The sequence below is a fragment of the Murdochiella massiliensis genome (assembly GCF_900059565.1).
In the GTDB taxonomy this organism is placed as follows: Bacteria; Bacillota; Clostridia; order Tissierellales; family Peptoniphilaceae; genus Murdochiella; species Murdochiella massiliensis.
This window is the reverse complement of record NZ_FIZW01000002.1, coordinates 1-57,671: the sequence shown is the minus strand read 5'-3', so window position 1 is coordinate 57,671 and position 57,671 is coordinate 1. Positions and strand designations below refer to the sequence as shown.

Sequence of the window (57,671 nt, the reverse complement as noted above, 5' to 3'; positions counted from 1 at the left end):
ATTAATACGTCGTTAATGGATCCAGCGTAACCGTGATCCATAGATCTTCCGCTGTCGGAAACGCGCTGATTACGCTTCTTCCCGCCTCTTCTAGCAATCTCCGATCGGGCGAACGAAGCATGAGGGAAAAGCGATAGCGACGATTCATGCGCTCGATCACACTCGGACTCGGTCCGTCACAGTGAAGATCGAAATAACGGTGCGCAAGAAAATCGTGCACCTGATGCGCTTTATGCAACGACTCATCACGCCGAAAACCGCTGAATTGGATGTGCAGCACATGCCAAACAGGCGGGTAGTGTTTTTCTCGACGATACGCGATTTCCTGACGATAGAAGGAATCGCCGTCATATCTCGCCGCAGAGACCAGCGCATAATGCGTCGGAACATAGGACTGAATGAACACCTTTCCGGGACGATCCGCCCTTCCCGCTCGACCGGCCACCTGCGTTAACAGCTGAAAGGTTCGTTCTGCCGCACGTAAATCCGGCAAATTCAGATTGACATCGGCGGAAAGAATGCCGACGACCGTCACCTTGGGAAAATCAAACCCTTTAGCGATCATTTGAGTGCCAAGAAGAATGTCGATTTTTCCTTCACGCATACCGCGATAAACGTCGTCATAGGCTCCTTTTTGCTGCATGGTATCCGCATCCGCCCGGCGTATCCGCGCTCCGGGAAAAAGCCGCCTTACTTCTTCTTCCAACTGTTCCGTACCGGCGCCGAATTCGCGTATGGCGTGACTTCCGCATTGCGGGCACTGTCTACGATAGGCCTTCTCTCTTCCGCAATAGTGGCAAATGAGCTTGTCGCGGTGTTTGTGATACGTCATGGCCACATCGCACGCATCACAACGATAGACATAGCCACAGGCACGACAGAATACAAACGATGTATGACCGCGTTTGTTGAGAAATAGGATGACCTGCTCTCCCTTGTCCAGTGCACTCTTTGTTGCTTTGTACAGATCTCGTGAGAACATGGAGCGATTGTTGTTTTTCAGTTCTTCACGCATATCCACCAGATGAGCCGTTGGCATGGGCTGATTAAGCACACGTGTCGGCAAATCCAGGCGTGTGAGTTCCCCTGTTTCGACGCGGTAAAGCGACTCCATGGAAGGCGTTGCAGAGCCCAGAACCAAAGAGCAATGATGCCAGTTGGCCCGAAATGCCGCAATGCGATCGGTATGATACTTCGGGTTTTGCTCACTCACATAACTTGTTTCATGTTCCTCATCGATGATGAGGATGCCGAGATCGGAAAAAGGGGCAAACACGGCGCTTCGTGCACCGATGGCAATGGTGACCTCACCGCGCTGAATCTTTTCCCATTCTTCATAGCGTTCTGCAGAAGAAAGTCGGGAATGCAATATGGCCACTTGGCGACCGAAACGCCCCTCAAAACGTGCAATGGTCTGCGGGGTCAATGCGATTTCCGGAACCAAAATAATGGCCTGTTTTCCTCTTTCCAGTGCCTTCTGCACCAATTGGAGATAAATCTCGGTCTTTCCCGAACCGGTTACCCCGCAAAGCAGATACTGACCTGTGTTGGCCGTAATCTGATCAAACACCTCCTGTTGATTAGGCGTTAACGGCATGGCCGCATAGGCTTCTGCTTCCGGCTTGTGGAGACGTTTAATACGCTCCTCTTCCCGGGTAATCCATCCCCGTTTTTCCAGGCGTAAAAGCGTCGCAGAATCGGCTTGGGTTTCGGCAAGCAGGGCTTCACGAGAAAGCGAACCTTGAGAAAGAGCTGCCAGAACCTTCGTCTGACGATGTGCTCCGGCGCGCGGCGTCGCTTTTTCCCCCTCTTTCGTTAATGCATAATACAAACGTATTTTCGGACGATATTCTCCCGGTTTTCCCGGTGGGAGAACCGTCTGAATGGCTGAGGCATAATCGGAAAGATCGTGGTTGACCATGTCCTCGACTAAGGCCATTGCTTCTTCCGATAGCGGAGAAAGCGTAGGAATCCAGGAGAGCACAGCCTTGGTAGGAAAATCCGGAGGATTCTTTTCCACGACTTGCCAAACAAGGGCATCGCAACGACGATTACCGCGTCCGAACGGTACGCGACAGAGCGCACCGCGCACCGCACCTTCACGAAGGGCGTCGGGAACGGCATACGTAAAAAGTCGCTCCGTCTTTCGCGTATTGGTCAACAGATAGACGTCGACGAACGTGCTCATCGCAAAAGATCCAATAGATGATCGGCCACTTCTTCTTTGGTTAGAAGCGGCAGCGCTTCTTCCTTGTCTTCCCCGAGTATCGTCACAATATTCGTATCGTAATCAAAAGCGGCGCCTTCTTTTGTAACATCGTTCGCTACAATATAGTCCAACTTTTTCTTCTTGCGCTTTTCGCGTGCATGATCCAACACCTTCTCGGACTCGGTCGCAAAACCGATCACCGTCTGATGGGTCTTCATCGTGGCAAGATGCCGGAGAATATCCGGCGTATCGACCATCTCCAGGATATGCACCTTCCCGTCATCTGTGCCTTTGATTTTCTGCGTTTTTTCTTCTACGGGTCGAAAATCCGCCGGAGCAGCCGCCATCAAAAGCGCATCCGCTTTCGAAAATTCCTTCTCAAGGGCGACAAGCATATCCTCCGTCGATTCCACAGCAATCGCGTGCACCCCCTCCGGAACAGGCACTTTCATCTCTCCATGCACAAGCGTCACCTCCGCACCACGCATCCTCGCGCGCTTTGCGATGGCCACACCCTGTTTCCCGGAGGAATCATTGGTTAAAAAGCGCACAGGGTCCAGGCGTTCTCTGGTCGGACCGGCCGAAACCAAAATCCGTTTTCCGGCCAGATCCTTTTCGGTTAAAGCGCTTTCTATGGAAAGGAAAAGAGAAGCCGCTTCCGGCATCCGTCCTTCCCCCTCTTCTTGACAGGCAAGCCAACCCGCATCCGGTTCTAAAACCTGAATGCCGCGTTTACGAAGGGTCTGCAGATTTTCCTGCGTCGCGGCATTATGATACATCACCACATTCATGGCCGGGGCGACCATCACCGGGCAATGCGCCGCAAGGGCCGTTGCAGAAAGCAGATCATCGGCTATGCCATTCGCCATTTTTGCCAGAATATTTGCCGTCGCGGGAGCCAGCAAAAAGAGGTCGGCTTCGCGCGTTAAGTCGATATGAGGAATCATCCCTTCACTTTCCGCAAAGAGATCCGTATATACCGCATGACCGGACATGGTTTGAAAGGTCAAGGGTGTCACAAAACGCGCCGCACCTTCCGTCATGACCACCCGCGTTTCGGCTCCTGCTTTGCGTAAGCGTGACAACAGCTCCGGGATTTTATAGACTGCAATACCTCCCGATACGCCGAGGAGGATGCGCTTGCCTGAAAGACTCATTTATTCCTCCATTTGGGCTACGTGATCAACCTTGGTTACCTTGTGTTGCATAATTTCGTCCAATGCAACGGTAACCGGTTTTTCGCCTTTGCTGTCCACTAACGGTTGCGATCCGTCCGTTAACAGACGCGCGCGTTTCATCACCATCACGCATACGTCGTAACGGCTCGGGCTGATTTCGCCCAGTTCTCGAAATGATGGATTAATCATGAAATTCCTCCCAATACGTTTCAATCAGTTCCGCATCAATGCGCTGATTCTCCGCATCGATAATATGTGACACCATCTCCGCACAGCGATCCACTTCATCATTCACGACGGCATAGTCGTAATCGTGCAGCATGGAAATTTCCTTTTTCGCGTTGGTTAAACGCAGATGAATACTTTCTTCATCCTCACTTCCGCGATTACGAATGCGCGATTCCAAATCATCGCGATGCGGCGGAAGTAGAAAGATGTAGACGCCGCCGGGCATATTCTGTTTCACCTGCATCGCGCCCTGCACGTCAATTTCCAAAAGTACATTTTCACCGGCAGCAAGCTGGTCTAAAACGTACGCTTTCGGTGTGCCATAATAATTCCCGTGGACCTTAGCAAATTCAATCAGTTCCCCACGGTCGATGAGTGTATTGAATTCCGCAAGCGTATGAAAAAAATAATTTTCGCCGTCTTTTTCCTGCGGGCGTTTTGCACGGGTGGTGGCGGAGATACTCACTTTAAGGTCTTTGCGCTTCGCTTTTAGTGCTTCGCACACCGTTCCCTTGCCGACTCCGGACGGACCGGACAATATGATCAACTTTCCCTGACGTCGCATGGTTCCTCCTATTCTTTATGAAAACAGTGTAACAGGCAAATACCGAAAAAGCGATGAAATATGACAATATTGTCATATTTCATCTCGACGTTATGCGTGTCTCTCGCACTGTCTACCGCGTTTCTCGTTTTTCTCTCCTTCGTTCCGGTTCAAGCGAATGCTATAATAAACGCAGAAAGGATTTTCTCATGACTTTTGATGGCATTACCATGCATGCGGTGGTTGCGGAGCTTAAGGAAAAGCTGCTCGGCGGACACCTAAAAAAAATGAATCAAATCGGCCCGACGCAACTCACCATGGCATTTTATGCCAACGGCGAAAATCTGTTGCTCTATCTTTCCTGTGATTCCTCAAACGGTCGGCTGCATCTGACAACGAAAAAATACGCCAATCCGAAAACGCCGCCCAATTTCGTTATGCTTCTGCGCAAACATCTTGGTCAGGGCAAGTTGATCGGCATTGATCAGGTCGCCCTGGATCGTACTGTTCGTCTCCGTTTTCAAACGCGTAATGAACTGGGCGATACGGTGGAAAAACAGTTGGTTTTGGAGGTAATGGGTCGTCACTCCAATCTCATCCTTCTCGATGAAAACGATCGCGTTCTGGAGGCAGTGCGCCGCGTTTCCCATGATATGAGCCGTGTTCGTCAAATCTATCCCGGAAAAACATACACCGTTTTTCCTGCAAATAAGCGCGATGTACTCACGGAAGAGGTGTCCCTCACCGCACTCATCGAAGCCGCACAAGACGAGCAAAGTGGAGGGCTAACGGTAAAGCAGCTTTTCTATGGCCAATTGACGGGCTTTTCTCCTCTTGTTTCCGTTGAACTGTGTGTACGTGCGGATGTTGCGCCCAATACGCCCATCGGTGCACTCACATCGGCGGAGCGCGATGCCCTTGACCGCCAACTTTCCCTTCTTATTTCTGCTCTACGTGCCGATACCTACCATCCGGCGCTGTATTGCACCCCGAAGAATCAGGCCTATCCTTTTGCTTTGACGCATTATGGAAATCCTGAAGCGGAAGACTCCTCCATCAGTGCACTCATTGATCGCCAAACGGCGGAAACAGCACGCGATGACGGGTTTGGGCAACGTAAGGAGCATATGCGTCATCAGTTGGCGGCAGTACTCGATAAGAAAATGCGTAAGCGTGATCACTTGCGCGAAGATCTGATCCAGACACAGAACCGCGAAGAATACAAAGAAGAAGCCGATTTATTGGCCGCCTATGCCCATACGGTGGAGAAAGGCCGTGACAGCATCGTGGTGAACGACTTTTTTCACGACAATCAGTCCCGTACGATTCCGCTGGATCCCAAAAAATCCGGTCACGAAAATATGGAGGCCAAATATCGCCAGTTTTCCAAGCTCAATACCGCGCATAAACTGTTGACCGAAAGCATCCCGCGTCTGGAAGAAGAAATTCGCTATCTGGAACAATTGGGCGAGATGCTGGAACAAACGCAGGAAATGGAGGAATTGGAAGCCGTTCAGCAGGAATTTGAGCGTGAAGGCATCCTTCCTAAACATAAGCGAAAGAAGAAAGCGGCATCATCCGCCGCGCTTCCGCCACGTCAATTCCGCACCAAAAACGGTTTTATCGTCCTGATCGGGCGAAACAATGCACAAAATGACCACTTAACGCTAAAAGTGGCGGATAAAGAGGATTTCTTTTTTCATTCGAAGACCGTTCCGGGTGCGCATGTGATTTTGCGCACGGCAGGACGCCAGGTTGAACAGAAAGATATGGAAGCAGCGGCCTATCTGGCAGCAAAATACTCCTCACGTTCCAAAGAAAGTGCCGTGGAAATCGACTATACACAAAAAAAACATGTGTATAAAGCAAAGGGAGCAAAACCCGGCATGGTCTACTATAAAGAATTTCGAACGCTCGTCATCAATCCCCTGGCCGATGCAGAAGATCTTCTGGAGGACAACAAATCGGAAACATCCTCATAAAATTTTACAAGGACAAATTTTACAGGGACGTTTCCTTCGCGCGTCGCAACATATCGCCAACGGAACAAATTCCCGGCTTCGGCATCGTGACAATGGATTTTGGCGTTTTTGCCCTTTTAAGCGAAACGCCGTCTTCGGTGAAGAGGACGGAAACATCCCATTCCAATGTTTTCCCTGTGGTCATCATTTCCAGATGATCCCCTACGGAAAACGCATTGCGCACTTCAACCGAAATGGTATTTCTTTCCTCATCGACGGCCGTCACCATGCCGATAAAATCATACTCTTGAATGTACGAGGTGGATGCGTAGTTTTGTCCTTCCGATCCCGGGTTTCCGAACAAAAATCCGGTCGTGAATGCGCGATGACTGGTTTTTTGAATTTCTTTCAGGCAATACGAGACCAGTTCCTCGCTCCACGTTCCATCTTCGATCGCATCCAGCGCGAGACGATAAGCATGCACCACCGTCCCGACATAATAGGCGCTCTTCACGCGCCCTTCAATTTTTAAGCTGCCTATTCCGTTTGCCATGAGTTTCGGAAGATGCGGCAAGAGGCATAGATCCTTCGAATTCATGATGAACGTGCCGCGTTCATTTTCTTCAATCGGAAAGTACTCCCCCGGACGTGTTTCTTCCATTAACGCATATTTCCAGCGACATGCCTGCGCACAGTCGCCACGATTGGCATCCCGTCCGGTCATATAGTTGGAAAGTAAACACCGACCGGAATGGGAAATGCACATGGCGCCGTGTACAAAACATTCCAATTCCAACTCCGGATCAATGGTTTTACGAATCGTAGCGATTTCGGAAAGCGTAAGTTCGCGCGCTAACACGATGCGCTTTGCGCCCTGATCACCCCAGAACTGCACTGTTTTGGCATTCATGAGACTCGCCTGCGTAGAGATGTGAATCGGAAGAGACGTCTCTTCTCGGATCACCTGAAAAATTCCCGGGTCTGAGACGATGACGGCATCCACGCCCATCTTTTCCAATGCTTTCGCTGTATCGGCAAGGCCGACAAAGTCCGATTCATGGGCAAGAATATTCATCGTAACGTATACGTTGGCATCACGATGATGCGCATAATCCACAGCCTGTTGAAGCGTGGTCAACGAAAAATTCCGAGATGCTGTGCGCAGGCCGTAGCGATCCAGCGCCAGATAGACGGCATCCGCGCCGAAGTGCAAAGCGGTGCGCAGTTTTTCTTCGTCTCCCGCAGGCGCCAGCAACTCCACCTTTTTTTTACTGCTCGACATGCCCATCCGTCTCCATGATGATCGTAAGAATCATCGGGTTGCGTTGAATTTCTTTATAGACATAACTCTTTACTTCTTCACGCATACGTGACTTCAGGAAGGCCCAATCCGTGATTTTACGTCGCTTGGCATCGTCAAAAATCTGAATCACAATCTTTTTCAGTTCCTCAATAACGTCCACGTTGTCTTTCATATAAATGAATCCGCGCGAGATGATTTCGGGTCCGGCGACCACTTCATGCGTGTTGCGATCCACCGTGACGACCAGCGAAATCATACCGTCATCGGCCAGACGTTTGCGGTCATTTAACACGACAGAGCCGACATCACCGATACCTAAGCCGTCGATAAGAATCTGTCCGGCCTGTACTTTTTCATCCATGTTGGCAACCACAGTTTTTCCGACACGATTAAATTCAATGACACTGCCGTTTTCAGCCATGAGAATATGATCTTCCGGCAAGCCGAGATCCATCGCCAGCTTTTTATGTGTAATGAGCATACGCGGTTCACCATGCGCAGGAATAAAGTATTCCTCGTTTACCAACGAGTGCATGAGCTTAATTTCTTCCTGACAGGCATGTCCGGAAACATGCACATTCTGAAGCGAAGAATAAACCACGCGGCATCCGCGCAGCATCAGCGCGTTGATCATGTCTCCGATGCTTTTTTCATTGCCCGGAATCATGGACGCGGAGAGGATGATCGTATCGTCTTCGCCGACCGTGATTTGCCGATGAGAACCGTTGGACATACGCGAAAGCGCACTCATCGGTTCGCCTTGCGAGCCGGTGATCAGCAGGCAAACTTCATCCGGTTTGTATTTTTCCACATCTTTAATGTCAATTAATGTCTTGCTTTGTACACGCAGATAGCCCAATTCGCTTGCTACCGCGACATTGTTGAGCATGGAACGACCGGACAGAGCTACTTTACGATGATTCGCCTCTGCCGCCTCAATAATCTGCTGTACACGATGAAGGTTGGATGCAAACGTAGCGACGATCAGACGCCCCTTGGTATTGCTGAAGATTTGCTTAAACGTCTCCCCCACGCTGCGCTCGCTGAGCGTATAACCCGGGCGCTCCACGTTGGTGGAATCGCTGTAAAGAGCCAACACTCCTTCCTCACCCAGTTCCGCCAGGCGATGAATATCCGTCGGTTCATGATCAATGGGGGTGAAATCGAACTTAAAATCCCCGGTAAAAAGGATGGTTCCCACCGGATTGTGCACGGCAATGGCACAGGCATCCGGAATGCTGTGTGCAACGCGAATAAACTCACAGTCCAGTGCACCCAGGCGCAACACATCACCGGCTTTTACATATTTAATTACGGACGGATTAATGCCGTGTTCTTTGAATTTGTTCTCCAGCATGCCCCCGGTAAGTCGTGTGCAATAGACATTGGTCTGCAGTTTTTTGAGGACATACGGCACCGCGCCGTAATGATCCTCATGGCCATGCGTCAACAAAATCCCCCGCAGTTTTTCCTTGTTCTTCTCCAAATAGGAAATATCCGGGATCACGGTGTCTACGCCGGGCATATCTTCATCCGGAAACGTCAGGCCGGCGTCGATCACAATCATATCATTGCCGTATTCGACCACCGCCATGTTCTTTCCGATTTCGCGCAATCCGCCCAGCGGAATCACCCGTAATCGTTTTATATTTGCTTTTGTTTTCAACGATTTTCCTCCTCTTCTTCTTTTTCTCTTTTTGTTCTATTTAATTCCTCGAAGGCTTCGCTCACCTCATCGAGTTCTTGTTCGGATTCCAATGCTGCAAAGACCATATCGTCTCCATCGGCAAAATAACGCAAAAAGAAGGAAGTACCATCCTCATGGTCTTCCACAAAACAATAGTTTCTATCCTCCAAGGAAAATGACGCAAGAAGATCAAACACTACGTCACGTTCCCCGTCATTAACTACAATCTGTTCTCTGTTCATTATTTTTCCCGTCTGTCCAGCCATTGCTGAAGAATAAACGTTGCCGCAATCGCGTCAACAACCTGTTTCCGTTTCTCCCGACGCACGCCGGTCTTCATCAGCACCGTGCTCGCCTGAATGGTACTCAATCTCTCGTCCTGATACGTCACGGCATACCCCTTTTTCGTTAATTCGGCACCGAAGCTTTTCGCTCGGCGAGCCGAATCGCTCATCTGATTATTCATATGCTTGGGCAAGCCGATAACAATTTCTTGAATAGCAAACGCACAAATGATCTCATCCAATGCGACAAGATCCGCCGCCAGTGTCGACCGATGAATGGTCGTATGGGCTTGCGCAATGAGATAGGTGGGGTCGCTTAACGCCACCCCTATGGTTTTTGTACCGATATCCAATCCCATTGCGCGTGTCAACCCATATCCCCTTCCTACGAAGGAATATTATGTCCTTCAAGATAATACGACAGCAACGTCGAAAGCAGTTCGTCTCGATCAATTTGACGAATGAGCTTGCGCGCACCGTTATAGCTCGTAATGTATGTCGGATCGCCGGAAAGAATGTAACCGATAATCTGATTCTCCGGCGCATAACCCTTTTCTTTAAGGGAGGCATACACACTGGCCAAAATTTCTTCCATATTGTGTCGTTCTTCAATCGGCGTAAAAAGCATCGTTTCGCTGAAATCTTTTGACATCTTCGCCTCCTAACCATATTGTGCGTAACGCATCGTGAGGATTCGGCTGAATTACGCCAGTTTTTCTTCCACCCATGCGTTCACGCTTTGCAATGCCTCATCGATTTTCGCGGCATCTTTTCCTCCCGCCGTAGCAAACTGCGGACGGCCGCCGCCGTTTCCGCCGGTTTTTTGAGCCAATGTTTTGACCAGATCCCCGGCTTTGATTCCCTTCTTCACCAACGCATCCGCTACCGAAACAACCCAATAGACCTTGCCCTCGGTCGCTGAAGCAAGAGCAATCACCAGTTCCGGATGATTGGCCTTTAACGCGTCAGCAAGATCTTTCAGCTCATCCATCGTCTTACCGTCCACACGCGAGGCCAGCACGGAAACGCCCGCCACCGTTACTATGGAGGAATCCAATTGACGTGAAAGTTCACCGGCCATTTTCGTTTCATAGGACTGCAACTCGCGCTTGACTTCTCTGTTTTCTTCCAATAGCGCTTCGCTTTTCTGAAGAAGATGTTCCGGTGCTGTTTTGAGCAGATCCGCTAAGGCGAGCAAGGTCTCTTCCTTTTCCTTCATCCCCTGTAAAGCGTTGCGGCCGGTTACCGCTTCAATGCGTCGTACACCGGAAGAAACGCCCTGTTCACTGAGCAGTGTAAATACCTGTAGTTGAGCGGTATTTTCCACGTGTGTTCCGCCACATAGTTCTTTAGAGAAGTCTCCCATAGAAACGACGCGCACCGCGTCGTGATACTTATCTTCAAAGAGCCCAATTGCTCCTTCGGCCATTGCTTCCTGTAGAGGTAATACCCTTGTTTGCACCGGATACGAATCAAAAATTGCACGATTGACAATTTTTTCTACATTCTGCTTTTCCTCTTCGGTCATCGCCTGATAATGCGTAAAGTCAAAGCGCAGGCGATCGGGTTCCACCAAGGAACCGGCCTGATGAACATGATCACCAAGCACTTCACGCAAAGCGCGATGCAGTAAATGCGTGGCGGAGTGATTGCGACGAATATCTTCCCGACGATCTTTCTCTACACAAGCGTGAAGAATATCACCTTCCTTAAGCGAACCTTTTTCGACAATAATCGTGTGCAGGAAAATTTCATTCTTATCCTTTTTTACCGCCTGAACGCGTACAACCTGATCAGCCGACGTCAAGGTTCCTACATCGCTCACTTGACCGCCACTTTCCGCATAGAAGGGCGTACGATCCAAGACGACAACACCTTCTTTTCCATTTTCCAGCGACTGAACGCGCTCACCGCCTTCATAAAGGGCAAGTACGTTAACGTCGCCCTCCAACGTATCGTAGCCGGTAAAGACCGTTTTCTCAACGTCTTCGACCGTAATGGCCGTCTCGGTATCCCATCCGCTCGTTTCCTTGCGACGTGCACGTGACTGACGACGCTGCGCTTCCATACGCTCTTGAAAATCGGCTTCATCGACTTGAAGGTTCTGTTCCGCAGCAATCTCACGGGTTAAATCAATAGGAAAACCGAACGTATCATAGAGACGGAACACACGCGCACCGTCGAGTGTACTCGAACCCTTTGCTTTCGCTTCTTCCATAAGCTCTTCAAGAAGTGCCAGCCCCTGGTCAATGGTCTGTTGGAAATTTTCTTCCTCTCGCTCAACCACAGTGAAAATGCGCTCTTTTCCTTGCAGAATTTCCGGATATTCTTCGCCATAAACCTTCATAATTTCCGTAATGGTCTTGGCCAAGAATTTGCCTTTTATTCCCAATAGCTTCCCATAACGTGCCGCACGGCGCAGAAGGCGTCGTAAAACATAACCGCGCCCCTCGTTGGAAGGCACTACGCCATCCGAAACCAGAAAGGTGATGGCTTTGGAGTGATCGATGATGACGCGGAAAGATTCGTCCGCTTTAGGATCTTCGCCATACTCTTTTCCGGAAAGCGCCTTAATAGTCTTTCTTAACGGCGCAAATTCATCGAGTTCAAAGATATTGTCCTTGTTCTCACACACCAGCGCAAGGCGTTCAAGTCCCATGCCGGTATCAATGTTGGGATGTGCTAGAGGCACATAAGATCCGTCCTTTTGGCGATCGAATTGCGTAAAGACAAGATTCCAAATTTCCATAAAGCGGTCCGAATTATCCAACGGACTGGTTCCTTCGCCATATTCCGGGCCGCGATCATAGTGAATTTCCGAACACGGTCCGCAAGGTCCCTGCTCCAACTCCCAGAAATTGTCTTCTTTGCCCAGGCGCAGCATATGATCGGGCGCTACACCGATCGTTTTGGTCCAAAGATCATACGCCTGATCGTCGTCTTCATAAACGGTAATCCAGAGACGATCGGGATCCATGCCGATCTCCTGCGTAAGGAATGTCCAAGCCCATTGAATTGCTTCCGGTTTAAAATAATTTCCAAAGGAAAAGTTTCCCAGCATTTCAAAGAATGTCGCATGGCGTGCCGTTTTGCCGACGTTATCAATGTCAGCCGTACGTACACAACGTTGTGAGCTCGTTGCGCGATTATGGGGCATCTTCTTCTCGCCCATAAAATAAGGCTTTAATGGAGCCATGCCCGCATTGATAAGTAGAAGACTGTCGTCATCTTCCGGAACCAGCGAAAAGCTGGTCAGGCGCGTATGATTCTGCGCTTCAAAAAAATCCAGATATTTTGACCGACATTCATTCATTCCAAGATATTGCATCTTCATCCTCTTTTTTCTTCGTTAACCATTCATCGTTCACTGCGCAGGGAAGGCATCTAATCACGCCAGAACGACGTCATACCGCCAGGGAAAGCTCAACCATATCCGCCAAAGTCAGGTGTTCTATGGACTGATATATCGCATTGTTCATCCGTGTAATCAGAATCCGTGTTGGACAGTTCGTGAAACCGCCGGGACAATCTCCCGCAATGGCACAATCCGAGAGCCAAAATTCGCCTTCCAAAACATTCAACATTTCCAGTACGGTAATGTCTTTCGGGTCGCGGGCAGGCACATAACCGCCCTTGACGCCGCGCACCGTATTGACCAACGGCACTTTTTTTAGCAGGCGCAACAATTGTTCAAGATATGCTTCGCTCAAGAGCAACGCCTCCGCAATCTCGGATAGCGGAACCGGTTGTCCATCCTCTGCGTGCGCAGCGATATACGTCATAGCACGCAAACCATATCGACTTCTGGTAGTCAGTTTCATAGACCTGTCCTTACTGTTTGCCCATGATGAGGGCTCAACGAATCACCAGGTTCAAAATCTTTCCAGGAACGAAAATGACCTTGATGACCGTTTTTCCTTCTAAATAGCGCGCAACACCGGAGTCCTTTTTCGCTTCATTCAGCGCATCATCTTTTGTTGCCTCCGGTGCCAACAATACTTTGCCGCGAACCTTGCCGTTAATTTGAATCGGCATTTCCAAATAGGCTTCCGTCAACTTATCTTCAGCGTATACCGGCCATTTCCCGTCCGTGGCAATATGGCCATCAAAGCCCGCTCTTTCCCACAATTCTTCGGTGAGATGTGGTGCAACCGGATTAAGCAGCAGCAAATAAATCTTCCACTCTCCGCGCGTGATGCGCTCCTTTGCGCGCAGGGCATTGGAAAGCGTCATCAACTGCGCAATCGCTGTATTGAATTTCAACGTTTCGAAATCTTCGCTGACCTTCTTAATCGATTGATGCAACAACACTTCGGTTTCAGCATCCACACCGTCATCTTCGTTGACGATTTCCGCCATTTTCCAAACGCGCTCCAGGAATTTTCGACATCCCTGTACGCCGCTTTCCGTCCAGTTGGCGCTCTTCTCAAAATCGCCGATGAACATTTCATAGGTGCGCAACGTGTCGGCGCCATATTCGCTGACAATTTCGTCGGGATTAACGACATTTCCGCGAGACTTGCTCATCTTTTCCCCGTTGTCGCCCATGATCATGCCATGCGACGTGCGCTTGGCGTAGGGTTCTTTCGTGGATACTACGCCGATGTCATAAAGGAATTTATGCCAAAAGCGCGAGTAGAGCAGATGAAGCGTGGTATGCTCCATGCCTCCATTATACCAGTCCACCGGGCCGAAATACCGCTCCGCTTCCGGAGAAACGGGCGCATCCGTATTGTGCGGATCCATATAGCGCAGATAGTACCAGGAAGAGCCCGCCCACTGCGGCATGGTATCCGTTTCGCGCCGTGCAGGTTTGCCACAGATCGGACACGTCGTCTCCACAAAATCCTTCATTTCGGCAAGCGGCGATTCCCCGGTTGCCGTCGGCTGATAGTTGGGCACATCCGGCAAAAGCAGCGGCAGCTCTTCTTCCGGCAACGGAACCCAGCCGTGTTCTTCACAATAAACCATGGGAATGGGTTCTCCCCAATAACGCTGACGACTGAATACCCAGTCGCGCAACTTATAATTCGTTTTGGCTTTGCCCAGCTGATGTTTCTCAAGATAATCAATCATGGCCTTGATGGCATCCTGAACGGGCATGCCGTTAAGGAATCCGGAATTGACCATGGTACCTTCGGACACATCCGTAAACGGCTCTTCTTCCACCGGTTTTTCTGCACCCGAAACAACCTCCACGATGGGAAGCGCGAATTTCTTAGCAAACGCCCAGTCGCGATCGTCATGCGCCGGAACGGCCATAATGGCGCCGGTGCCATAGCTCATGAGAACATAGTCGGATACCCAAATAGGAATGGCTTTTCCTGTGGCAGGATTCTTGGCACAAACCCCTTGCAACGCGACACCCGTTTTTTCTTTGGCCAGCTCACCGCGCTCAAAATCCGATTTGAGCAAGGCCTGTTGCTGATACGCTTTTACTTCTTCGCTATTTTCAATGGATGCCGCATACTTCGTCAGTAACGGATGTTCCGGGGCAACAACCATGTAAGTCGCGCCGAACATGGTGTCCGGACGCGTTGTGTAGACGGTCAGGACATCATCTGTTTCCTTGTCGCCGACAAGAACCGAAAAATCGGCTTCCGCACCGTGGGAGCGACCGATCCAGTTGATTTGCTGTTGCTTAATCCGCGGCGAATAGTCCACTTCTTCCAGATCATCGATCAAACGGTCGGCATATTCCGTAATTTTGAGCATCCACTGATTTTTTACACGATGTTCCACCGGCGTTCCGCAACGCTCACATTTTCCGTCCACGACTTCCTCGTTGGAAAGGCCTACGAGATCATGCGGGCACCAGTTGATGGGCACTTCTTTTTTATATGCCAGGCCGTGCTTATAGAGCTGAATAAAGATCCATTGCGTCCAGCGATAATAATTCGGATCCGTCGTGTTCACCACGCGATCCCAGTCAAAGGAAAAGCCAATGGCATCCAGCTGATCCTTAAAATGTTGGATATTGTTCCGCGTCACTTCCGCCGGATGAATTCGATGTTGAATGGCATAATTCTCCGTCGGCAAACCGAAGGCATCGAATCCCATCGGATAGAGCACGTTATAGCCTTGGAGACGTCGCTTGCGCGCGACAATATCCAATGCGGTATAGGGGCGCGGGTGACCGACATGAAGTCCCTGTCCGGACGGATAGGGAAATTCAACCAAGGCATAGTATTTCTTCTTTTCAGGATCCAGTGTGGCATGAAAAACGTCCTCGTTCTGCCAAAACACTTGCCACTTTTTTTCAATAACGGCGGGATTATAGGTTTCCATTAACACCCTTCTTCTCTTCGTTCACAGTTCCTGTCTGTCTAATTCTCTTCTTCCTTCTCCCTAGCGCAGCGCTTTCAAATGTATTCCGAGCACGGCGTCAGCGCAAGGTATTCACCGTACGCGGATACGGCAGCACATCGCGGATGTTCGCCATACCGGTCATGTACATCACGCAGCGTTCAAAGCCGAGGCCGTAGCCGCTGTGTACGCATCCGCCAAAACGGCGAAGATCCGTATACCACCGATAATCTTTTTCTTTGATGCCCTTTTCCTTCATTTGTGCAAGGAGCACCTCTTCGCGTTCTTCACGCTGGGAACCGCCGATAAGTTCGCCGATACCCGGAACCAACATATCTGCACAGGCGACGGTCTTGCCATCGTCATTTAAGCGCATATAGAAAGACTTGATCTCTTTCGGATAATCCGTCACGAAAAGGGGGCCTTTGAAGACTTCTTCCGTAAGGAATCGCTCATGCTCCGACTGCAGATCGCTTCCCCAGTGCACAGGGAACGTAAAACGGGAATTCTCTTTTTCTAAGAGCGCAACCGCTTCGGTATAGCTCATGCGAGCAAAATTAGCCTTGCGCACAAGATTCAAGCGTTCCAACAATCCCTTGTCAATCCAACGATTAAAGAAATCCATCTCCTCAGGAAGGCGTTCAATCACGCGGTTGAGGATATGCTTCATCATATCTTCTGCTAAATCCATCATATCGTTCAGATCACCGAACGCAATCTCCGGCTCAATCATCCAGAATTCAGCCGCATGGCGCGTTGTATTGGAATGTTCCGCCCGGAAGGTCGGGCCGAACGTATAGACGTCGCGATGACTCATGGCAAAGGCTTCCAACTCCAATTGGCCTGAAACGGTAAGGTGTGCCGGTACGCCGAAGAAATCCTCACGATAGTCCACTTTCCCTTCTTCCGTTTTCGGTACATTCTCTAAATCCAGCGTCGTTACCTGGAACATTTCGCCTGCCCCTTCGGCATCGGAAGCGGTAATTAACGGCGTGTGCACATACGTGAAGCCACGCTCGTGAAAGAATTCATGAATAGCGAAAGCAATCTCGCTTCGCGTGCGAAATACCGCATTAAACGTATTCGTACGAGAGCGAAGATAGGGATATTGACGAAGAAACTCCATGCTCTGGCGTTTGTTTTGGATGGGGTAATCCTCTGCATTATCGCCGAGCAAGGTGACGGTTTTCGCTTCCAGCTCAATGGGTTGCGGTGAATTCGGTGTATTCTTTAGCGTTCCTTCCACCGCAATGGCGCTTCCCACGGAAAAGTGAGAGACTTCGCTGTAGTTGTCCAAATCGGGCGTAATCACGACTTGAAGAGGACGGAAAAATGTGCCGTCATTCACCATAAAAAAGCCGACATTTTTAGAAATGCGCGACTGCCGAATCCATCCTTGAATCGTAATCATTTCATTTGCGTGCTTTTCCGCATCGCGATAACATACTTTAATTTCCATGCTTTCTCCTTACTGACGGTCATCCTCATCGGCGGATCTTTCGTGTTTCGGCAGACTCTCAAGATAGTTCTTGAGCCGTACTTCAGCACCGCGATCGACGGGATGATAAAAGGTCTTTCCCATTATTTCATCCGGCAGGTAATTCTGCAAGACATAGCCGGAAGGATAATTATGCGGGTAACGATACGTCAACCCCCTGCCCAGCGCTTTTGCACCGCTATAGTGCGCGTCTTTCAAATAGGGCGGAATATCCGCGGGAGGATCCTCGCGAACCGTGCGCAGCGCTTCATCAATAGCAACGTATGACGCATTGCTTTTCGGCGAAGAAGCTAAGAAGGTCGTCGTCTGCGCCAGAAGAATACGCGCCTCCGGCATGCCGATCTGCGAAACGCCCTGATAGCAGCTCACCGCCTGCACCAAGCCCATCGGCTGTGCATTTCCGATATCCTCGCTGGCCAAGATCACCAGGCGCCGAGCAATAAAAAGAGGATCTTCTCCCCCGGCCAACATACGGGCAAGATAATATATTGCTGCGTCCGGATCGGAACCGCGTACCGATTTGATGAAAGCCGAGATCGTGTTGTAATGCTCTTCGTCACCTTTGTCGTATTGAACGCGCTTCTTTTGCATACTTTCCGCCATATCCTCTTTGGTCAATCGGATACGACCGTTAACCGGCGGCGTCGACAGCACCGCGATCTCCAAAGAATTGAGAAGCACGCGCGCGTCACCGCCTGAGGAGGCGAGAAGCAACGCTCGGGCATCCGTATCCAAAGTAACCGCATAGGCACCAAGCCCCATCGTTGTATCCGACAGAGCACGGTCGAGAACTTTTTCCAAGGCCTCGGTAGAAAGCCAGGTCAATTCCACCACCTGACAGCGGGAGAGCAATGCTTTATTCACTTCAAAAAACGGATTTTCCGTCGTCGCCCCGATGAGCGTAAGCGTACCGTCTTCAACGTGTGGAAGCAGCGCATCCTGCTGACTTTTATTGAAGCGATGAATCTCATCAATGAAGAGAATCGTTCGCACCTGATCAAAAAGCAGGGCTTGTTTTGCTTCGTCCACGACTTCACGTAATTCTTTTACTCCGCTGGTCACAGCGGACAATTTGCGAAAGGCGCGATTGGTGCGCTCAGCAATCACGTGCGCAATGGTTGTTTTTCCGGTTCCCGGCGGTCCAAACAGGATTAGTGAGGGAACGCGATCCGCTTCAATGAGACGACGAAGGGGTTTTCCGGGTGCAAGAACCGCATCCTGGCCAACCACATCGTCCAGTGTTTTCGGACGCAAGCGATCAGCAAGAGGCGCATTCTTGCGCTGTTCATTTTGCTGCTGTCTCTGCAATAAATCCATCTTCCCTCCGTCCGTAAAAAAAGCAGGCGATCCTTTGGATCGCCTTTGCTTTATTCGTCCGTTCTATCCTGTTCCTGCTCATCCGTCAGGCTGTTCAATTCCTTGTAAAAGCTGTCCACATCCTGAAATTCACGATAGACCGATGCAAAACGCACATACGCCACCTTATCGATCGCTTTCAGCTGATCCATCACCAGTTCGCCGATATAAGCGGTGGTGACTTCACGTTGATTCAGATGGTTAAGCTGCGTTTCAATGGCATCCGCCGCTTTCTCCAGGCGTTCCACCGTCACAGGGCGTTTTTCAACGGAGCGAATCATACCGTTAAGAATTTTGGAGCGCATGAACGGCTCTCGCGTTTCATCTTTTTTGATTACCACGATCGCCTGGTCTTCGTAGCGCTCATAAGTAGTGAAGCGCTTTTTGCATTTGAGACAGGCTCGGCGGCGGCGAACCGCCTCATTATCTTCTGTGGGGCGCGAGTCAATGACTTTCGTATCGGGAAACCCGCAATACGGACATTTCATACTAACGATACTTTCTCAGGAATTCCGGAATATCCATATCATCCGCTTTGGAAGCATTCGATTCCGAAGAGGAGTCTTCACTTGACCGATGCTCGCGGCGTTCAAGGCCGTCATCGTTTGCGGAAACTTTACGGTTGTCAAAACCGGTGGCAATCACGGTAATCTTGATATCATCACCGAGGGATTCGTCCACGCCGGCGCCAAAGATGATATTGGCATCCGGATCGACCGCTTCGCGAATCATTTCGACCGCTTCATTGGCTTCGAAAATGCCGAGTTCAGCCGCTGTGACGTTGACCAATACCGCTTTTGCTCCATCAACGCTGGTTTCCAGAAGAGGGCTCTTGACCGCAGCTTTGGCCGCGTTGACCGCACGATTTTCGCCATTGGCAATGCCGATACCCATGTGCGCAATGCCTTGATCCTTCATAATGGACTCAACATCCGCAAAGTCGAGGTTGATGATATTCGGCACCGCGATAAGGTCGGAAATGCCCTGAATACCGTTCATCAATACCTGGTCAGCCATACCGAAGGCTTCTACCATGGAGGTGCGCCGTTCGGCAACCTGCAACAGGCGATCATTCGGAATAACAATGAGGGTATCGACTTTGTCTTTTAACTTGTTGATGCCGCTTTCGGCCTGGCTCTGACGCTTGCGTCCTTCAAAACCGAACGGTTTCGTTACGACGCCAACTGTTAGGATTCCCATGGAACGAGCCGCCTCAGCAACGACCGGAGCCGCACCGGTTCCCGTTCCGCCGCCCATGCCGGCCGTAATAAAGACCATATCCGTGTTGGCAAGCAATTCGGTAATATCGCTTTTGGATTCTTCTGCCGCTTTCTCGCCCACTTCCGGATTTCCGCCGGATCCGAGACCGCGCGTCAGTTTAATACCGATTTGCAGTTTCTTATCGGAATCCACAACTTCAAGGATCTGACGGTCGGTGTTGACTGCAATAAATTCCACACCGGCCAACCCCTGTTGTTTCATCCGGTTCAGCGCGTTGTTTCCGCCTCCGCCGACACCAAGAACTTTAATTTTTGCCAAACCGTCATTGTTTACTTCCATGTCGAATGTGTTCATGACTCCCCCTCAGTTTCCTTGCGTTCCTTTGCCTGATTCTTTTTCATCAGGCAAAATACGTTGCCCGTTTCCGGTAACCACAATCGGATTTTGTCCTTCGTCCAATATAATCTCTTGCGCCTTGACGCCATTCTTTTCAATTTCGCGAAGTACGGCGTCCAAGTCGGTAAACTTATGAATGATGTCATTCGGTTGTCCGAAACGGATGACAATATCATTATACATTATAACAATGTGCTGTGGCTTTTCAAAACGAACTTTTGAAACGTTGTCCACCAATTGCGTATCCTGTAATGTAGACAAAAATTCGAGTTCCCGCGCGTCGGAAAAGAAATCTTCTCCGATCCCGATTTTCTCTACTTCTTTTTCAAGAACGACAGGTTTAATACGGTTCTTTTCCGGCAGATAGTGATCCGTAATTTTCCCCTGCTCATTGACATAATACGGCCGTCCGGCAGATTCAAAGACGCCGACCACAAAGTTTTCTTTGATTTTGACCACCAGACGATTCGGCAATTCGCGAGAAAACGATGCGTCCTCAATTCCTTCCACCTGACGCAGGCGCTCCTGCCAGCGCTTCGTCGGAAAAGTGAAGATATTGCTATCCACATCGCCCAACGCATTCATCACTTCTCGATCGCTCAGCACCTTATTCCCTTCCACCCGAACGGATTGAATGCGAAATGCCGAGGCATGCGTAAGTACATAGGCGATAACCGCCACGAAGAAAAGAAGGCCAAGCAGGAAAGCCATGCGTTTTCTGCGGCGTTGCTGGCGTATGCGCTGTTGTCGACGAGCCGCTTGTTTGATACTGGTTTGAGGAGGCGTTTCCTGCGGACGAACTCGTTCGCGTTCACTCGGAGCGCGACGCGAAGGAGGAGAAGGCGAATAACGCCCGGATTGTCTTTTTGGCGACCGGCGCTGCATAATACCTCCTTCTACGCATCCCGCGAAATGTTCAACAATATGCCGACCATGACGCTCATGACCAGAAGCGAGCTTCCGCCGTAGCTGATGAAGGGCAAGGTGATTCCCGTTGTGGGAACGAGACCGATAGCGACGCCGATGTTCACCATGGCCTGAAAACAAATCATAAACGTCAGTCCGTAGGCCAGAAGTTGACCGAAGCGTGTCGTTGCTTTCTTGGCGATAACAATTCCGCGATAGGCCAACAGGCAAAACCCGATAATAATCAGCAGAGCGCCGACAAAGCCCAATTCTTCCGAAATCACGGCAAAGATGAAATCGTTATGCGGCTCATCCGCAAGATAATCAAATTTTTGCACACTTCTACCGAAACCGACCCCGAAAAAGCCGCCGGATGCGACCGCATAGAGAGATTGTAACAATTGCCATCCGCTGCCCGTAGGATCGCGCATCGGATCGAGAACCGTCAATAGACGTTCTAAACGATAGTTTCCCTCCCGTGGCCAAAAAGCGAAAGCCAATCCGGCAAGGGTGATACCGATCATGGGAAAAAGATGCCAGAGATTCATCCCATAAACAAAGTAAACAAAGAGAAGTACAGCGGCAATCACGATAACAGCGGAAAAATTAGGTTGGATGTAGATGGGCAAAATCGTAAACCCGATGAACAACATAACTGCGAAAAGCGTGGCCAAATCCCCTCGTTTTTCCGGCGGCTTTCTGGTTAACAGCGTCGTCAATAAAATCAGCGAAGCAATTTTCAAACCGTCTGACGGCATATAGGTTACCGGCCCAAGATGAATCCAGCGATGAGCCTGGTTTACCGGATAGGCAATGCCCGGAACCCAAACGAGCACACAGGTAAAAAGGGCAATCACGTAAAGAACAGGAGCAAAACGACGATAGATACGATAGTTGATGTGCGAAACCACCCACATAACGAACAAACCAAGAATGGAAAACGCAAGGTCACGAAGAAAATAGTATTTCGCATCACCAAATTGCTTGAGCGCATAAGGCGCGCTCGCGCTGAAGACCATGAGAACACCGAAAAAAGACAAAGCGAGCACAAGGAGGAACAGAAAGTGATCCATGCCCCCCTGTTTTGTTCTTTTGGTTACTCCGCTTCCTCTCTGCATATTGCCCGCCATTCTTCGTTCGGTTACCTTCTATTCGTTCTTTTCCTTCCATGCCTTCACCAATGCACGGAACTCCTCTCCGCGTTCTTCAAAATGATTATATTGACCCCAACTTGCACTGGCCGGGGAAAGCAAGACCAAATCCCCCTCTTCCGCCATAGTCGTTGCCAAGTCCATCGCTTTCTTAAGCGTTTCGGCAATCACAACCCGATCGCCAAGTCCCTTTTCTTTTGCTTCTTTTGCCAGTTTTTGCGCCGTTTGACCGATCAACAACAGTTTTTTTCCATGTGGGCGAAAGGCTTCAAAAAAGGCATCAAAACAGACATTTTTGTCATAGCCGCCGGCAATCAACAGGATCGGCTGATGAATTCCAGAAAGCGCTTTTACCGTCGCGTCCACGTTGGTGCCTTTGGAGTCGTTGATATAGCGCACGCCCAAAACGGTGCCGACATCTTCCATGCGGTGTTCAATGGGATGAAAAGACGAGAGGGCTTCAACTATGGTGTCTTCCGGAATATCCAGATCTTTTGCAATCGCTACGGCAAAGGCAGCATTCTGTATATTGTGCTCCCCGACCAGGTGCCAGTTTCTCCCCTGACGAAGGTCTTCCATCAACGGCGTATGCAGATCCACCTGTATGATCTTTGCTTCCGTGCCTACCTGATTTACCGCATCGTGTGTCACGGTATCATCGGGCAATAGCCACAGCGTATCCCTCGTCTTCTGTGCATGCGCAATGGCCGCTTTTGCCTTTGCATACGCCTCAAATGAACCGTGCCATTCCAAGTGATCCTCAGTGATATTAAGAATTGCTGCGCGATGCGGAGCAAACTGTTGGACCGCTTCCAGCTGGAAGCTTGAACATTCCGTCACAAACAGTGTCCCCTCTTCCGCTTCTCGCATGGTCGATAAAATCGGAAGACCGATGTTACCACAGGCGATGGCTTTTTTCCCGGCATGACGCAAAATCCATTCGATGAGCGATGTCGTCGTTGTTTTCCCATTGGAACCGGTAATGGCGATCATATTTTCCCCACCGAAGAGACGATAGGCGATCTCCAAATCCGTATAGACCGGTTTACCTTCACGGCGTGCACGTTCCACCAACGGCGTCGCAAAGGAAATGCCGGAGCTGCGCAAAATGAAAGCAAAAGGATCCAACGAAAGGGAGGCAATGTCTTCTACCACCGTAATGATTTCAGGATGAGCAAGAGAAGCCACAAATGCTTTGTCTTCTTCCGTCAAGCCGCCATCCACATAAAGGGTAATCGAACATCCGGCCTCCGGCAGTGTGCGTAGCGCCGACTGCCCGGTAACACCCATGCCATAAACCAGAACCTTTTTTTCATTTAATGTTGTCTTAAAGTTCATTATCCTATCCTTTCCCGGCAAAGTCCGGAAACTACCAAACCCGAACCGTCAGCAGGCAGAGCAAAATACTAATAAGCGAGAAAGCTGCCGTGACTTTTTCTTCCGGGTAACCTTTCAGTTCAAAATGATGGTGAATCGGGCTCATGAGAAAAATCCGCTTTCCCCCGGTACGCTTGAAATAGGTGACCTGGATGATCACCGAAAGAGCTTCCACGAGGTAAACACCTCCCAGCACAAGCAGAAAAGGCAACCGATTCATCACCATCATCATCGCACTCAATGCGCCGCCGATTGCCATTGAACCCGTATCGCCCATGAAAAGCGAAGCCGGATGGCTGTTGAAAAAAAGAAATCCGACCAATGCTCCTACAAAAAGCATCGCCGCAGTCGCCACACCGTCTTCATTGGCAACCGTCATATGGCTGAGAAAAGCGATCGTAAAAAACACAGGCAGAGAAACACCGGCACATAGGCCATCCAGGCCATCCGTAAGGTTCACCGCATTCACCGTACCGACCATAATAAACGCCAGCAGGGGAATGCTCAACAAGCCAAGTTCCCATTGCCAGCCGAAGAAAGGAATAGTCTGGATAGCCATCTCCGAAGAGAAAAAGTAATTTACTGCCAGCAGCACAGCCGCAAAAGCGAATTGCAACAACAGTTTCTGCCGAGGGGTCAGACCCTCACTTTCCCGCTTCTTGAATTTCTTCCAATCATCCAGAAAACCGATCGCGCCGAAACCCAATGTACAAAGAGCGATCAACAGCGTCGCAACATTTCCCTTCCCGAAAAAGAGAATAAGAAGTAAAAACACCGCGGTAAAAGCAACACCTCCCATCGTCGGTGTACCTTTTTTCTTGTAATGCGCCTTGTTTCCTTCTTCACGAATTTCCTGCCCCAACGATTCTTTTCGGGAAAAGCGAATCCAAAAATAGGTTGCTGCGGCGGATAAAAAGGCCGCCAGCAATCCCCATAGAAAAGTCGCTTTCAATGTAGCCATGTACTCCTCTCTTCCTATTCTATCGACGTCCTCTGGTCATCCGTAACCGTTGATGAACTTTTCTCTTCTTGTTCGGAAGAGTCATTCACCGTAGGATCTGCAGTGAGAACAAGGGCGGTTTCCTTATCGACAATGGTACCCGCCTCCGGATCCTGAGTAATAATCATGCCGTGATCCGCATCGTTGAACGAAAAGCGGATGTTTGCCTGACGTAAAATCTGTTTCGCTTTTTCTGCTGAGATGCCCACCAGGGATGGCACGCGAAAACGCACATTGGCATCCGGACGACATTCTATCACGCTTTGGAACGGGCTGACCGTACCGGCGGAAGGAATTTGTCGATCAATCAGGGTGAAATCATTCATTGCACCATAGACGCTGAGAGAAAAACCGGCTTTTTGCAATAACACACGGGCTTCCTCCACGGTCTTGCCGCAAATATCGGGAACAGCTTGCCCTTCCTGTTTATTTTCCTTACCGTTTTCTTTTAGAGCCAATAAGCGTTCCACAATTTTTGCGCTCACCTCACCTGCCACTTCACCGCCAAAGGTCTTGGTCTTCGGACAATGAACAACCACAAAAAGCGCTGTCTCGGGCTTCTCGGCAGGATAAAAACAGTAAAGGGACGCAATCGTTTTGTCGGAATATTCTCCATTTTCCAGCAACAAGGTCGTACCGCTTTTCGACCCGATAGCTATGTTCTTAATACGCAGCACTTTCGCCTGTGACGCCTGCGTTGTACTGAGCATGTACCGGCGCATCATCTCAACTGTTTCCTGAGAAAAAATAGGATCGGTTACACTTTCATGATACTGGGACAGTACCTTTCCATCCTGAGCGGATGAGGATGCAAAGAGATGTGGGGTGCGATAGTATCCGCCGTTAATTACCGTATTCACGGCAGCCATCATTTCCAACGGGGTAACGGAAATTCCGTGACCATAGGACATCGTCTGCATCTGTATACTTTCCAGCTGTTCCATCGTATCCGGAAAAAGGGATGCCTGCTCACCGGGCAAGTCCACGCCCGTTATACGTCCCATTCGCAACGATTGAAGATAGGAATAGAAATTGTCACGACCGATGTCACGCACAACTTGTACAAAGGCCGGATTACAGGAATGATTTAGCGCCTCTTCCAGTGTCTGTGACCCGTGCGGATCATCATGCCGCCAGCAGCGAATCCACACACCGGGTGATAACTCAATTTTCCCGGTGCAAAGATAGCGTGATTCCGGCAAAGACGATTTTGTTTCCAGCGCAATGGCGGCGGTAAGCGTTTTGAAAACTGATCCCGGTTCATAAAGTGTTGAAACTGCAGGATTTTTCCACCGTGCGTAGAGCTGAGAAAGTCGCTCTTCCTCACTCATTGCTTTCCAGGATGCTTCTCCTGTTCCCGTCGCAGGCGCATAGGGCTTATTGGGATTAAACGAAGGATAACTCTCCATAGCGAGAATTTCGCCTGTATTGGGATTCATAAGAATCGCCGTTCCGGCATCCGCCTTGGAATCATTTAATCCCCGTCGCAATTCTTCAGAAAGAATGCGTTGCGCATCCAAATTCATCGTCAGATGCAGATTTTGCCCTTCTTCAGAAGCATATCGTTCCACGGATTCCGTCGGAATGATGTTTCCACCAAGATCACGGGAAAGGGTAGTTTGTCCCCCTTTCCCCCGCAACAAGGCATCATACTGTTCTTCAAGACCATACGCACCATATCCCGCATCATTCACAAAACCCAGACATTGCGCCATAACATCCTCATTCGGATAAAAACGTTCGGCCTCTTGTACCACACGAAATGCGCGAAGTCCTGAACTTTGCAGCTGATCAATCTCTTTCTGGGTCAACTTGGTCTTCAACGGGACATCATAGCGGGAAGAAGATAAGGCATTCTCGACGGTTTCCTTATCCAAGTGCAAAATATACGAAAGAAGATCGATGGTTTCCTTTTTATCCTTCTCGTCAATTTCCTCCGGAAAGATATAAACGGTATTTACCATTACCGATACCGCCATCGGGCGATTCGCCGAATCAAAGATCGTTCCGCGCTTCGGTTTAATCGCGATCGTCCGTCGGCGCTGCGCTAAAGCCGCCTCCTGAAAAGGTTGACCGGCAATCACCTGTAAATAGAAAAGCCGAGCAAGGAATCCGATGGCAATGAGCAATGCGAAAAGAAAAACGAATCGCACGCGTGCAAGCGGATTTACTCGTCTCGGCGTATTGTTCTTTTGGTTCTTTCTCATGAATCGCTCACCCCGCCGCATTACTCCTCATGTTGCGGACTTGCCGCAATCGTCGTCTTCTGGTCGAAAACGAAAGCGGTACGATCTTTCCTCATCATGGCGGGATCACGCACAGCGGAAAGCACCTGTTCCTTCGACGGATAGCGCATACCCAAGCGACGTTTAGCCAGATTTTCGATGCGCGAATTCTCGATATAAGGTGCTAACTGCATGGTTAACGTATCATGTTGTGCTCGCAGATTCTCCACCTCTGTAGCCGTCTCTCGTATATTCCGGTTAAGCCCGGACAGTTCATTATAGCGCAGCAGGCTTGTAATGAGCAACACCACCGTGGCCACCGTTGCACAGCTGACGGCGATCCAGAAAAACACACGTACGCGCACATGACTTCGTGCTTGAGCCTGTGCACGACTAAGAGTCTTGACTTTCGTCTTGGCCATGGTTCTTGTTTTAGTTTTGGTCGTGGTACGCGTTTTGCGTCGTTCAAGCACAACTTCCCGTTGTCGAGGAGTAACAACCGTCAAGCGTTTTCGCGGTGACGGCATCTCGCGCGATGACGGAAAGCCGAAAGTTTCCGACTGACGTAGTGCTGCTGTATCCATTTTCTTCCTCCTGTTACTGCGCGAGACGTTCCAACACCCTCAGTTTTGCTGAACGAGCTCGAGGGTTTTCTTCTTTTTCTCGTATAGAAGCTTCAATCGATTTTCGCGTGTTTACGCGAAAAGATGATGCATACTCGTGTGCTTTGACTGGTAAGCCTGCCGGCAGTTGCGGTCCTTCAGCAAGTTGCCGAAATGCATTTTTAACCAAGCGATCTTCCAGGGAATGAAAGGTGATCACACATAACTTTCCCTTCGGAGCAAGGTGCTCCGCCGCCTGCTGAAGGCCTGTTTCCAAAGCATCCAGTTCATGATTTACTTCGATACGAAGTGCTTGAAACACCCTTCTTGCAGGATGTTTATCCTGCATGCGCACTTTTTTAGGGATGGCTTTTTGGATGACCTTGACCAGATCGAAGGATGTTTCAAGTGGCTTCGCACCTCGTTCAACTACGATGAATTGAGCAATTCGCTTCGACCAGCGCTCTTCACCGTACCGATAAAATAAGTTTGTCAGTTCCTGTTCCGAATACGTGTTGACGATGTCTTTCGCCGTCTGCACATCCGCATGTTGATCCATGCGCATATCCAACGGAGCATCGTTATGATACGAGAATCCGCGTTCCGCCGTGTCCAGCTGATAGGAGGACACGCCGATATCCATGAGTATTCCGTCCACTTTAGGCATATCGCATTCATCGAGAACCTTTCCCAAGTGACGAAAATTGGTATGCACAAAGGTCGTTTTCTCGGCCCACGGTGTCAGGCGGTGTTTAGCTGATGCAAGAGCCTCTTCATCTTGATCGAGAGCAAGCAGCCTTCCGGTAGAAAGTCGTTTGACAATTTCTATGGCGTGGCCGCCTCCTCCTACCGTGGCATCGACATAGAGGCCGTCCGGACGTATGGAAAGTGCCGCAATCGTTTCCTCTAATAACACCGGAATATGCGAAAAGGACATTTCAGCCTCCTACAAATCAAAGCCGTCATCATTCAACGTCTCGGTTAACGCATCCAGATCCATCGCATCAGAGGAGACAAAGTTCTCCCATTTCTCTTTCGCCCAGACTTCAATACGATCCGAAACACCGATAATCACCGCATCACGTCCGATGGAGGCGAAGGCACGGAGTTGTGGCGGGATGAGAAATCGTCCCTGCTTATCGCAGGCGACTTCCATTGCCCCGGAATAAAACGCACGCGAGAAATTACGCGCCGCTTTTTCCGTTAAACGGAGTTGGCTGATTTTTTCATCCATAACTGTCCATTGTTTTTGGTCGTAGATGAACAAACACCCTTCCATACCTCTTGTGATGATGAAAGTGTCGGAAAGATCTTCACGAAAACGAGAAGGAAGCGAAACGCGTCCTTTCGTATCTACGCTGTGGTTGTACTCTCCGATAAACATTCCACTTTCTCCCACTTTTTACCACTTTCTGCCTTCTTGATACCATTTTAGACAACTCCTCACCTTTTAGCAAGCAAAGAAACAAAAAAAGACGGAAAATCATCCAAAAAAAGATGATATTCCGTCCTTATGCCGGATCTAATAAGCAGTTTCTCTATTTATCCATCATCGAGGCTTCATTTTTCTTTTTTGAAAGCACGATATAGCCGAGCAGGCCGAGCAATACGCCGACGAGCGATAACAGCTGGGCTACCCGCAACGAGCCGAAGTACAGACTGTCCGTGCGAAAGCCTTCTACGACAAAGCGCAGTATGCCATAGAAAACAAAATATAACATCGTGGTCTGCCCATCCGCTTTCTTTCCCTTGCGCAAGGTATACCACAAAAAAAGAAAAAGCAAAAAATCGCCAACCGATTCATAAAAAAACGTGGGATGATGCGCTTCCCCATTGATGATGACTGCCCAAGGAACGTCCGCCGCGTAGCCGTAGGCTTCATTGTTAAAAAAATTCCCCCAACGGCCGATCGCCTGCGCCAGCGGTAAAAACGGAATGATGCAGTCCGCCACGCGCAAAAAAGAATAGTTTCGTCGGCGAAGATAAATCCAGCTTACCAAAAGGCCGGCCATCACGCCGCCCTGAATGGCAAGACCGCCGGATCGTAAATTGATAACATCCCACAGCGAAGAGAAGCGCTGCGGCTCAAAAAGCACATACCAAAGACGTGCGCCGATTACTCCAAACGGAAGTACCCATAGAGAAAGGTCATACACAACATCCTCAGGGAGACCCTTTCGTTTGGATTCACGACTGCTGAGCAATACCGCAAGAAGCATTCCGATAACAATTAAAATCCCGTACCATCGCACTTCTAAGCCGAAAAGTGTAAACGCAACGCCATCTCCGGTGTATTCAAACATCATTTTCTCCTTTCGGCATCCCTTTCTTTCCCGAGACACGGTCTCGTCCGGCAAGCGTCCATAGCCCCTGACCGAGTAGTGCACACGCCACAAAGCGAAGAGCAATCCCCCTTGCTAAAGCCATGAAAAAGGGCGCAGGCATCATCTGAATCATCAGGTCGGTTTCCGCATCAAGAATCCATAAGTCATTGCGAAAAAAGAGGTGATGAAAAGTAGTAAATACCTTCTCCCAAGACTGCACCGCCAAAAAAGCCAGCACGGCAAGCAAAAGAAAAAGGAGCCCCTGGGTCACCCAAGCGACATAGGACACCTGAGGGTGAATGTCTCGTTCACGAGCCACCAAAAGCACGGCTGCCCCAGCAATACCGACAAGACTAACGACACGGGCTAAAGAAAACAGCGCGTAGACATCCTCCATGTGTGCACATTCCCTTTCGCCGAAATGATCGGTCATGCACGAAGTCTCCCCTGTCTGCAGGTAAAGAACGATATCGCGGTTAACGATATCCAGTTCCTGCTGCCGTTTTCCGGTGGCCTCTTCTATCGCGAAGCGCTGCTGAAACGCACGATACCCCTCCGTATTATAGGCAACCGAAAAAAGAGAAACCCCGAGACTGAACAGGGAAAAGAGCAGGGTAAAAACGACGCCGCTTATTCGTTTCATTCCTGTTCCCAATTGGTGTAAACATCTTGAACGTCATCATCGTCTTCCATGACGTCCACCAAGGTATCCATCAATTTCTGATTTTCTTCCTCCTGAATACGAACCGTATTTTTCGGAAAGTAGCCGGTTTGTGCGACACTGAACGCATATCCCGCCTCGACCAACTTCTCGTTTACCGAGGAAAACTGCGTCGGATCCGTCAGCAAAACGTAGCTGCCTTCTTCGTGGCGTACATCTTCCGCTCCGGCATCCAGGGCGTCCATCATTACTGTATCCTCGTCTTTTCCCTCATCATCGGTGACGAGAATACCTTTGTAGTCAAACTGAAACATAACCGATCCGCTGGTTCCGAGGTTGCCACGGTATTTATCAAAATAATGGCGCACATTCGCCGCTGTACGATTTTTATTGTCCGTCAGACAAGATACGATCACGGCAACGCCTTCCGGGCCATACCCTTCGTAAATAATATGGCTATATTCTTGTCCGTCCAGATCGCCGAGCCCCTTCTTGATGGCACGGTTGATGTTGTCATTAGGCATATTTTCGGCTTTGGCTTTCTCGATAGCCATTTTGAGCGACGAGTTATAGTCCGGGTCACCGCCGCCTTCGCGAACCGCAACCATGATCATACGGCTGATCTTCGTAAATGCGCTGGCGCGCTTTGCGTCTTCCTTGCCCTTAACGTTTTTTACCTTGCTCCACTTATTATGTCCTGACATAATTCCTACTTTCGTTCTACCGGTCGTCCGATCTCATCGGTCGGAAAAGCGACTTCATCTCCATCGATCCATTCGATTTGTCCACTGGTCAAATTTAACAGCGTGGATCGAATCTTGTCAATCTCTTCTACGGGAAGCCAGTACCCCACGGTCACATTTTCTCCATATGTACGCGTCCTTTCCCGATAATTGCGCAATGCATAATCACATTTGCCCTGAACGGGATAGGCATAGGTTAGGGTCACCGCGCGGAAAGGAAAAAAGAATACCGGTGAAGCCGATTGCAGTGCATTGCTGCACGCCTTCGTATACGCGCGTACCAAACCGGGCGCACCTAATTTGATGCCTCCGAAATAACGCACCACGACAACGAGGACGTCATCGAGCTTTTCTCGCCGCAAAACCTCCAGCATGGGTAAGCCGGCTGTACCTTGAGGTTCACCGTCGTCGTCAGCCTTTTGGTATACGCCTTTGTGACCCAGAATGTACGCGCTGCAATGGTGCGTGGCGCTCGGGTGAGCCGCTCTGATTTCCTGCAATACGGCATCCGCTTCTTCCACCGTTTTTACACGTCTCGCATAGCCGAGAAACTGCGATTTTTTGATGGTGAATTGCACCTCTGCGTCGCGTAGCAAACTGCGATAGCTCATATTGATTTCTCCGCTAATTTCGTCTCGCCCGCCAACACCTCCTGGATACGTTCCTGAAGTCGGAAAATGTCCTCTTCGCATTTTGCGCTGATACGAATGGTCTGTTCCGGCGGTGTCATCACGCTGTCATCGCCCAGATCAATTTTGTTGAGCACGTACAGGACGGGAATGTCCTGCGGTGAAGAGCGTATCCTATTTTGCACCGTTTCGATGCGTTCGTTTGCGCCTTCTTCTGCGGCATCCACGACATGAAGAAGTAAGTCGGCATAACGAATTTCTTCCAGTGTGCTCGCAAAAGGAGCCGTTAGTTTTTTCGGCAAATCATGAATAAAGCCAATCGTATCCGCTAAAAGATACGCTTTCTTTCCGGGCTGGGCGATGCGCCGCATACTGACCTCAAGTGTAGCGAACAGACGATCATCCGCATAAACCTCTTTTTCCTTTTCGCCGAATAAGGAGATGAGCGCATTCATGATGGTCGATTTTCCCGCGTTGGTATAGCCTACCAGTCCCACGATAGGAAAAGACGATTGCCGACGGCGTTTTCCGGATTCACGTTCCTGTGCGGTAATGCGGGAACGTTGCTGTCGAAGCCGTTTCATGCGCTGTTCTATGCTTCGCCGATCCGTTTCCAATTTCTGTTCACCGGGGCCTCGCGTGCCGATACCCCCTCCGGTACGAGAAAGGTCTTTTCCGTAGCCACGAAGATTGGGCAGACGATAGGCCAACTGTGCCAGTTCCACATCCACCTTAGCTTTTTTTGTCTGTGCACGAAGGGCGAAAATATCAAGAATCAAGTCCACACGATCCAGAACACGGCAAGGAATCTCTTCCGAAAGATGAAGACGCTGCGCCCCGGAAAGCTCCTGCTCAAAAACAACGACATCAATCGCATTCTCCTCGACAAATGTCGCAATCTCCTGTACTTTCCCCTTCCCAATCAGCGTTGCCGGATGATAATGGGATAGATTTTGCCTGAAGCATGTCGCCACCTCGCCTCCGCACGAGCGTACGATTTCCGACAGCTCACGAAGGCGACGTTGTTTTTCGCTCTCCTTTTCCTGTTGAAAAGCGAAGACCAGAAGCGCACGCTGTTTCTGCATCGTTTTATTCGACGTCATTCACTCTTTCCTTTCTTTCTTGACTATTTTACCATACTCCTGCGCTATGCTTTGGATGCAAGAAGAAAGCCACCGGCTCCCGGCTTCAATCGTTTCAACGCAGAGGTGAGCAGGTCCTTCTTCTCCCCTGCAAAAGGGTGTGTACTTTATGGTAAAATGGGCAAAACTGCTGTACACACGAGTAAGAAAAAACTGTTTCACGTGAGGAGATAAACATGGTTCAACGTACCTTTTCGAAACTGCGAAAAATTATTGCCATTTTCGTGTTGAGTTTTTTGATTTTTTTAGCCATTCTTTTTGGCTATTTGGCGGGAGCAATGTTGGAAGTGGCTAAAGCGGCACCGAAAATGAATCCCGATTTGCTGCTGTCCAATCTGAAAGAAAACTCACAAATTGTGGACATGAACGGCAATCTGATCGAACAGATTGATACCGCTGAGTACCGAAAAATAGTACCCTACGAACAAATCCCAAAAAATCTGGTCAACGCCTTCATCAGTGCGGAAGATAAGCGTTTTACTCACCATGACGGCGTCGATCTTTACGGCATCGCGGCCACGATCCGTGACTTCTTTCGTTCCGGGGATATGCGTGGGGCCTCCACGATTACCATGCAACTTGCGCGTAATGTGTTTTTAAGCAACGATGTCAATTGGCAACGCAAAATTCAAGAGATGTTTCTGGCCTACCAGATTGATGACCAGCTGGATAAAAAAGAGATTATGGAAGCATATTTGAATCGTATTTTCTTCGGTCAAAATGCCTATGGCGTGGAAGCTGCGTCACAGATCTATTTCTCCAAACATGTTCAGGATTTGACCCTTGCACAATGTGCAACACTGGCCAGTATTGTTCCTGCGCCTTCGCGCTATGCACTCTATTCCACCTATCGTCCTTCGGAAGTGACCAATGAGCGCGTATTGGATGAAACGGAAATCAATGGTGAGCGTTATCTTGCTATCTACAATCCGCCTGCATACGAGCGCGCGAAATGGGTGCTCTCGGAGATGAAGAAAAACGGCTTTATCACGGAAGCGGAATATACGGAAGCGATCAATACCGATGTATCGAAGACGATCGATGCGCCAGAAAAACGAGTTCAAAATCTTTCCACGTATATTACCGATTTGGTCAAGGAGCAGGCGGTCTGGACATTGATGGACACCCAAAACATCTCCCGGCAAGAGGCAAGACAGTTGCTGATGTATGGCGGGTTGACCATCACCTGCACCGTAGATATGGATTTGCAGCGTAAATTACAGGACTTGACAGCGTCCCTGACCACTTCGCTCACTTCGCCCACGGGCGACGTATCTCCTTTAAAACTTGATCTTCGCTACGATGATTACGGAAATATTATCGGGCGAAACGATGCACTTCTCTACTACCGCAAGTCCAATCTTTTGGATGAAAAAGGTCGTGTAATTATACCGGCCAATCAATTCCAATTGGATGAAAAAGGAGATCTTACCGTCCAGCCTGGTCGCCTGCGCGGCTATAGTGGTTACGTCGATATCATGGATTACTATACCGTTGACGATAATGACGTACTCCGTTCTCATCGCGTAGGGACCATCCCCATCGAAGAAAAATACCTCAAGGTGGATGCCGACGGCACCATGCATATTGCTAAAGCTTTTCTCGATTCCAATACCACCCCGCTGTTTTCGATTCGTGACGACGGCGCAATGGTGCTCAATCGCGATTACTATGATTATGACGATGTCGGTGTGAAACAGCCGCAGGTTTCTTTTACCGTTCTGGACACGGTAACAGGGGAAGTTCGTGCCATCATCGGCGGACGTGAACAGGATGACCGCCATTTCCTCAACCGCGCTTCGAGTTATCCGCGTCAACCGGGTTCGTCCATTAAACCCATTGCCGACTATACCGGGGCCATTGCGGCCGGCAATAACCAGGGTGTGGCCATGGACGATGCGCCGGTTAAGCAATTGGAAAACAGCAACTGGCCAACCAATGTCGATCTGCGCTATCGCGGAATGATGTCCATGCAGGAAGCATTGGTCCGTTCTTCCAATCCGGTAGCCGTGCGTTGGCTGCAAAAAATCGGAATTGACACGGCAAAAGAATATCTGGCTCGGTACGGCATTATCAACCGCGAACACCCGGATCGGGATCACTTTATCGAAGCCTCGGAAGACGGCCAATATAATGATGAAAACTTGGCCATGGGAATCGGCTCCATGACCGAAGGATTAACCTCTCTCGATCTTGCCGGAGCCTACCAGGCCATTGGTAATCATGGAACCCGTATTCCCGCCATGAGTATTTCGAAAATCACGAATAACCGTGGAAAAGTATACTATGAAAATAAACACCAAGGCGTTGAGGTTCTGCCTCCCCAACTGAACTATCAACTCGCGGATGCATTACGTCATGTGTTGCAGGACGGTTTTACGAATGACACGGTAACCGGTGGAGAGATGGCCTTGGTCGGAAAAACCGGTACCACCGATAACAACATGGACTTTTGGTTTGCCGGAACGACGCCGTACTATACTACAGCGGTTTGGGTTGGTGCAGACAATGCTCTGATTTCCCTTGTTGGGGACTCTCGTACGCCCGCAAACATTTACGCCAATATTCACGAGATCATTCATGAAGGACGGGAGGCGAAAAAATTCCCCATTCCGGAAGGAGTTTATGAGGCCGAAGTGTCTAATATTACGGGACAAATACCGACTTCTGCTACAGTTGCCGGAAATGGCGTTCTGGTGATTCCGGTAAGCAAGGAAACAGCGCCGAAAATGGAAGATACCGCCTATTTCTTCCGCGAATTGGATGCGCGAAACGATTTACTGGCAAGCGATAAAACGCCTGCACGCCTTCGCGTGCCGAAAGTATTCCTCGTTCGCCCATCTGACTATGATCCTTCGCAATTCAACGGTGTTGTTCCGGAGGATTGGTCGCGTCAGGTGCCGACCAAAGTTTCCGAATTGGGCGCCACCATTCCTTCCGAGACCTTTACGAAAGACGGGTTAACCACCATCCGCGAATACAATCAGGATGACGGTAGCTATATCGAAAAGACGGAGCTTCCGGACGGCAGCACTCAAATTGTCAGCTTTGATCGAAAAGGAAAGCAACTGGAAAAAACCATTGTGCCGCCGAATCAGCATAGCGAAGAATCACCGAAACGCCCATCCCCTGCAACACCACATCAAACAAACCATTGAGACACGTGTTGAACACCCGTTTCATGACAACACGCATTCCAAGGAGAAAACAGTATGGCACAACGAAAAATACTATTAGTAGAAGATGAAGAAGGCATTATCAATATTGAAAAAGCCTATCTGGAAAAGGCCGGATATTCTGTCGAAAAAGCGATGGACGGGAAGGATGCGCTCTCCCGTTTTGCCGATTTTGAACCGGATCTGGTCGTTTTGGATTTAATGTTACCGGAGCTCTCCGGAGAAGACGTGCTGACAGAAATAAAAGCACAAAGCGACACCCCCGTCATCATCGTTTCCGCCAAATCCGAAGAAGACGATCGCGTCGAGAATCTGCGTAACGGTGCGGATGACTACATGGTAAAGCCGTTTTCTGCGCGAGAACTCGTAGAACGGGTTCATGCCATTTTCCGTCGTCTCCCCGAGAAATCCGCGGGAACAATTTTAAAAACAAAGGATGGACGATTGCGTTTGGATACGGAATCCATGCGCACATTCGTCGAAGAAAAAGAAGTACATTTGACCAAAAATGAATTTCTCATTGTACAGACGCTATTTACGCATCCGAACAAGATCTATACGCGCGACGAAATCATTGAAGTGACATTCGGCATGGATTATGAAGCCTTTGATCGTGCAATTGATACACACATTAAAAATATTCGCCAGAAAATTGAGGCGGATCCGAAAAATCCAGCATACATTAAGACCGTTTACGGTGTAGGCTATCGCGCCGGAGGCTTTGATGAAGCTTAGAACGCGTCTGAGCCTTTCCATCATCATCATCGTCTTCGTTACGATGACGGTGATCGCATATGGAATGCAGCGGGCGTATTCCGACTCTTTTTTCAATTATTTGGAAAAAGAAGAAGAAACCCGCTTAAAACGCATCATCAACGATATCGGAACGATTGCGCGAACGGAAGCCCTCGACTTAACGAAGGAAGGTATAAATGAGCAATTGCAGCTTTATGCTCGCGATGCAAACATCAATATTACCATCATGGATAGGGAATCGACGATTCTGGCAAATTATCACGGTCTGGTACAAAATGAAGATGCGGATATTCAAGTCGATCAATATCAATTAGTGGACAGTCGTGGAGAAAAACGTGGCTCCATGCTGGTTACCTACGATCGCAGTAATCCTGCCCTCACCCATGCCCTGCACGATTTTCAGCGTCGCTCGCTCGGGTCAACGATGTTGGGTATTACCGCCTTTGGCCTTATCGCCATTGCATTCAGTTATTTCTTTTCCAAACAGATTACAGACCCCATTGAATCATTACAAATTGCGGCGGAACGCATTCGGCAAAATCAATTCGATATTACGCTAGATGATTCCAAATTTGATGAGCTGCAAAGTTTGAATGCGAATATGCAATATCTGGCGTCTTCTCTTCGACAACAGGAAAATGCACGTCGAAGTTATGCACAGGATATTTCCCATGAGCTGCGCACCCCTCTAACCAATATGCAGCTTCATGTGGAAGCGATGAAAGACGGAATTATCCCTTCAGATGAAAAAAACTGGGAACAAATTGAAGCGAATATCGCACAGCTTACGCTTCTTGTGGAACGACTGAAAAATACGTTTCGGGAAGCTTCTCTGGTCGCCGCGGAAGAAATCCGCTTTATTGACTGCTCGGCGCTCACCGAACGGGTAATCGACAGTTTTGAGCCGCGCATTGTTCAAAAAAACGGCGTCTTTTTGCGTGCGATTGATCCCGCCATCAGCCTGCAAACCGATGAGCGGCTATATTCGCAAATTCTTAGTAACCTGCTGTCGAACGCCATCAAGGCGATCGACCAGGACGGACAAATTCGCATAGCGCTCAATTCCGACCGCAAATATGTAGTTCTCACGGTTACCGATAATGGCATAGGCATCCCGGGAAAGGATTTGGCGCATCTCTTTGATCGCTTTTATCGCGTAGATTCTTCCCGTAATCGTTCTGCAGGCGGACAGGGACTGGGGCTCGCGATAACCCGTAATATCGTCCAGCAACTCGGCGGTCACATCGAAGTAACCAGTAAACTCGGTAAAGGAACTACTTTCCGCGTTCGTTTGCCGGAAGAATTCTTTCGCCCGTTAAGCTCAAAATAACTCGTCTTGCGCACGAAATCGTTCCAGTTCCGCCCGAATCTCCTTCATATCCGTCATCGTCATGATGGCGGCTTTCGTGCGTGCCGATCCGGAAAATCCGCTAAGATAGCATGCCATGAGCTTGCGCATTTCCAGGATGGCACGCTGTTCCCCACGACACGCAATCTCACGTACATAATGATCCAATAAAACCGAAATTGTCTCCTCCCGGCTGACTGGTGCATACGCTCCCGTTGAGCGATAGGAGTAAATTTGGCGGAACAAAAAGGGATTTCCCATTGCCGCGCGTCCTATTGCAATGCCGTCACAACGAGTTTGTTTTTCCATCTCCTCCACTTCTTCCGGTGTCGTTACGTCGCCGTTACCTACCACTTGAACGTTGACGGCATCTTTAAGATGCGCAATCGCCTCCCAGTTAGCTTTCCCGGCATACATCTGTTCCCTCGTACGCGCGTGAAGCGTTATGCGCGAAACTCCTTCTTCCTCGGCAATATGAGCAATCGTGAGATAATTCATCGAATTGTCATCCCAGCCGAGACGCATCTTAACATAGATCGGTTTGCTCGACGCCTGTACCATTGCGCGAAAAATCGTTGCGGACATTCTGGGATCACACATCAACGCGCTGCCTTCCCCGTTTCTCACAATTTTCGGCGCAGGGCAGCCCATATTGAGTTCCACCGCCTGAAAGCGATCATCCGTATTAAAGCGCTCACTAATGACCTTTGCCAGCGTTAAGGGGTCCTTTCCAAAAAGCTGAACAGTCAATTTTCCTTCCGCACCCTTTTCCAGCATGTGTTCCGTACGAACGCTGTCATACAGCAGTGCCTGCGCACTGATCATCTCCGTCGTCGCCTCATCACAGCCATAGTGAAAGCAAATTTCACGAAAGCAACGATCACTAACACCGGCAAGAGGAGCAAGCGATACAAAAGCGGAAACCGGCTCCTTGCGGCGGCCGGTTCCCATTGCGCATTCTTGCTGTTTTCTGAGCTCATGCATGTTGATTTCCTTCTTGCCCATGATGCATATCGTGCTCCTTTTCCTCGCGGAGGCGCTCATTTGCTCTTGCCTTCATCGTACGATAGTAGATAAGACGCAAGCCGAGCAGATTGAGATCCCGCTTTACCCCGTCAACATATTTGGAGTGCTGTGAAAGGAGTGTAGAAAATCCACCGGTGGCAATAACATGCGGTTTTTTATCGGTTTGCTCCTTTAACTCCGCTAAAATCCCTTCCGTAATTCCATCAATCAAGCCAATAAAACCGCGTACCAACCCCGCCTGCATAGCATTGACGGTATTCGTGGCAATAATTCTTTCCGGCTGGGTAAGTTCCACGCGCGGTAACTTGGAAGTACCACGGGTCAGCGCCGCTGCGGCAATGCCAATACCCGGCGAAATCGTTCCACCGATGTATTCCCCTTGTTCATTTACGACTTCATGTGTGATGGCCGTACCAATATCAATAATGATCAGCGGCCCCCCATAAAGGGCATATCCGGCCACGGCATCGGCAATGCGATCGGATCCGACCTCTCGCGGATTATCCACACGAAGTGGCAAGCCGGTCTTGGTTCCCTCGCCCACAATCATCGGCGTGAGCTTCAGAAAGCGTTCCGACATAGCGCTCATCTGATGCACCAGTTCGGGCACAACGCTGGAAAGAATGACTGCGCAAATCATTTCTCGCGTGTAATGAAAGTGGCGTAGAATTTGTTCCAATTCTATTCCGTATTCATCAGAAGTTTTTTCGCTGTCCGACTGAATACGCCACTGATGGATGATAATTTCTCCGTGAAACAAGCCAAACGTAATATTGGTGTTACCGGCATCAATAGCCAAAAGCAGCGACCGGTTCTTCGGTTGTTCCGCCTTCTCCACGAGTTCTCCTCCTATCAGGCTTTTGTCGATATTTCCTTCTCTTTTGCATCCGTAAGCGGTTGATGATGTTCCCGCTTTTCCAATATGCGCGCGATTGGCGTAGAAACCACCGCCGCCAATATCGCCTCCGGAATGCCGTTAGCCACTACTGTCGAAAGCACCATAGCCTGCACCGCCTCCGCTGTGATATTTCGCACTTCAGCAACACGCGCAGCATATACGAGATAAAGTGTGCCCATAACCATCAACGTATGCATGACGGTTCCGATCACTGCCGGCAACGCGTAACGGATAACCATATTTTTGTTACGCCAAACGGTGGCAAGGTATCCAACAATCACACCAAAAAGCACGCGCGGCACAACGCTGATCAGCGGATTGGCAAATGCAAACGACAACGGTCCGGATAATCCCTGCAGCGCACGAAGCATGGAATTGAGTCCAAAGGCCAACCCAAGAATGAAACCATACGGTACACCGCCAATGATGGCACCCAAAACCACAGGAAGGTGCATGGTGGTGACCTGAATAGGTCCAATAAGAACGTATCCGATAGGCGTTGAGCTCAGCACAAGCATCAATGCAATCAATACGCCAAGGCGTGCTAAATTCTGTCCGGTAAAAAATTTGTTTTTCATTTCTCCTCCGATCCGGCTCACTATGGATGCCGGTCATTTCAGGGCCATGCCCCAGCTGCTTCTCCTACTTCGTTATCTTATCCGATGAAGAAGCTTGTTTTGTTCGGTCTAAACTTGCGCGCACCAGGCCCGTAAAAAGCGGATGCGGTGCATTTGGCCGCGATTTAAACTCCGGATGAAACTGTGCGGCAATAAAATAAGGATGCGCAGGAATTTCAATGATTTCCATCAGGTTCTTCGCGAGTTGAATCCCGCTGAAGACCACGCCTGCTTTTTGCTCAAACAGTTCCTTATATTTGTTGTTGAACTCGTACCGATGGCGATGCCGTTCGACAATATTCTTTTGGCCATAAAGGCGATATGCCAAGGTATCCTCCGTCAAAGCACAGTCATTGTTGCCCAGACGCAGGGTACCGCCAAGGTCGATTTCCTCCGATTGTCCATCCAGGAAGGTAATCACCGGACTCGGCGTAGCCACATCAAACTCTAAAGATGATGCGTTACCGATGTTGAGAACATGACGGGCGATCTCGATGCACGAAATTTGCATTCCCATACAGATCCCCAAAAAGGGGACATTATTCTCACGCACATAGCGCACGGTCTCCACCATTCCCTCCGTTCCGCGAGAGCCGAATGCGCCGGGAATAATGATGCCGTCATAGGGCGATAAGATGCGTTTTGCCGTCTTTTCTGTAATCGTCTCGGAATCGACATAGTGCACATCCACTTTCGCGCCTAAATGATAGCCGGCATCTCGCACCGCTTCAAAAACGGACAAATACGAATCATTCAGTGCCGTGTATTTACCAACCAACGCTACCGTCAGTTTTTTCTTTGCGGCTTTGAATGTGGCACACATCTTTGCCCAATCGCCCGTATGATCTTCGCGCGTCTTTAAATGAAAATGACGAAGAATGTATTGATCTAACCCCTGCTCTTTGAAAACCAACGGTACCTCGTAGATGAGATCCACCGTTTTCGATTCTACAACCGCTTCACGCGGCAAATCGCAGAAAAGGCAAATCTTTTCATAGACATCCTCGGTAATTGGCTCATCTGCACGAAGAATAAAGACATCCGGTTTAATACCATAGCTCATCAATTCTTTAAAAGAATGCTGTGCCGGCTTGGTTTTTAACTCATCTGTCCCCGGGATCGTCGGAATGAGCACCGTGTGCAGAAAAAGCACATCTTCCGAGTTTTCCGAGTGAATCTGACGAATCGCTTCAATAAAGGGCTGGGACTCAATGTCGCCCACCGTACCGCCGATCTCCGTAATGATGAAATCCGCGCCGGATTCTTCCGCCACGGAATACACTTTTTCTTTGATCTCATTGGTTACATGAGGAATGACCTGCACCGTTTTTCCTTCATAATCCCCCGCACGTTCTTTGCGAATGACATTGGAATAGATGCGACCGCTGGTTACGGAGGAATTCTTCGTCAGCTCTTCATCAATAAAGCGTTCATAATGACCTAAATCCAGATCTGTTTCTCCCCCGTCGCGAGTAACAAACACCTCGCCGTGTTGATAAGGACTCATCGTGCCCGGATCGACATTCAAGTACGGATCGAATTTTTGCATAAATACCGAATAGCCGTTGTCTTTGAGTAATCTTCCTACGCTGCCCGCGCTGATTCCCTTACCGATACCGGAAACGACACCACCGGTCACAAAAATAAACTTTGCCATGTTCTCCCCCTACGACTCTGTCGTTTCGCCCTGTTCCTTCTCCTGTGTCTTTTGCTCTTCTTCGCTCACGTTTTCCTGTTGATCCTGTTCATCAAATCGTGCGGATTTTTTACCCAATTTAAATTCACGAATTCGTTCATTGATCTCTGCCATATGCGGACGACCAACTTGCAAAACCTGGCGCATTTCATTCTTGCCGAATTCTTTCGTAATAATCACCAAATTACCTGTTTTCGTGTCCCACGCCCATTTACGCAGCTCCGACCAGGGGATGTACTTATTGTCGGCAAAAAGGCCTTCCTGCGACACAATCACCTTGTTCTGGGAAGAGAAATAGAAGGTAATGCCCAGAAAAATCATCATGAGCCCACGCGCATATTCTTTCTGGCTGACAATGGTCATAACGCCGAAAAGAAAGATGATCGACATCAACACCATGTTGATCGACTTCGGCCGGGTGGAGAAAGAGTATTTCGGCGATTTCAGCTTGCGTTCCATCTTGTTTGCCCGAAAAATCTGATACAACAGGAAAATGAGCATCCCGAGATAGAGTAAATCGATAAAGGTGAGCGTCATGCCGGCAATATGGATCCCCGGCATGGCTTGTTGCGCTGTCTGTGCTTTGCTTGCCGCTTCTGAACTCATTCGTTTACTCCTTCATTTTCCTGTGCCAATACCCCATACGTCTGAAACAGTGTCTCAAACTCAGCGGCATGCAGCGTTTCTTTTTCCAACAAAGTATTGGCTAATTGATCCAACATTTCCCTATTCGCGTGCAAGATGCGCATAGCACGGTCCAGAGCGTCATTCATGATGTGACGCACTTCTTCATCAATTGCCTGCGCCGTTTCTTCGGAATACGAGCGAATTTGTCCCAGATCATTGCCTAAAAAGACATTGTCTTTTCCCTCTTCGTACGCGACCGGACCCAGTTTGACACTCATGCCGTATTTAACCACCATGTTGCGCGCCATCTTCGTTGCGCGCTCAATGTCGTTGGACGCTCCGGTAGAAATGTCATCAAGCACCAGTGCCTCCGCCGCACGGCCGCCCAGAAAACTCACGATCTCCGTCAACATCTGATTGCGCGACATGAATTGCCGATCATCCTCCGGTAAGAACGAGGTAAAGCCGCCGGCGTAGCCGCGCGGAACAATCGTGATCATATTGACCTTATCCGTATCCGGCAAAGCACGCGTAACAATGGCGTGTCCACTCTCATGATAGGCGGTCAGCACGCGCTCTTTTTCAATCACTTCGCGCGATTTCTTCTCGGGCCCCGCAACAACTTTGATCGAGGCTTCCACAAACGTCTTCATGTCGATAATGGATTTGCCCTCTCTTGCCGTGAGAAGCGCCGCCTCATTCGCCATGTTTTCGAGGTCAGCAGGCGTAAAGCCTGCGGTCTGGCGTGCCAAAGCAAGATAATCAATATCGTCTGCAACCGGCTTATTGCGCGTATGCACCTTTAAAATCGCTTCACGCGCCTTCGCATCCGGCATTCCGACCAACACCTGTCGGTCAAAACGTCCCGGACGAAGCAACGCAGGATCGAGAATATCCGGACGGTTCGTTGCTGCCATGATGATAATGCCTTCATTCTTGTCGAAGCCGTCCATTTCGACCAACAACTGGTTGAGCGTCTGCTCGCGTTCATCGTTTCCGCCGCCAAGGCCCGCACCGCGGCGACGACCAACCGCATCAATCTCATCCACAAAGATGATGCACGGCGCATTCTTTTTGCCTTCCGTAAACAAATCGCGTACACGGGAAGCACCGACACCGACAAACATTTCGACAAAATCCGATCCGGAAATAGAGAAAAACGGCACGCCGGCTTCCCCGGCGACGGCTTTGGAAAGATATGTTTTTCCTGTTCCCGGCGGCCCCACCAACAAGACTCCCTTCGGAATGCGCGCACCCAAATCAATGAACTTGCGTGGATTCTTCAGAAAATCGACGATTTCCAACAATTCCTCTTTTTCTTCCTGCAGGCCGGCAACATCCTGAAAAGTCACTCTTTCACCCTTGTCCTGATGCATTTGTGCCTTACTCTTACCAAAACTGTTCATGCTGCTGTTTTGCATCGCCGTGCGTTTGAAAAAGCTGTACATCATGAAGCCGAGCAAGCCAAGGAACAGAATGTCCGGCAACATCGCCAAGAAGGGATTCGGCTCCGGAATGGCCTGAAAGACCATTTCAAGTGTTCCCTTCTGCACTTGCGGGCGGATATGTTCCTGATAAAACGTCGAAAAATACTCCTGCGGAATGATCACTTCGAACGGCGTCTTGTCTTTATCATTCAACACACCACGTAGTTTTTCGCCCTGGTAGACAAGACTCTTTACATTCCCCTCATCAAGCTGAGCAATCAACGCATTATGGGTCATGGAACTCTTCTGGGTGTTGTTCGCATTAAAAAACATAAAAATCAGGGCAATCATTAATAAGGGGAGCAGATAGCTCACCAACATGCCCATATTGTTTCGATTGGGAGTCTTTTTATTCATTCCTTCGTCCTTCCCTACTCATGACGATAATAAATCGGGTTGAGCGTCCCGATAAAAGGCAAATTGCGTAATTTCTGATTGAAATCCATACCGTAGCCGATCACGTATTGATCCGGAATCGCAAAACCGACATAGTCCCCTTTAATTTCCGTCACGCGACGTTCTTCCTTGTCCAGCATACAGGCGATTTTCACACTGTGAGCTCCTCGTGCCAGCAAATTTTCCATCAGATATTTTAAGGTATAGCCGGTATCCACGATGTCTTCAACAATGAGCACATTTTTCCCCATAATCGGCTGTTCCAAATCTTTAATGATGCGCACATCGCCGCTCGAAACCGTGCCCGCTCCGTAGCTGGACACCGACATGAAGTCAATCTCCACATCGAGATCGATGTGCTTCAGCAGATCCGCCATAAAAATCGACGCGCCTTTGAGAATGCAGACGACCAATAAATCCGCATTCTTGTTCGCATAGTCTGCAGTGATCTTGGCACCAAGCTCCGCTACGCGGCGCTGAATCTCCTCTTCCGTAAACAGAATGCGATCGACATATTGTTGTAAGTTATCTCCGCTCATATTCTTCTCCAATTGATGACCACCATGTCCCGTCCCGGTTCTACGACGCGCATTGCACTTCGTCCCAGACCGAGTACCCATAAAATATCCTTTCCGTCTGTAAGAATCGGCCAGGTTTTGCGCAACACCGCGGGAACATGCCAGGCGTTCCACATTTTGCGCAGCGGCTTGGATCCTCCGCCAAAGGAAACAAAGGTATCCCCCGGCTGTGCACATCGCCAGATCAACGTATCAAGGCCTGTTACATCCACGGCGCAACAGGCCGCCGGAAAAGACGCCAAAGAGGATACCGTAGCGGAATCCACCTTCGTTACGCGCGTAAAAGTACACTGTCCGGAAAACAAGGCAAATGGTTGCCCATCGTATTCGACGGAAAGCATTTGACCTTCGCCCGCTTCTCTTTCCAAAGCCTGAAAACGTGCCAGCGATAACGCATGGACACCCTCAAAATCAGTTAGAAACATCATACCATAAAGTGAAAGGCATTTACCGCTCGGCCGTTCGAAATGGCGACGAATCTCCTCTTCGTCTTCAAATGAGAGTGTCGCTGTCTTTCCTGCTTCCACAAGCCGTGCGACCCAATGACGCACCAGACGCCTTTGCAGTGCAACAGGCTGGGCAAGAAATTTCTCTTTGGAAAGAGCGATGCTCTGCAGAAAGCAGGCGTTTCGTGAAAGAGAAGTAGCCGAAAAAGGTTCCTCTTCCTTCCCGTTGGTCGATATCTGTGCAAATGCGGCTGTCGCCATATTCTCCAAATATGCATTTTCTTCACGTGCGATCGTACTTAAGCGCACCAGTGCATCGTCCACCGCAGGATTAATTTCCTGACGAATAGCGGGAAATAGCATCCCCCGCAGCCGATTACGTGTCGCTTCCATTTGTTGATTCGTATGGTCTTCCCTCCACGAGGAATGCCGATCACGATGAAATTGCAAAATTTGTTCTTTGGTTGCAGACAACAGCGGACGCACAAGAAAAAAAGCAGGACGCTCCTCAATCTCCGTCATTCCACTCAACCCGTCGGGGCCGCATCCGCGAAGAATGTGAAACAAAATGCTTTCCGCCTGATCCTGGAGATGGTGACCAAGAAATAATAACGGCTTCGCTTCTCCCTCAATCCGCTCTTCTTCCAATACATGGGCAAAAAAAGCATAACGCAATACGCGTGCGGCGGTTTCTATCGACTGTCCCGTTTGGCGTGCGACTTCCGCCGCATTAACATGCGAGGAACGAAAACGCCATTCATGTTCTTCCGCCCAATCGGCCACAAATTGCTCATCAGCATCCGCCTCTTTTCCGCGCAAACCATGATGAACATGCAAAATAACGGGCGCTTGAAGAAAGGAATGTACCCTTTTTGCATCGTCTAAAAGAGAGGCAACGGCGATCGAATCGGCTCCGCCGGACACTGCCGCATAAACACGCCTCGGGGCCGTCAGAAGAGAGAGCACATTCGTCGAAAGGGTCGGTCCACCCTTCGTGTTACTGTCCATTTGTCATTCCGGAAGACTCCGGACTCTGTTCCACGGGAGCTGTCGTCAAGCCATACCCTTCTCCGGAATCCTCCTGAACGGATGAAGATTCTTCCACCGGCGAAGAAGAGGACGAGGCAGATGTCTTTTGTTCCTGCTGCGCTTTATACTTGGCCAGCGCATCTTCGTTGATTTTGACTTTTCCGTCTCCCATATCCATCAAAATTTCATTAGGACGCAACATCCCTAACTTTTCATGCGCATATTTTTCGATAAATTGATCCGTGTTGACGATATCCAGTTGACTTTTTAAGTCATTGACCGAAGTCTGCAACTCTTCGCGCTGTGTTTCCAGCGATGCCTGCATTGCTTTGGTCTCGGTCAACTGTTTCGACGTATTGTGAAGCGTTAATGCCGTCGGAATGAGAATCAACAACAGGATGCCAAGTAAAGCGAATACACCGAGACTTGAGCGATTAAGCGGCGTGCGTTTCTTATGCGCACGCATTCCATCCGTTTGGCCGGACACCGTAGCATCCATCCGTGCCGTTCGCACGGCTCGACTGTCTCGTTTGCGGGATAGGCGACGTACGTCGTCTCGCTTATCTCTTCTTATCGTTTCCTCATTACGAGAAGGACGCCCGGATCCCGGATTTCCTGTTGGATCCGTTTTCGGCAAAATGGATTTGAATTGACTCATTCGTTTTCTCCTATCACACGATACATCTCTTGTGCCTGTTCCTTGCGCACCGTTTCCGGTATGGCTAATATCTCGATTTTGAGTGTTTTGTTGCCAAATGCGATGGTCATGATATCGCCCGGAACCACTTCTGTTCCGGCTTTGGCTGTACGCCCGTTCACGTCAATTCGTCCACCGTCCGCCGCTTCTTTCGCTACGGTGCGTCGCTTAATCAGGCGTGAGTTTTTCAAAAATTTATCGACACGCAACATTCTCCTCCTTGCCGAAAAATACTGTCTTTCCTCTATTGTTGTAGTATACACCGTGTTCTATCTGCATTTTCAACCAATAGACAGCGGGTAAGCTATGCACAAATATTAAAAGCGTCCGCTCGATCCGAACCCCTCTTCTCCGCGATCCGTTTCACTGAGCGTTTCCGCTTTCTGTAAAATCGGCTGAAGATACGGAACAACAATCATCTGCGCGACACGTTCTCCCTGAACCAGATGCAGTGTTTCTTCACCATGATAAAACAGAGGAATGCGAATTTCTCCGCGATAATCCTCGTCAATCACACCAATGCCGTTGGATAACACCAGGCCTTTCATGCCGAGTCCTGAGCGAATGGCAACCAACCCGAACGTTCCTCTCGGCAATTCTACCGCTATGCCGGTGTGCACCACGCCATGGTCGCCCGGACGAAAGGTCAACCCTTCTTCATTCATCAAAGGTAAATCCAGTCCCGCTGCAAAGGCATTGGCATAGCTTGGCTCTTTTCCCGTTGCACAAAAACGCATCACGGCCTGTCCGTTTTCTCTTGCGGCCATGAAAAGCTCTTTTTCATCATTCATGCCTTCTCCTCTTTTTACTATTTTCCATCAACGCGATACGGTATCGAAAACGATACAATGCATATGATGTTTTTTCCTACTGAGCCAGCACAAGGTCGATGGCTTCCGCCACACCGTTTTCTTTTGCCGAGGAAACCACGTGATCGGCAATCATCTTCAGTTCCTCCCGTGCATTTGCAACCGCAAAGCGCATCGCTGCCGCCTTTAGCATATCGCAATCATTTAAATAATCGCCAATTGCGGCAATTTCATCCGATCGAATGCCCAGTTCCTTTGCCAGAAGACGAACAGCACTCCCCTTCGATACACCCGCAGCGGAAAGTTCCAATTTGCGCCGTGACGAGGTGGTAACATAAACGCGCTCATCTTCCCTCCACCGGCGCCAGTCTTCTTCGGTAGGCTTTCCCAGCGGATAGTAATTGAATTTCGTCACCGTCCAACCGGAGAGATCTTCTCTCTTATAACGCAGTGGAAAAATGCCGGACTTGCGCTGTATCAAACGGGCAAGGCCTCCCGCTCTCAGCAAGGGAACCCACGGCGGAAGAAAACAGCGATCCCTCTCATAGGCAATATAGAAACTCTTTCGCTTGTTCGCTTCTTCCAGTATGTCCTCTATCGCATCTGTGGCTATACCTTTTACGAGCACATCCCGTCCATCTGCGAGCGTCACCACACTTCCGTTAGACGTAACCATGGGAACCGTAAGTCCCGCACAAGCGAGAATCTTCCGGGCATTTGCCTGGGGGCGACCGCTGACTAATGCAAACACGATACCGGCATCCTGCAACCGTCGAATTGCCCGGACATTTTCCGGTGAAATGGTCGTATTCGGTGACAATGTCCCGTCAAAATCCGAACAGAAAAGTCGAATCATGTCTCCTCCTTATCTTGTCTTATCATACCATAGTAGCGGTTTTATCGGTTCCCGGAAAAGAAACAAAAGAAGTGCTTTTTTTCGGCTACAAAGGCCAAAATATGGGCATAATAAAAATACTACAGTTCATATCGGGGCATTTTTTCTATCACGCCCACAGCATACGGGAAAGGGGAACAACATGAAATGGAAAGATCGCCAAGGAAGCAGAAATGTTCGGAGCGGCGGAAAAGGCACGGGAAAAGTCATTGGCGGCGGCAGTCTTCTTCTTGCGCTCATTGTGTTTCTGTTAACGGGAAATCCCTTAGCGGCACTTAATATTGGTCTTAACAGTGCCCCGGCGGCCACAGGATCCGTGCGACAGGAGCCTCTGACGCTTTCCGAACAGGAAAAAGAACTTTATCACTTTTCTTCTGTCGCATTAAAGGACACGGAAGATACTTGGCACACCTTGCTGAAACAGGAAAATAGGGACTATCAGGAAGCGGAAATGGTCATTTTTCAACAGACGGTTAAGACCGGCTGCGGCATTGCTGATTCCGGCACCGGTCCGTTCTACTGCGGACGCGATCGCAGCGTATATATGGACCTCTCGTTCTACGATATGTTGGTGGATCAGTTCGGAGCCGAGAAAAATGAATTCATCTTAAGCTATGTCATTTCTCATGAAATTGGGCATCATGTGCAAAATGAACTCGGTATTTTGGATGAGGTCAACCGTCTGCGTCAGCGCGCAAGCGAAGCGGAGCGCAATGCTCTCACCGTGCGCCTTGAGCTCATGGCGGATTACCTTGCCGGCGTCGTAGCGCGCCATCAGCAGGAAGAAGGTTATCTGGAGCAAGGAGATTTGGATGCCGCTATTCAAAGCGCCTGGTCCATCGGCGATGACGCCATTCAGAAGCGTATCCAAGGTCATGTGACGCCGGAATCCTTTACCCACGGTAGCAGCAAACAACGAGCTCGCTGGTATAAAAAAGGGTATGACGCAGGAAATCTTGATGATTTCAACACGTTTGATTTGGATCGCTATCCTACAGTGGATTCTCTATAATACGCGGAAATACACTTAGGATGAAATTTTCGTCGGTGCCCTTGCATCTTCTTTCCCGGCTTGCTATAATGGTCGGGTAATTCGCGCCGGCATAGCTCAATTGGTAGAGCATCTGAATCGTAATCAGAGGGTTGAGGGTTCAAGTCCTTTTGCCGGCTTAGAAAAAGCCGCTTGGAATCATTGATTTCAAGCGGCTTTCTTTTTAGTTATGATCGAGCTTGTCTATTGTGAGAAGTCACCAACATACGACGTAGACGACCGGCAACATAAGCTCGGCTATTGTTTCTCCGGTTCCGGATAGTTTTCTCCGAACGTTTCCACCGTCACTTTCGTCATCACGACATCTTCTTTCGGACGGTCTCCCCAACCGGTCTTGACGTTTGCAATGGCGTCAACCACATCCATGCCTTCGATGACCTTACCAAAGGCGGCATATTCCCCATCCAAGTGCGGTGCGTTTTTGTGCATGATAAAAAATTGGCTTCCCGCCGAATCGGGATCCATGCTGCGCGCCATCGAGAGTACGCCCGCCTCATGTTTAAGTGCGTTAGCAAAGCCATTATGCGCAAATTCTCCTGCGATAGTATAACCTGGGCCGCCCATGCCCGTGCCTTCCGGATCCCCGCCTTGAATCATAAATTGCGGAATAACACGGTGAAAAATCAGGCCATCATAAAAGCCTTTTTGCACCAGGGAAATGAAGTTGTTGACCGTATTGGGTGCAATTTCCGGATACAGTTCCGCTTGAATCTCGCCTTGCGGCAATGTAAAGGTTACAATCGGATTTTTCATTTTTCCTCCTTATTGATGATCATCCTGTCGTTTTTCTATCGGTCGCAGTACAGATTGCAGTATACAAGACAACGGGGAAAAACAAAAGAAAAAACAAGGGCGCCTTCTCCGACGGAAGGCGCCCACCGACTATTCGTTTGTTACGATTCTTTCTTGTGAAGAACCCGTCCGGCGAGGAACGACCAGTGAAATTCTATCTCAACAGGCCCCTGCCTGAGCTACGCCATACGCGACCAACCCATTCCTTTGCCCAACGTTTTCTTTCGCAAGCACGCATTCCGATAACGGAAAGTCGTTTACACTAAACCCGCAGGTTTATCTTTCGTGCAGCGCGTCTGAATCGCTTGTCGTCGTCTTGAGGGAATCCGGTGATTCCCTCAAGAAAGAGTGTTCTGTGCCCAAGGGTCTCACCTCCTTCTTTTCTGGTATTCTGATAGTACCCGGAAAAGGATTCCCTAAACAGGAAAACGATAATTTTTTTGAGTTTTTCCGCTTCGATGTTTATCGCATTCGCGCCTATGCTCTACGCGCTCAGAATCTCTCTAAGTGCATCTTGCATAACCTGCGAAAAGTTAATTTTTTTCTTTTTTGCTTCTTCATCCATCCATGCAGGAATGGTGATATTTTTTCTCACGGACTTATGACTCATCTTTTTGCGAAGGAGTACAAAAAGCAAAAGAAAAAGACCGGCTAAAACCGGTCTTTTTGTCTTTCAGTGGAGAATAGGGGGATCGAACCCCTGACCTCTTGAATGCCATTCAAGCGCTCTCCCAGCTGAGCTAATTCCCCGAGGCGATGGGACTATTATAACGAAAGAATGTCGACTCGACAAGGGGACACGCTTTTTTTTGCGACCATTTTTATTTATCTGGCCATCATAGTTATCTTTGATTATAATCGTCCGGAAATGCACTCAGACACAATACTCGCCCCCTCCCCACTCTCTCATGAATTTTGAGGTGTGGCCAACATTTCCTGCAAGATGACACGATCCGTTTCCGCCATGCCTTCGCGAGCAATACGGCCGATAGAGCGAATGGTGGCATCCACGTCGGCGGCGACCATGCCATCACCGGTATGAAAGGATCGTCCCTCTTTTGCCTGCTCATAGGCGGCATAACTTGCACGCAGTGCTAAGGCGATTTTTGACGCACAGGATGGTTTTGCGCCGTCACAGAGGACGCCGGCGACTGCGGCCAAGGAGTTGACCACCGTTTCAGCGATCACCTCAGGGGCTGCATCATCAAGAAAAGCTACGCCCGCGACAGAAGCCGCGGCAGCACTGACCGCTCCGCAATAGGCCGAGAGCCGTCCAATATACGATTTCTGATAGGCGGCGAGGAGATTCGCAAAGAGCAATGCACGATAGAGCTTATCTTCATCTGCATGGATGTATTTTGCATGGCGAATGATCGGTAGCGAAACCGTCATGCCTTGATTACCGCTTCCGGAATTGATCACTACCGGCAATTTGCAGCCGCTCATGCGAGCGTCCGATCCGGCTGCAGCGTAGGCGATCTCTTCTGCCATCGCCGTTCCCTCACGCAGGATCGCCTTGCCGATACCACTCCCCCAGTCACGCGTTAATCCCTCCGTGCCAATCGCCGAATTATAACGAATTTCCCGATCCAAAAGGGAAAGTATCGGCGTATAATCCGCTTCCTTTGCAAAGGAATAAAGGTCGGCAAAGGAAAATGAAGGATAGCTTGCGGCATGATCCTGCGCCGCCTTTTCAAAAAGCACTTTTCCATCACGCTCTTTTCGCACAATATTGGTATGTTCACCGGAAAGAACAACCCGCGCTGAGTGCGAATCGGCATCCCAAAGGGTTAAAGATAGATACAAGCCTTCTCTATCCACATCATGTTCCACATGACAGGCCCCTTGGTCCACCAGGCTTTCGGCACGTTTTCGTTGCTCCGGAGTAATATGTTCCAGCACCTGTAACTTTCGTTCCGGCTTAAGACACATGGCACCTAAGGCCGCACTGATGGCAATTCCCCGTCGTCCGTTCGCATTCGGCACCAATACGGATTTGGCATTTTTGATCAGATTTCCGGAACAGCGCACCAAAATGCGCACCGGCTCCGCATCTAATACCGACCGAGCTTCGCAGGCCGCATACGCCAAAGCAATCGGTTCTGTACAGCCAAACGCGGGAAGCATTTCTCGCGACAAAAACGCAAAATAGGGATGCACTTTTTTCTCCTTCACTATTGTCAATTTCACCGTAATCGGCGCTTCTTCTCATCGCTTTCCCTCAGCATACCATGGATGAAATATTTTGACAGTAAAAATGACATCTTTCTTAATAAGGGGTATAGTACGAACGTATGGATGGACGGCATTGCCGTCATGGATGGTCGAAAATAAAGGAGTGAAGAATGAAAAACAAATATGCTGGAACGCAAACGGAAAAGAACCTGCAGACTGCTTTTTCCGGTGAATCGCAGGCAAGAAATAAGTACACGTATTTTGCTTCGAAAGCAAAAAAAGAGGGTTTAGAACAAATTGCCGCTCTTTTCCAGAAAACGGCAGATAATGAAAAAGAGCACGCCAAATTATGGTTTAAGGCTCTTGGTGGAATCAATGATACGGCTTCCAATCTGAAAGACGCTGCCGCCGGTGAGAACTATGAATGGACGGATATGTACGACGGTTTTGCAAAGACGGCAGAAGAAGAAGGCTTCCCCGAATTAGCGGAACAATTCCGTGGCGTCGCGGCTATCGAAAAGCATCATGAGGAACGCTATCGCGCTCTTCTGCACAACGTTGAAGCACAACAAGTTTTCGCGCGCAGCGAAGTGAAAATTTGGGAATGCCGCAATTGTGGTCATATCGTCGTTGGCGAAAAGGCACCGGATGTATGCCCGGTATGCCATCATCCGCAGGCTTACTTTGAGATTGCGGCACAGAATTATTAATCCGTATAGAAGAAATCAAAAAAGGGAAGAGCGACCCATCGGGCCACTCTTCCCTCTTCTTCATTGCGGGGGCAGGATTCGAACCTGCGACCTCCGGGTTATGAGCCCGACGAGATGCCACTTCTCTACCCCGCGATAGAAAGAAAGGACACCTTCGTGCCCTTTCTCCTTATTTGGCGACTACCTACTCTCCCAGGCCGTTTCCAACCAAGTACCATCGGCGATGTGGGGCTTAACTTCTGTGTTCGAGATGGGAACAGGTGTATCCCCCGCGCTATCGTCACCATATTGAATTCTTAACAATTCCGCATCTACGCCTTACTTAGACCTTTCCGTCTCCGACGCAGTCGATTTCTTCCGCTCGCCTTCGCGCTTCGCGCTCGCCTTGCGGGAAATCTTTGCGTATGAAATGGCTACCGACCGCTTCGCTTGTTGGGCCATTTCACAATCTTAATAGGTATTTCTGGTCAAATGTTCGAGAGATTAGTATCCGTTAGCTCCACGCATTACTGCGCTTCCACCTCGGACCTATCAACCGGGTTTTCTTCCCGGTCTCTTAGAAATCTCATCTTGAGGGGGGCTTCGCGCTTAGATGCCTTCAGCGCTTATCCCGTCCGAACGTAGCTACCCGGCTATGCCCTTGGCAGAACAACCGGTACACCATCGGTTCGTCCATCCCGGTCCTCTCGTACTAGGGACAGCTCCTCTCAAATTTCTTACGCCCACGCTGGATAGGGACCGAACTGTCTCACGACGTTCTGAACCCAGCTCGCGTACCTCTTTAATGGGCGAACAGCCCAACCCTTGGAACCTGCTCCAGCTCCAGGATGAGACGAGCCGACATCGAGGTGCCAAACACCCCCGTCGATGTGAACTCTTGGGGGGTATAAGCCTGTTATCCCCAGGGTAGCTTTTATCCGTTAAGCGATGGCCCTTCCACGCGGTACCACCGGATCACTAAGTCCTACTTTCGTATCTGCTCGACTTGTGGGTCTCGCAGTGAAGCTCGCTTTTGCCTTTATACTCGTTGAATGGTTTCTGTCCATCCTGAGCGAACCTTTGAACGCCTCCGTTACTCTTTGGGAGGCGACCGCCCCAGTCAAACTGTCCGACTGACAGTGTCCCCGAACCGGTTCACGGTCCTAGGTTAGAACCCTAGTCTGTAAAGGGTGGTATCCAAAGGGCGACTCCGCATCATCTGGCGACAATGTTTCCTAGTCTCCCACCTATCCTGTACATTACAAACCAAAGTCCAATGTCAACCTGCAGTAAAGCTCCATGGGGTCTTTCCGTCCTAGCGTGGGTAAGTCGCATCTTCACGACTACTACAATTTCACCGGATCCTTTGTTGAGACAGTGCCCAAATCGTTACACCTTTCGTGCGGGTCGGAACTTACCCGACAAGGAATTTCGCTACCTTAGGACCGTTATAGTTACGGCCGCCGTTTACTGGGGCTTAAGTTCACTGCTTCGAATTGCTTCTAACAGCTCCCCTTGACCTTCCAGCACCGGGCAGGTGTCAGCACCTATACTTCGCCTTGCGGCTTTGCAGATACTTGTGTTTTTGGTAAACAGTCGCTTGGGCCGATTCTCTGCGGCCATCCGAAGATGGCACCCCTTCTCCCGAAGTTACGGGGTCATTTTGCCGAGTTCCTTAACAAAGGTTCTTCCGCGCGTCTTAGAATATTCTTCCTGCCTACCTGTGTCGGTTTTGGTACGGGAGCAAAAAATCTCGATAGCGTCTTTTCTTGGCAGTGTAGCATCAGCAACTTCTCTACTCTCATTTCGATCCCCATCCGCGCTTAGCACCATCCGACGGATTTGCCTACCGGACTAGCCTACTGCGTTGGACGCGCTTACCTTCTACGCGCTTTGCTTAGCTTCCTGCGTCAACACTTCTCTCAAACGATTCTTTACTGTACCGGAATTTCCACCGGTTGTCCATCGCCTACGCCCTTCGGCCTCAGCTTAGGTCCCGACTTACCCTGAGAGGACGAGCCTTGCTCAGGAACCCTTCGGCTTTCGACGGGTGAGATTCTCACTCACCTTCTCGCTACTCATGCCAGCATTCTCTCTCGACTGCGCTCCACATTGGGTTACCCCTGATGCTTCTATGCCCAGTCGATGCTCCTCTACCGATGGTCGAGACAAAAAGTATTCTATGAATACGCCTTCCCTTATTAGCCCAATGAAATTGATGAATGATATCTTGGAATAACCTTATACCATTTGGCTCTTTGTTCTGTCGTATCTCATGTTTGTTGAAATTTGACTCTTTGTGTGCGATATTTCTCATCAATTTTGGAAAGCTTTCATAAAATACTTTTTGTCTCGATCCATCCCATAGCTTCGGTATGACGTTTAGCCCCGTGTATCTTCGGCGCAAATTCACTCGACCAGTGAGCTATTACGCACTCTTTAAATGTATGGCTGCTTCTAAGCCAACATCCTGGTTGTCCAAGTAAACTAACATCCTTTTCCACTGAACGTCATTTAGGGACCTTAGCTGATGATCTGGGCTGTTTCCCTTTCGACGATGAAGCTTATCCCTCACCGTCTCACTCCCATGGCTAATGCACGGAATTCGAAGTTTGATAGGTGTTGGTAACACAAAGTGCCCCGCGACCAGTCAGTGCTCTACCTCCCTGCATCGTCTCATGAGGCTTGCCCTAAAGCAATTTCGAGGAGAACCAGCTATCTCCGAGTTCGATTGGCTTTTCACCCCTAACCACAAGTCATCCGAAGCGTTTTAAACCGCTCCCGGTTCGGTCCTCCATTGAATTTTACTTCAACTTCAACCTGCTCATGGCTAGATCACCCGGTTTCGGGTCTATGTCCACAAACTTTCGCGCTCTTCACACTCGGTTTCCCTCCGGCTCCGCCCCTGAAAGGCTTAACCTCGCTTGTAAACATAACTCGCTGGCCCGTTCTACAAAAAGTACGATATCACCCTATAAAAGGGCTCTATCTGCTTGTAAGCACAAGGTTTCAGATTCTTTTCACTCCCCTCTCGGGGTTCTTTTCACCTTTCCCTCACGGTACTTGTTCACTATCGGTCACATGATCGTATTTAGGCTTAGGAGGTGGTCCTCCCATCTTCCCACCAAATTTCTCGTGTTCGGTGGTACTCGTTCGTGATGATTCCTTCCTCTTTCGTGTACTGGACTGTCACCGTCTTTGGTCATCCTTTCCAGAATGTTCCACTAGATTTCAAAATCGTGATTCACTGTTGGCCTCTTCCCCGTTCGCTCGCCGCTACTGAGGGAATCGCTGTTGCTTTCTTTTCCTCCGGGTACTGAGATGTTTCAGTTCTCCGGGTCTCCCCTCCTAACGTTATGGATTGGCGTTAGGATGACAGGATCTTCTCCTGCCGGATTGCTCCATTCGGAAACCGACGGGTCATAGCTCTGTGCAGCTTACCGTCGTTATCGCCTGCTCGCGTCCTTCTTCGGCGTCATGTGCCTAGGCATCCGCCTCGTGCTCTTCTCTATTTGACCAGAAATATCTATTAAGATTGAATTGTCAAGGAAC

Annotated in this window: 49 protein-coding genes, 3 tRNA genes and 2 rRNA genes; 7 read left to right on the top strand and 47 right to left on the bottom strand. The window is 49.5% G+C overall.

What is annotated here, in order from left to right:
• Position 1: 1 nt before the first annotated feature.
• The 4 genes from priA to gmk are packed head-to-tail and all read right to left on the bottom strand — an operon-like array spanning position 2 to position 4,180.
• Complete coding sequence (gene priA, locus BN3910_RS01865; protein ID WP_066923794.1) at positions 2–2,188, bottom strand: replication restart helicase PriA; 2,187 nt, start codon at positions 2,186–2,188, stop codon at positions 2–4.
• Complete coding sequence (coaBC, locus tag BN3910_RS01860) at positions 2,185–3,366, bottom strand: bifunctional phosphopantothenoylcysteine decarboxylase/phosphopantothenate--cysteine ligase CoaBC (RefSeq protein WP_066923792.1); 1,182 nt, start codon at positions 3,364–3,366, stop codon at positions 2,185–2,187. The genes priA and coaBC overlap by 4 nt, the downstream gene beginning before the upstream one ends.
• A complete protein-coding gene (rpoZ, locus tag BN3910_RS01855) occupies positions 3,367–3,576 on the bottom strand; it encodes a DNA-directed RNA polymerase subunit omega (protein WP_066923790.1) in 210 nt (69 codons plus the stop codon).
• A complete protein-coding gene (gene gmk, locus BN3910_RS01850) occupies positions 3,569–4,180 on the bottom strand; it encodes a guanylate kinase (protein ID WP_066923788.1) in 612 nt (203 codons plus the stop codon). Before gmk ends, rpoZ begins: the two co-directional genes overlap by 8 nt.
• A gap of 188 nt (positions 4,181–4,368) precedes the next feature.
• Here gmk and BN3910_RS01845 point away from each other — a divergent pair, with 188 nt between their 5' ends.
• On the top strand, positions 4,369–6,141 hold the full coding sequence (locus BN3910_RS01845; RefSeq protein ID WP_187367678.1) for an Rqc2 family fibronectin-binding protein: 1,773 nt from the start codon (positions 4,369–4,371) through the stop codon (positions 6,139–6,141).
• Positions 6,142–6,160: 19 nt separating this feature from the next.
• On the opposite strand, the gene BN3910_RS01840 is transcribed toward BN3910_RS01845, so the two are convergent.
• From BN3910_RS01840 to hflX, 25 genes are all read right to left on the bottom strand, one after another.
• Complete coding sequence (locus BN3910_RS01840) at positions 6,161–7,402, bottom strand: peptidase U32 family protein (RefSeq protein WP_066926129.1); 1,242 nt, start codon at positions 7,400–7,402, stop codon at positions 6,161–6,163.
• Positions 7,389–9,089 (bottom strand): ribonuclease J, encoded by a 1,701-nt coding sequence (locus tag BN3910_RS01835; protein WP_066923784.1) that lies wholly within the window; start codon positions 9,087–9,089, stop codon positions 7,389–7,391. Before BN3910_RS01835 ends, BN3910_RS01840 begins: the two co-directional genes overlap by 14 nt.
• Positions 9,086–9,352, bottom strand: a complete 267-nt coding sequence (locus BN3910_RS01830; RefSeq protein ID WP_066923781.1) for a DUF1292 domain-containing protein — start codon at positions 9,350–9,352, stop codon at positions 9,086–9,088. Before BN3910_RS01830 ends, BN3910_RS01835 begins: the two co-directional genes overlap by 4 nt.
• Positions 9,352–9,765, bottom strand: a complete 414-nt coding sequence (gene ruvX / locus BN3910_RS01825) for a Holliday junction resolvase RuvX (protein WP_066923780.1) — start codon at positions 9,763–9,765, stop codon at positions 9,352–9,354. Before ruvX ends, BN3910_RS01830 begins: the two co-directional genes overlap by 1 nt.
• 14 nt (positions 9,766–9,779) lie before the next feature.
• Positions 9,780–10,046 carry an IreB family regulatory phosphoprotein gene (locus BN3910_RS01820; RefSeq protein ID WP_066923776.1) on the bottom strand — a complete coding sequence of 89 codons (267 nt, stop codon included), beginning with the start codon at positions 10,044–10,046 and terminating at the stop codon, positions 9,780–9,782.
• A 51-nt stretch (positions 10,047–10,097) separates the two neighbouring features.
• Positions 10,098–12,722: an alanine--tRNA ligase gene (gene alaS / locus BN3910_RS01815; RefSeq protein WP_066923775.1), complete on the bottom strand. Its 2,625-nt coding sequence runs from the start codon at positions 12,720–12,722 to the stop codon at positions 10,098–10,100.
• Between the two features lie 76 nt (positions 12,723–12,798).
• A complete protein-coding gene (locus tag BN3910_RS01810; RefSeq protein ID WP_066923774.1) occupies positions 12,799–13,215 on the bottom strand; it encodes an RrF2 family transcriptional regulator in 417 nt (138 codons plus the stop codon).
• Positions 13,216–13,249: 34 nt separating this feature from the next.
• Positions 13,250–15,682: a leucine--tRNA ligase gene (leuS, locus tag BN3910_RS01805; RefSeq protein WP_066923772.1), complete on the bottom strand. Its 2,433-nt coding sequence runs from the start codon at positions 15,680–15,682 to the stop codon at positions 13,250–13,252.
• Positions 15,683–15,779: 97 nt separating this feature from the next.
• Positions 15,780–17,159 carry an asparagine--tRNA ligase gene (gene asnS, locus BN3910_RS01800; RefSeq protein ID WP_066923771.1) on the bottom strand — a complete coding sequence of 460 codons (1,380 nt, stop codon included), beginning with the start codon at positions 17,157–17,159 and terminating at the stop codon, positions 15,780–15,782.
• Between the two features lie 9 nt (positions 17,160–17,168).
• A complete protein-coding gene (locus tag BN3910_RS01795) occupies positions 17,169–18,515 on the bottom strand; it encodes a replication-associated recombination protein A (protein WP_066923769.1) in 1,347 nt (448 codons plus the stop codon).
• Between the two features lie 50 nt (positions 18,516–18,565).
• Entirely contained in the window at positions 18,566–19,042 is a 477-nt protein-coding gene (gene nrdR / locus BN3910_RS01790; protein ID WP_066923767.1) for a transcriptional regulator NrdR, read from the bottom strand.
• A 1-nt stretch (position 19,043) separates the two neighbouring features.
• Positions 19,044–20,129, bottom strand: coding sequence for a cell division protein FtsZ (gene ftsZ / locus BN3910_RS01785; RefSeq protein ID WP_066923765.1), 1,086 nt, complete (start codon positions 20,127–20,129; stop codon positions 19,044–19,046).
• 9 nt (positions 20,130–20,138) lie between these two features.
• Entirely contained in the window at positions 20,139–21,056 is a 918-nt protein-coding gene (locus BN3910_RS01780) for a cell division protein FtsQ/DivIB (protein ID WP_066923763.1), read from the bottom strand.
• Between the two features lie 11 nt (positions 21,057–21,067).
• Positions 21,068–22,195, bottom strand: a complete 1,128-nt coding sequence (ftsW, locus tag BN3910_RS01775) for a putative lipid II flippase FtsW (protein WP_075968019.1) — start codon at positions 22,193–22,195, stop codon at positions 21,068–21,070.
• 30 nt (positions 22,196–22,225) lie between these two features.
• Positions 22,226–23,566, bottom strand: coding sequence for a UDP-N-acetylmuramoyl-L-alanine--D-glutamate ligase (gene murD, locus BN3910_RS01770; protein ID WP_066923759.1), 1,341 nt, complete (start codon positions 23,564–23,566; stop codon positions 22,226–22,228).
• Positions 23,567–23,597: 31 nt separating this feature from the next.
• Positions 23,598–24,566: a phospho-N-acetylmuramoyl-pentapeptide-transferase gene (mraY, locus tag BN3910_RS01765; RefSeq protein ID WP_082790256.1), complete on the bottom strand. Its 969-nt coding sequence runs from the start codon at positions 24,564–24,566 to the stop codon at positions 23,598–23,600.
• Positions 24,567–24,580: 14 nt separating this feature from the next.
• Positions 24,581–26,812: a peptidoglycan D,D-transpeptidase FtsI family protein gene (locus BN3910_RS01760; protein WP_066923758.1), complete on the bottom strand. Its 2,232-nt coding sequence runs from the start codon at positions 26,810–26,812 to the stop codon at positions 24,581–24,583.
• Positions 26,813–26,832: 20 nt separating this feature from the next.
• Positions 26,833–27,414, bottom strand: coding sequence for a cell division protein FtsL (locus BN3910_RS01755; RefSeq protein WP_066923756.1), 582 nt, complete (start codon positions 27,412–27,414; stop codon positions 26,833–26,835).
• 13 nt (positions 27,415–27,427) lie between these two features.
• Positions 27,428–28,369 carry a 16S rRNA (cytosine(1402)-N(4))-methyltransferase RsmH gene (rsmH, locus tag BN3910_RS01750; protein WP_066923754.1) on the bottom strand — a complete coding sequence of 314 codons (942 nt, stop codon included), beginning with the start codon at positions 28,367–28,369 and terminating at the stop codon, positions 27,428–27,430.
• A gap of 9 nt (positions 28,370–28,378) precedes the next feature.
• Positions 28,379–28,816 (bottom strand): division/cell wall cluster transcriptional repressor MraZ, encoded by a 438-nt coding sequence (mraZ, locus tag BN3910_RS01745; RefSeq protein WP_066923752.1) that lies wholly within the window; start codon positions 28,814–28,816, stop codon positions 28,379–28,381.
• A 154-nt stretch (positions 28,817–28,970) separates the two neighbouring features.
• Positions 28,971–29,735: a prolipoprotein diacylglyceryl transferase gene (gene lgt / locus BN3910_RS01740; RefSeq protein WP_066923750.1), complete on the bottom strand. Its 765-nt coding sequence runs from the start codon at positions 29,733–29,735 to the stop codon at positions 28,971–28,973.
• Positions 29,728–30,399, bottom strand: a complete 672-nt coding sequence (locus BN3910_RS01735) for a TIGR01906 family membrane protein (RefSeq protein WP_066923748.1) — start codon at positions 30,397–30,399, stop codon at positions 29,728–29,730. Before BN3910_RS01735 ends, lgt begins: the two co-directional genes overlap by 8 nt.
• The gene (locus BN3910_RS01730) at positions 30,396–31,121 is read right to left on the bottom strand and encodes a YebC/PmpR family DNA-binding transcriptional regulator (RefSeq protein ID WP_066923746.1); all 726 of its coding nucleotides are present in this window, start codon (positions 31,119–31,121) and stop codon (positions 30,396–30,398) included. Before BN3910_RS01730 ends, BN3910_RS01735 begins: the two co-directional genes overlap by 4 nt.
• A gap of 5 nt (positions 31,122–31,126) precedes the next feature.
• Positions 31,127–31,771: an IMPACT family protein gene (locus BN3910_RS01725; RefSeq protein ID WP_066923744.1), complete on the bottom strand. Its 645-nt coding sequence runs from the start codon at positions 31,769–31,771 to the stop codon at positions 31,127–31,129.
• Positions 31,768–32,892, bottom strand: coding sequence for a GTPase HflX (gene hflX / locus BN3910_RS01720; protein ID WP_066923741.1), 1,125 nt, complete (start codon positions 32,890–32,892; stop codon positions 31,768–31,770). The genes BN3910_RS01725 and hflX overlap by 4 nt, the downstream gene beginning before the upstream one ends.
• 215 nt (positions 32,893–33,107) lie before the next feature.
• Between hflX and BN3910_RS01715 the strand changes: the two genes are divergently transcribed.
• Genes BN3910_RS01715 through BN3910_RS01705 form a run of 3 tightly spaced genes read left to right on the top strand, consistent with a single transcriptional unit; the run spans position 33,108 to position 38,193 of the window.
• Complete coding sequence (locus BN3910_RS01715) at positions 33,108–36,089, top strand: transglycosylase domain-containing protein (protein ID WP_066923739.1); 2,982 nt, start codon at positions 33,108–33,110, stop codon at positions 36,087–36,089.
• A gap of 54 nt (positions 36,090–36,143) precedes the next feature.
• Positions 36,144–36,842 (top strand): response regulator transcription factor, encoded by a 699-nt coding sequence (locus BN3910_RS01710; RefSeq protein WP_066923736.1) that lies wholly within the window; start codon positions 36,144–36,146, stop codon positions 36,840–36,842.
• Complete coding sequence (locus tag BN3910_RS01705) at positions 36,832–38,193, top strand: sensor histidine kinase (protein ID WP_066923726.1); 1,362 nt, start codon at positions 36,832–36,834, stop codon at positions 38,191–38,193. Before BN3910_RS01710 ends, BN3910_RS01705 begins: the two co-directional genes overlap by 11 nt.
• Here the strand turns inward: BN3910_RS01705 and dusB are convergent.
• The 12 genes from dusB to BN3910_RS01645 all read right to left on the bottom strand — a co-directional run bounded on the left by dusB (position 38,185) and on the right by BN3910_RS01645 (position 49,373).
• Positions 38,185–39,195: a tRNA dihydrouridine synthase DusB gene (gene dusB / locus BN3910_RS01700; protein WP_187367677.1), complete on the bottom strand. Its 1,011-nt coding sequence runs from the start codon at positions 39,193–39,195 to the stop codon at positions 38,185–38,187. The genes BN3910_RS01705 and dusB overlap by 9 nt on opposite strands.
• Positions 39,188–40,075: a type III pantothenate kinase gene (locus BN3910_RS01695; protein WP_075967968.1), complete on the bottom strand. Its 888-nt coding sequence runs from the start codon at positions 40,073–40,075 to the stop codon at positions 39,188–39,190. Before BN3910_RS01695 ends, dusB begins: the two co-directional genes overlap by 8 nt.
• A gap of 14 nt (positions 40,076–40,089) precedes the next feature.
• A complete protein-coding gene (locus tag BN3910_RS01690; protein ID WP_066923722.1) occupies positions 40,090–40,713 on the bottom strand; it encodes an ECF transporter S component in 624 nt (207 codons plus the stop codon).
• Positions 40,714–40,777: 64 nt separating this feature from the next.
• A complete protein-coding gene (locus BN3910_RS01685) occupies positions 40,778–42,409 on the bottom strand; it encodes a CTP synthase (protein WP_066923720.1) in 1,632 nt (543 codons plus the stop codon).
• Between the two features lie 9 nt (positions 42,410–42,418).
• The gene (locus BN3910_RS01680; RefSeq protein WP_066923718.1) at positions 42,419–43,054 is read right to left on the bottom strand and encodes a DUF5673 domain-containing protein; all 636 of its coding nucleotides are present in this window, start codon (positions 43,052–43,054) and stop codon (positions 42,419–42,421) included.
• The gene (ftsH, locus tag BN3910_RS01675) at positions 43,051–44,919 is read right to left on the bottom strand and encodes an ATP-dependent zinc metalloprotease FtsH (protein ID WP_075967967.1); all 1,869 of its coding nucleotides are present in this window, start codon (positions 44,917–44,919) and stop codon (positions 43,051–43,053) included. Before ftsH ends, BN3910_RS01680 begins: the two co-directional genes overlap by 4 nt.
• Before the next feature lie 14 nt (positions 44,920–44,933).
• Positions 44,934–45,497 carry a hypoxanthine phosphoribosyltransferase gene (hpt, locus tag BN3910_RS01670; protein ID WP_066923716.1) on the bottom strand — a complete coding sequence of 188 codons (564 nt, stop codon included), beginning with the start codon at positions 45,495–45,497 and terminating at the stop codon, positions 44,934–44,936.
• Positions 45,494–46,990, bottom strand: coding sequence for a tRNA lysidine(34) synthetase TilS (gene tilS, locus BN3910_RS01665; RefSeq protein WP_066923714.1), 1,497 nt, complete (start codon positions 46,988–46,990; stop codon positions 45,494–45,496). Before tilS ends, hpt begins: the two co-directional genes overlap by 4 nt.
• Positions 46,980–47,669: an FtsB family cell division protein gene (locus BN3910_RS01660; protein ID WP_066923712.1), complete on the bottom strand. Its 690-nt coding sequence runs from the start codon at positions 47,667–47,669 to the stop codon at positions 46,980–46,982. Before BN3910_RS01660 ends, tilS begins: the two co-directional genes overlap by 11 nt.
• Complete coding sequence (locus tag BN3910_RS01655; protein ID WP_454184723.1) at positions 47,666–47,920, bottom strand: RNA-binding S4 domain-containing protein; 255 nt, start codon at positions 47,918–47,920, stop codon at positions 47,666–47,668. Before BN3910_RS01655 ends, BN3910_RS01660 begins: the two co-directional genes overlap by 4 nt.
• 105 nt (positions 47,921–48,025) lie before the next feature.
• Entirely contained in the window at positions 48,026–48,499 is a 474-nt protein-coding gene (gene dut, locus BN3910_RS01650; RefSeq protein WP_066923709.1) for a dUTP diphosphatase, read from the bottom strand.
• Between the two features lie 76 nt (positions 48,500–48,575).
• Positions 48,576–49,373: an HAD family hydrolase gene (locus BN3910_RS01645; protein ID WP_066923707.1), complete on the bottom strand. Its 798-nt coding sequence runs from the start codon at positions 49,371–49,373 to the stop codon at positions 48,576–48,578.
• Between the two features lie 181 nt (positions 49,374–49,554).
• Here BN3910_RS01645 and ypfJ point away from each other — a divergent pair, with 181 nt between their 5' ends.
• Together ypfJ and BN3910_RS01635 are read left to right on the top strand one after the other, a co-directional pair.
• Entirely contained in the window at positions 49,555–50,424 is an 870-nt protein-coding gene (gene ypfJ, locus BN3910_RS01640) for a KPN_02809 family neutral zinc metallopeptidase (RefSeq protein ID WP_066923705.1), read from the top strand.
• 85 nt (positions 50,425–50,509) lie between these two features.
• Positions 50,510–50,582 (top strand) — tRNA-Thr (locus tag BN3910_RS01635).
• 118 nt (positions 50,583–50,700) lie between these two features.
• Here BN3910_RS01635 and BN3910_RS01630 read toward each other — a convergent pair.
• The 3 genes from BN3910_RS01630 to BN3910_RS01615 all read right to left on the bottom strand — a co-directional run bounded on the left by BN3910_RS01630 (position 50,701) and on the right by BN3910_RS01615 (position 53,415).
• Positions 50,701–51,216, bottom strand: coding sequence for a peptidylprolyl isomerase (locus tag BN3910_RS01630; RefSeq protein WP_066923703.1), 516 nt, complete (start codon positions 51,214–51,216; stop codon positions 50,701–50,703).
• Positions 51,217–51,932: 716 nt separating this feature from the next.
• Positions 51,933–52,005: transfer RNA gene (locus tag BN3910_RS01620), tRNA-Ala, on the bottom strand.
• Between the two features lie 156 nt (positions 52,006–52,161).
• Entirely contained in the window at positions 52,162–53,415 is a 1,254-nt protein-coding gene (locus BN3910_RS01615; RefSeq protein ID WP_231862177.1) for an L-cysteine desulfidase family protein, read from the bottom strand.
• Positions 53,416–53,600: 185 nt separating this feature from the next.
• On the opposite strand from BN3910_RS01615, the gene rbr reads away from it, so the two are divergent.
• Positions 53,601–54,140, top strand: a complete 540-nt coding sequence (gene rbr / locus BN3910_RS01610; protein ID WP_066923699.1) for a rubrerythrin — start codon at positions 53,601–53,603, stop codon at positions 54,138–54,140.
• Between the two features lie 63 nt (positions 54,141–54,203).
• Here the strand turns inward: rbr and BN3910_RS01605 are convergent.
• The 3 genes from BN3910_RS01605 to BN3910_RS01595 all read right to left on the bottom strand — a co-directional run bounded on the left by BN3910_RS01605 (position 54,204) and on the right by BN3910_RS01595 (position 57,637).
• A tRNA-Met gene (locus BN3910_RS01605) sits at positions 54,204–54,275 on the bottom strand.
• Between the two features lie 36 nt (positions 54,276–54,311).
• Positions 54,312–54,428 (bottom strand): 5S ribosomal RNA (gene rrf / locus BN3910_RS01600).
• A 175-nt stretch (positions 54,429–54,603) separates the two neighbouring features.
• A 23S ribosomal RNA gene (locus BN3910_RS01595) occupies positions 54,604–57,637 on the bottom strand.
• Positions 57,638–57,671 lie beyond the last annotated feature (34 nt).

Bases quoted from the DNA above. Each gene is read 5' to 3' on its own strand.
- BN3910_RS01755 (WP_066923756.1), bottom strand. From the start codon at position 27,414: ATGGATACAGCAGCACTACGTCAGTCGGAAACTTTCGGCTTTCCGTCA.
- hflX (WP_066923741.1), bottom strand. From the start codon at position 32,892: ATGACGTCGAATAAAACGATGCAGAAACAGCGTGCGCTTCTGGTCTTC.
- mraY (WP_082790256.1), bottom strand. From the start codon at position 24,566: ATGGCTACATTGAAAGCGACTTTTCTATGGGGATTGCTGGCGGCCTTT.
- BN3910_RS01820 (WP_066923776.1), bottom strand. From the start codon at position 10,046: ATGTCAAAAGATTTCAGCGAAACGATGCTTTTTACGCCGATTGAAGAA.
- lgt (WP_066923750.1), bottom strand. From the start codon at position 29,735: ATGTTTGAATACACCGGAGATGGCGTTGCGTTTACACTTTTCGGCTTA.
- BN3910_RS01690 (WP_066923722.1), bottom strand. From the start codon at position 40,713: ATGAAAAACAAATTTTTTACCGGACAGAATTTAGCACGCCTTGGCGTA.
- BN3910_RS01725 (WP_066923744.1), bottom strand. From the start codon at position 31,771: ATGAGCTATCGCAGTTTGCTACGCGACGCAGAGGTGCAATTCACCATC.
- murD (WP_066923759.1), bottom strand. From the start codon at position 23,566: ATGAACTTTAAGACAACATTAAATGAAAAAAAGGTTCTGGTTTATGGC.
- BN3910_RS01780 (WP_066923763.1), bottom strand. From the start codon at position 21,056: ATGCAGCGCCGGTCGCCAAAAAGACAATCCGGGCGTTATTCGCCTTCT.
- BN3910_RS01810 (WP_066923774.1), bottom strand. From the start codon at position 13,215: ATGAAACTGACTACCAGAAGTCGATATGGTTTGCGTGCTATGACGTAT.
- BN3910_RS01710 (WP_066923736.1), top strand. From the start codon at position 36,144: ATGGCACAACGAAAAATACTATTAGTAGAAGATGAAGAAGGCATTATC.
- dut (WP_066923709.1), bottom strand. From the start codon at position 48,499: ATGAATGATGAAAAAGAGCTTTTCATGGCCGCAAGAGAAAACGGACAG.
- BN3910_RS01735 (WP_066923748.1), bottom strand. From the start codon at position 30,399: ATGAAACGAATAAGCGGCGTCGTTTTTACCCTGCTCTTTTCCCTGTTC.
- priA (WP_066923794.1), bottom strand. From the start codon at position 2,188: ATGAGCACGTTCGTCGACGTCTATCTGTTGACCAATACGCGAAAGACG.
- BN3910_RS01680 (WP_066923718.1), bottom strand. From the start codon at position 43,054: ATGAGTTCAGAAGCGGCAAGCAAAGCACAGACAGCGCAACAAGCCATG.
- ypfJ (WP_066923705.1), top strand. From the start codon at position 49,555: ATGAAATGGAAAGATCGCCAAGGAAGCAGAAATGTTCGGAGCGGCGGA.
- tilS (WP_066923714.1), bottom strand. From the start codon at position 46,990: ATGGACAGTAACACGAAGGGTGGACCGACCCTTTCGACGAATGTGCTC.
- BN3910_RS01845 (WP_187367678.1), top strand. From the start codon at position 4,369: ATGACTTTTGATGGCATTACCATGCATGCGGTGGTTGCGGAGCTTAAG.
- ftsH (WP_075967967.1), bottom strand. From the start codon at position 44,919: ATGAATAAAAAGACTCCCAATCGAAACAATATGGGCATGTTGGTGAGC.
- asnS (WP_066923771.1), bottom strand. From the start codon at position 17,159: ATGGAAATTAAAGTATGTTATCGCGATGCGGAAAAGCACGCAAATGAA.
- ftsZ (WP_066923765.1), bottom strand. From the start codon at position 20,129: ATGAACACATTCGACATGGAAGTAAACAATGACGGTTTGGCAAAAATT.
- nrdR (WP_066923767.1), bottom strand. From the start codon at position 19,042: ATGAAATGTCCGTATTGCGGGTTTCCCGATACGAAAGTCATTGACTCG.
- BN3910_RS01795 (WP_066923769.1), bottom strand. From the start codon at position 18,515: ATGGATTTATTGCAGAGACAGCAGCAAAATGAACAGCGCAAGAATGCG.
- BN3910_RS01760 (WP_066923758.1), bottom strand. From the start codon at position 26,812: ATGAGAAAGAACCAAAAGAACAATACGCCGAGACGAGTAAATCCGCTT.
- BN3910_RS01730 (WP_066923746.1), bottom strand. From the start codon at position 31,121: ATGTCAGGACATAATAAGTGGAGCAAGGTAAAAAACGTTAAGGGCAAG.
- BN3910_RS01655 (WP_454184723.1), bottom strand. From the start codon at position 47,920: ATGTTGCGTGTCGATAAATTTTTGAAAAACTCACGCCTGATTAAGCGA.
- BN3910_RS01705 (WP_066923726.1), top strand. From the start codon at position 36,832: ATGAAGCTTAGAACGCGTCTGAGCCTTTCCATCATCATCATCGTCTTC.
- leuS (WP_066923772.1), bottom strand. From the start codon at position 15,682: ATGGAAACCTATAATCCCGCCGTTATTGAAAAAAAGTGGCAAGTGTTT.
- rsmH (WP_066923754.1), bottom strand. From the start codon at position 28,369: ATGTCCTTTTCGCATATTCCGGTGTTATTAGAGGAAACGATTGCGGCA.
- BN3910_RS01715 (WP_066923739.1), top strand. From the start codon at position 33,108: ATGGTTCAACGTACCTTTTCGAAACTGCGAAAAATTATTGCCATTTTC.
- BN3910_RS01830 (WP_066923781.1), bottom strand. From the start codon at position 9,352: ATGAACAGAGAACAGATTGTAGTTAATGACGGGGAACGTGACGTAGTG.
- rpoZ (WP_066923790.1), bottom strand. From the start codon at position 3,576: ATGATTAATCCATCATTTCGAGAACTGGGCGAAATCAGCCCGAGCCGT.
- BN3910_RS01840 (WP_066926129.1), bottom strand. From the start codon at position 7,402: ATGTCGAGCAGTAAAAAAAAGGTGGAGTTGCTGGCGCCTGCGGGAGAC.
- gmk (WP_066923788.1), bottom strand. From the start codon at position 4,180: ATGCGACGTCAGGGAAAGTTGATCATATTGTCCGGTCCGTCCGGAGTC.
- BN3910_RS01645 (WP_066923707.1), bottom strand. From the start codon at position 49,373: ATGATTCGACTTTTCTGTTCGGATTTTGACGGGACATTGTCACCGAAT.
- BN3910_RS01660 (WP_066923712.1), bottom strand. From the start codon at position 47,669: ATGAGTCAATTCAAATCCATTTTGCCGAAAACGGATCCAACAGGAAAT.
- coaBC (WP_066923792.1), bottom strand. From the start codon at position 3,366: ATGAGTCTTTCAGGCAAGCGCATCCTCCTCGGCGTATCGGGAGGTATT.
- dusB (WP_187367677.1), bottom strand. From the start codon at position 39,195: ATGCATGAGCTCAGAAAACAGCAAGAATGCGCAATGGGAACCGGCCGC.
- rbr (WP_066923699.1), top strand. From the start codon at position 53,601: ATGAAAAACAAATATGCTGGAACGCAAACGGAAAAGAACCTGCAGACT.
- alaS (WP_066923775.1), bottom strand. From the start codon at position 12,722: ATGCAATATCTTGGAATGAATGAATGTCGGTCAAAATATCTGGATTTT.
- BN3910_RS01630 (WP_066923703.1), bottom strand. From the start codon at position 51,216: ATGAAAAATCCGATTGTAACCTTTACATTGCCGCAAGGCGAGATTCAA.
- mraZ (WP_066923752.1), bottom strand. From the start codon at position 28,816: ATGTTTATCGGAGAGTACAACCACAGCGTAGATACGAAAGGACGCGTT.
- hpt (WP_066923716.1), bottom strand. From the start codon at position 45,497: ATGAGCGGAGATAACTTACAACAATATGTCGATCGCATTCTGTTTACG.
- BN3910_RS01685 (WP_066923720.1), bottom strand. From the start codon at position 42,409: ATGGCAAAGTTTATTTTTGTGACCGGTGGTGTCGTTTCCGGTATCGGT.
- ftsW (WP_075968019.1), bottom strand. From the start codon at position 22,195: ATGCAGAGAGGAAGCGGAGTAACCAAAAGAACAAAACAGGGGGGCATG.